The sequence below is a fragment of the Levilactobacillus mulengensis genome (assembly GCF_003946045.1).
Classification (GTDB): domain Bacteria; phylum Bacillota; class Bacilli; order Lactobacillales; family Lactobacillaceae; genus Levilactobacillus; species Levilactobacillus mulengensis.
Map to the genome: position 1 here is coordinate 1 of NZ_RHNW01000006.1, position 57671 is coordinate 57671.

The window sequence follows — 57671 nt, forward strand, 5'->3', positions numbered from 1 at the left end:
TGATGCTTGAATAGCTCATCGATTGTTGTTACTTTATTTGTTATAAAAGCGAATTGACTTCGCAAATATTGTTTGGGTTTGATACCAAGTATCAAACCGCCCTACACATATTTGGTTTGTCGAAACAATGTTCAGTTTTCAAAGGTCTACCAAGTTGTCCTAAGAAGCAAGTGCTCCGTGACAACTTTTAAAGTATATCATGCTGTCAAAATCATGTCAACAAGTTTTTAAACATCTTTTTGAATAAATATTGATGTTTGCTGCAACTAATTGAATAAATATTCTCAACAACGATTACTACTATATCAAGAATTGCCAAGACCGTCAAGCCTTTTTTTCAATTACTTGAATCTCGTTTCATCCTTGCCGATGCAACGCTTGTTTGCGTTTCTGACAACAAAAAATAGTTTACCAATATCCACGCCATTGGTCAAGGGCAAAATGAATATTTACTGAAATTATTTTCATCCCCAGCTGCGTACCCCCACCACTTCCCCTAAAACTCTCGGCCATGCCTCATCGATGTCACCCGAATCGGTCTACCCACGCACGACACCTCTTACACAGAAAAAGAGTCCCAACCACACTCACTAGGAGTAGTCGGAACTCTTCTATATGAAGCTTATTTCAATTCTGGTGCGTCCGTCTTATACGTAGTCGTCTTACCCTTGTTCTTAGCCAAGGCACTCGTCTTCTCCTGTTTTTCCGCCTCAGCAAGTTTCGCCATTGCTGGTTTGTACTTATAGGTAAAGTCGGTCTTGTTGACCTTGGTAAAGTTCTTTGGCGTGTAGAAACGCAACAGGTCGCCATAGATGACCCGGTCGGATAACGAAAGCTCCGTCGTCACGTGGTTCTGCATCTGATCGACAACCTTCTTCTGCGCTGCCGTCAACGTGAGGACTTTCCCCGTCTTCGTATCATAGACGGTCCCCCCTATCTTGGCATACTTCGGTGAGATGAAGTTTCCATTTCTAAAGGCGACGGTCTGATTGCGATTCTTCGCCAACAGATCTTGCCCAAACTGAATCGTATCGGTGTTCTTCACCCCGAGCAGATCCAATAAGGTTGGCAAGACATCGATTTCCCCACCGTACGTGTGGTTGATGCCACCCTTCAGTCCCGTCACGTGAATCATGAATGGCACCTTTTGGAATTGCGCCAAGTCAAAGTTCGTGACCTTACTCTTCCCCAGTAATTGCGCAATCGCTGGACGGTGATTGTTGGAAATCCCATAGTGGTCCCCATAGGTAACGATGACACTATTCTTGTACAGACCGACCTTCTTCAGGTACGTCAGGAACTCAGCAAATGATTGGTCCAAATAGTGTGCCGTCTGAACGTATGGGTCCACGGTCTTATCCCCGGTTTTGGTTGCTGGGAAATCCGTGTTCTTCTTATCTAACTCGTACGGGTAATGGTTGGTCAGCGTAATCAGCTTAGCATAGAACGGCTGCGGTAACTGCTCGATGTACTTAGCGGACTGCTCAAAGAAGATCTTATCCTTCAAGCCATACCCCACTGAGTACCCGGGCTTCTCCGTATAGTAGCTAGAGCTGAAGAAATACTGGTAGCCCCAGGACTTGTACGTGTTGTCCCGGTTCCAGAAACTTGGGACATCTCCATGGAATGCCGCCGTGCTATACCCAGCCTCTTGACTCAGGATAGCTGGTGCCGCCTGGAACGTGTTTTGCGTCCCGTACGTCGTCATCGCCGACCCCTGTGGTAATCCAAACAGCGAGTTTTCCAGCATCATTTCAGCATCGGAGGTCTTCCCCTGGGCCACTTGATTATAGAAGTTATCGAATGACAGGGTATTCTGGTTATGGTAGAACTTATTCAGCGTGGGGGTAACTTCCTTCCCATCGACCTTATAGTCGAGCAGGAACTGTTGGAAACTCTCCAAGTGAATCACAAACACGTTCTTGCCCTTTTCCTTGCCGTAATACGACACGTTGGGGCTCACCCGGTTTTGCTTCAAGTATTTCAGCACACTCTTCATGTCACTGGCATTGGCACTCGCTCGCGTGGCACTTTCCTTCTGCGTCTGATACCCGTTAAAGGCCGCATATTCATTCAGCCCCAGGTACTTGACGATGTAGTTGTTGTCAAATGTCCGCGTCAGCAGGCCAGAACGGTCCGCGTTGGCCATACCGAATTCGGCAAACATCAGTCCAAACGACAGCACCGTAATCGACAACGCATACCGCCGTTTGAACGGCCGCGGGTCAATCCGAATGACGTGGGTCACCAACAACACAATTAAAACGATAATATCGATATACACAAAGAAATCATACAGATGGGTAATCTGTGCCATACTCTTCCCCAAGTTGTTCCCAACATCACTCGACCCCTTCATGATCCCGAAGGAGAGGAAGTCTGAGAACTCCCGGTAATACAGCACGTTCGCAAATATCCAGGTCGATTCCAGGACATTAATGATCATCATTAGCCAATAAGCTAACCGTCCCCGGAAATACAGGGCAATGCCGAAAATCAGTAACGCCGCCGGAACGGGGTTAATGAACAGCAGAAACTGTTGGACACTCCCCTTTGCTCCCAGCGTGAACTCGGTTTGATAGGCAATGTAAGTCTTTACCCAAAATAGAACGATGGTCAACAGGAAAAAGCCCATCCGGGTGTTTATCCAGTTCATCTTTCGTTTAAAAAAATTCGCCATGAGACAGCCTCCACAAAATAGTTAACATCACTACAGTATAACGAATACCAGCGGGGTTTCAATCTGATTAAGGAACCTTTGAAAAAATTCAAGTTTTGCTCACGTTTCCATCACAACTTAACGGGGTGCTCGTACCGTTCTGGGACCAACCAGTCGGTCGCTAGCCGTGTAACCGCCACCATATTTTTATTTAAAAAAAACAAAACTATGTTCACCATAGTTTTGTTATTAATTATCCGTCAATAAATCAAATAATTCGATAGCTACTAAATCAATGTTATCAAATTCAAAAGTCGTTTCCGGATTGTGTTCGGTTAACGTGTACGTGTGGGTCAATTGGTTAAATACGACCGTTGCCTGTTCCACGCCTTCTTTTTCAAAACGACGGGGTTGTGGCTCGTCGGTAGCATCCTCCTGCATCGCTTTTAAACGATTGATGATGCCAATCAGTTGAGATTCTTCCATGGTTGGTCCCCTTTCTAGCTTTCACTATGATTTTACCAAACTTAAGCCACTATGGCACGCCCTAATCGCGAAAAACTCAGAGTTTTCACAAATCAGTTCTCTTCGCGCACCTTATCTGGGCGAATCACCATCGCCACCAGACCGGCTAACATCCCCAAGTAGTAGGTCAGGAGCCGCCATAAAATCATGGCCAGCACCAATTTACTATTCGATGAGATATAGCTACGGAAAATCATTTCAAAGCTGTATTCGGCGCCCCCAGAGCCCCCGGGAATCGGGAACAGGGAGATCACCATGACAATGAGAATATGGAGACTCGTGACCATGACGATGTTCGCCGTCGTGTAGCCCAGCGCCAGCATGATGAAGTACGGAATCAAATAGTAGAACATCAGCTGGAAGAAGGTAATCACAAAGACGCGCAGCATCAGCTTCCACTGCCCACTGATGCGGACACTTTCGGCGTAAAAGGAATCGATTTTCCCGTTCACGTTGGCCGACATCCGCTCGAAACGTTCGGCCTTCATGAACCACCCCATGGGTTTGAGAATCACGCCGACCGCCTTCTTGGTGAACGCATGCCAGAACATGATCATCAGAAGCCCCACGATGACGGCCAGGTGAATGGAAAAGCCAAACACGACCAGCCAGACTAAGGCGTGGAGTTTGTCCTGAATGTCGTGAAACCCAATGACCAGGGCAAACAAAAAGTTGATGACAATCATGGACTGGTAGACGACGAACTTCATTAGAAGAACCGAGCTGGCCTTCCCCGCATCGACCCCCGTTTGCATCAGGGCAATCAGTTGGGCCGGTTGACCACCAGATGAGAAGGGCGTGATGCCGTTAAACAGCTGTTCCACCATGGGAATTCGGAGGGCATCCTTAAAGGTGAAGCCTTCGATACGATCGGAGATGAACACCTTGACGATCCACGCCTCCAGCCCCAGATAGATCACCATACACAAGATGGCGACACCGAACCACCAGAAGTTAATATTTACAAAATCATTGATTAAAACTGAAAATTTAATGTCACGGAGAGAAAAAGCAAAAATAGCGATCCCCAGGAGTAACATCAACGCTAAAACCCATTTATTTCGTCGTGACATTCAGTTACCCCTCTTTTGCTTGCTGCGTATAGAACTCCCGCCAAATCTGCGCCAGATGTCCCTCGGAGTAGCGGTCAGCTGCCGCCAGGCTCCGTTGATGCCAATGTTCCAGCGCTGCTGGGTCCTGAGGTAACTTGTGTAATTGCGCATTCATCGCGTCGTAATCGGCCGCTGGCTGATAGTCCCCCGCGATAATGGCCTGATACAGATCGAGATCCCGCAGTAAGACCGGGGTTCCCGTGCTAAACGCTTCCAGTACAGACATGGGGAAAAGTTCATTAAAGGATGGCAACAAAAAGAGGTCCGCCAGGTTATAGTAGTCGACCAATTTATCCCGGTCAACGATACCTGGAAAACTCAGATTGGCCGGCGGATCATCCACGACCTTCTTGAGCGCCGCGTAACCATCGGTCATCCGTCCAAAGGAGAAGCCCCCGGCCCAGATGAACTGCAGGTCCGGATTGTTCCGCGCTAATTTGATAAAGTCAAATAGGCCCTTGCGCTCCTGAATCTGACCAATGCCCAAGATTGTAAACCGCTGCTCATCGTAGTGGTACTGCTGGCGCAAGGCGCGTTTCTTCTCGGCAGCGACCGGGTAGAATTCCTTGCGACTCACAAAGTTGGGGATGTACGTGACCTTTTCGGCCGGAATCCCCGCCGCTACTAGCTTAGGAATGAACGTCGGGTTTACCACCACAATGTGATCCATCCGCTTGTAGAAGGCAATCACGTATTTATAAAAAATGGACCGGAATGGTTGGGGAATCTTCAAGCTCCCCTCCAGAGTTTCCGGCAGAAAATGAACGTAGCCGATCTTTCGACCACGGTGCGGCATGAACGTTGATAAGTAATAGGAAAAATTAATCGTGTGGTAATGAGTCAGGTCGACCCGTCGATAACTGTTTACGGACACGTCAAACTCCTGGTCCAACCGTGTCGCCAACAGATTCATGAGTTCGTTGTAAGCACTCCCCACACCCTGACCCTTCACGGAATCAGCCGCAGAAAACATGTTGATTTTTAACATCCAATAACTCCTCTAATCGCTAAAGTCCGGGGTATCCTCGTGAGATTGCTCGTAGCTTGCCTGCGCATCCTGATAGAATTCCAGGATGTGCTGCCCGAAAGTATCCGCAGAAATTTCTGCTAACTTCCGTGCCAGCAAGTCTGGGTCCTGCTCGTCATCCCCATGAAGCAGGTAATCAACCACGTTCTCAACTAATTCGTCTTCGGTGGTAAATGTCACCCCGAGCGTCCGACTCGACAGTAGTTCATCGGTATACGGACTCGTCATGACCACGATTTTGGTGCCCGCCGCCAGCGCTTCAATGTACGTCAGCCCCTGGGATTCGGAATCCGAGGAGGACAGGAACACATTGGCCATGTGGTAGTAACGGAAGACCTCATCGTTATTGATTTCACCGGTAAAGGTCACGTGATCGTCCAACCCGGCATCCTTGGCTTGCGCCTCGAGGTCCGCTTTGGCTGGCCCATCACCTACAATCAGCAGCTGCGCATTCGGCACCTGCGCTAAAATGCGGGGCAGAGCCGCGATGCTGGCCTTAATATTCTTTTCATACGCCAAGCGACTCAGCGAGAGAATCACCGGGGTGTCGGGATCATACCCCAACTGCCGCCGTAAGTTAGCGGTATCCGGTTGCTCATACTGGTGCAGGTTGACCCCGGTTGGGATGACCCGAATCGGTGTCTTGACCCCATAATCGGTTAAGGTGGTCAACACCCGGTCGCTGGGAGCCACCACGCCAGTTAAGTGATAACAAAAGGCCAGTGTCCCCTGCTTCACGTGCACGGGCTTCAGAATCTTCCCGTTCGCCACGTAATGTAAATAGTCCTCGTACATCGTGTGGTAGGTGTGCAGACAGGGAATCTCTAGGTTCCGCGCCACAAACTTACCGATCCACCCCATGGAAAATTCCGTCTGGGTGTGGACCACGTCTAAATTTAACTCCTTGGCAATTTGGTAGGCCTGAAAGAGCCCCCGAACTGCAATTCGGCGGTCAGTGAAGGAGACGAACGGAATGCTTGAGAAACGAAAGACATTGCGTTCATACACGTTCTTCTCAACGTGCGGGTCGGTCGTCGTGAAGATGTAGACCTGGTTACCCTGTTTTTCCAACTGATCCCGCAACGTCTTAATGGACGTCGCGACCCCACTCACTTGAGGGAAATAGGTATCCGTAAATATGCCGATGTTCATTGCCAATCCCCCTTGCGTCTTGTGTTTTGTCTTAAATGGCCCCGGGTCCCGTTTACCAACACCAACTCATTAATGCGAGTGGTCCAGACCGGCACCCAGCAGCCTTCATATTGTACAATCATCACAATTATATGGGTTTGCCTAAGTGATTGCAAACAACAACGGGGGTTGCTGGAAATTTAATGCGTGTTCACCACAACAACTCGTGACCGCTAAGGGGTTTCTTCACCGACAGTTGCACTAAAAAAGCACCCACCAACCGATTATTCTCGGTCACGGGTGCTCACAGTTTACGTTAAGTTTAAGCCTGGGGCAGGTCCGGAACTGCGGCCTGCACCATGGTAATCACGTCTTGACTGGTGTCGGCCGAATTCACGGCACTTTCTACCAGTCCTTGGAGGTCCTTGGCATTGAGCTGACTAATCAGCTGCCGCGTCTTTAAAATCGACCCAGCACCCATCGAGAACTCATCGAGGCCCATCCCCAATAACAGGGGTACCGCAATCGGGTCGCCAGCCATTTCGCCACACATCGCCACGGGAATTCCCGCCGCGTGGCCGGCCGTAATGATGCGTTGCACCAACCGCAAAATCGCGGGATGGTACGGCTGATACAGATAGGAGACATCCTGGTTGGTCCGGTCGGCCGCCATCGTGTAGCCAATCAAGTCGTTGGTCCCAATGCTCATGAAGTCAACCTCGTGGGCAAAGCGGTCCGCCAACATGGCAGCCGCTGGCACCTCGACCATCATGCCGACCTGAATCTTGCCCATGGGTACCCGGGCCGTGGTGAGCTTCGAGCGCTCGTCATCGTAAATGGCCTTGGCCTGACGAAACTCATCCAGCGTCGCAATCATCGGGAACATGATTCGCAGATTGCCGTAAGCCGACGCCCGCAGCAATGCCCGCAACTGACTGCGAAAAATGTTTTGATGGGCCAGGCTCTGGCGAATCGCCCGCGCACCCAGAAATGGATTGGCTTCCTGCTTCTGATGCAGGTAAGGCAACGGCTTGTCCCCACCAATATCCAGGGTCCGAATGACCACGGGGCGTGGCGCTAATTTTTCCAACACCTGCCGGTACGTGGCAAACTGTTCGTCCTCCGTGGGCAGTTGCTCCGAATCCATATACAAAAATTCGGTGCGCATCAAGCCCACGGCCTCCGCGCCATTGTGCAAGACGTTCGGGATGTCACTGGCGGTCCCCATGTTGGCAGCCAACGTCACCCCCACCCCATCACGACTCGTCGTGGTGTGATTGCGCAACGTCGCTAGTCGCTTCATGTTGGCGATTCGGTCCAGCATGGCCTGCTTGGCCGTGTCCAATTCTGCTTGGTCGGGATCCATCACGACGCTCCCAGTCGACCCGTTGACGATGACTGAATCGCCATCCATCAACGTCTGGGTTCCCGTCTGCGTCCCCACAACCGCGGGAATGTTCAGTGAGCGCGCCAGAATTGACGAGTGAGACGTCCGACCACCCAGGTCCGTGACGAAGCCCAGGATGTACTTGGACGCCGCCGAAACCGTATCACTGGGATTCAAATCGTGGGTCACAACTACGACTGGCTCCTTCAGTAACGCCAAATTAGGTAAGTTCACCCCAAGTAAATGGGCGGTCACCCGCTTGACCACGTCGTGAACGTCAGACGTCCGTTCCTTGGTCAGTGCATTATCCGTCGCCAAAAAGCTCTGGGCAAAGTCGTTCATCACAGTGGCGAACGCGACTTCCGCGTTGACGTGTTCCGTTTTGATTTTGGTTTCAGTCGCCGCAATCACATCTGGGTCTTGGAGCATCGCCCGATGCGCACTAAAAACCTGGGCGCCATCAGCGCCCAGGCTTTTAGTTGCACGCGTTTCAATCGTCTCGACTTCTGAGACGGCTGCTTCAAGGGCCTGATGGAATCGATTTAATTCGTAATCAAGATTAGTGATTGTCCGCTTTTTAACGGTGAGATCTGGCTCAACGAACCGGTAGACCCGGCCGCAAGCCACCCCATCACTGGCGGCAATTCCCTTGAGCATCGCTCTCATTAGTCAGATAAACCCTCTTTTTTCAACGTTTCAGCCACTGCGTTCATGGCATCGGCTTCGTCGTCACCGTCAGTCGTGATGGTGATGCTGGCGTTTTGGCCAACACCTAAGGACATAACGCCCATGATAGACTTCAAGTTAACGGACTTGTCTTGGTACTGCAAGCTAACTTCAGAGTTGAACTTGCTAGCAGCCTGAACTAATAAAGTTGCGGGACGTGCGTGGATACCAGTTTCTGCAGTGACACGAAATTCGCGTTTTTCCATAATTGATCGATCTCCTTTAAGCTTAGGTTGATTTCTTACCAAACACGACTCACCCTGACCTTGCGCATTGGCCAAACAACCATTTTGTGAGTCACGCCTACCTACTAAGAATATCAATCTAGCAGGCAAATTACAAGCATTCATGAACCGCTTACATCAAATAATCACTATTCGTCGTCTTTTTTGCCACCATCATCGTAACGGTAGATTAATTTGCCACCCTTGTGGGCCTGACCAATTACCCGCTTCCGGGTTTCAAAGGCCATGAAGGCTTTTTGAAAGGCGGGAAATTCTTCAGGGGTGACTTCGAATTCGTCTAGTTCCTGATCTTTTAGTTGGTTCATTAGCGCGGTAAAATCTTTTGCCAAAAGTTTTTTCCTCCTTAAACAAGTTCGCTTAACGTTTCAGCATGCTGACCGTTTCCGACGGCGGGTTCAAGCTGCCCTGCTGTGGGGCCCGGTTCCAGACTGAGGAGCGGTCTTCCACCTCGCTTTGAAGCCACGAAAACCACGTGTCTTCAAAGTCGTCCCATGCTCTAAACTGAGAAGGTCACTCAGTTAAGACCATCGACACAGCTGGTCACTCCCGTTGAAACGTTACCTCAATCATGGCCAACCTTTTGCAATCACCACGATAGGTTTGCTTCAACTATTGTGACAGATACTAGGGATATTTCAACAGGTTACTTCTGCGTTCCTCTTGTATTTACAAACGGTAATTAAATTATCGCGCATCTCCAATTCAGAATCAAACGACTTATCGCGTCTCCTATATAGAGTTCGACAACCATTAGAGTAAGAATATAGGAGCACACACGATTTACTGCTAAACATCTAGTCGCATTCTATTGACAAATCTTAACAACTCATCAGCAAAACCTGTCTCCGCCTATTTCATCGGCCCACCAATAACACACATGTAAAGCAATGCAACCACCACCGTCAGTAAAATTTGGTTCACCTTTCTCAGTGACCAGAGGTGAGCCAAGCCAGACAGCTGTGCCGGTGTTCTTGGTTGGGGGCACTTCCCAACCTAGAACACGGGACGACCTATGAGACCGCTTTTCAGGCTCATAGGCGAGGCGGAAGACCGCTCCTCAGGCTGGCTTGAGCTCACCGCCGAGAATGTAGCCGTCGACCGTATAATTTGGTGCGTCTGTGTCAGTGACCAGAGGCGAATCAAGGTGCCCAGCTGTGTCGATGGCCTTGGCTGAGGTTCTTTCTCAGCCTAGACCATGGGGCAACCTTTGAGACCGCCCTATGGCTCAAAGTTGAGGTGGAAGCCCGCTCTCCGGCTGGAACCGACCCCACAGCAGGGAACCTTGAATTCACCGCCGGGAACGAAACCCCAGCGCGCACCAAATTTCACCACGGTTTGGGAAAAATAGGAGAAATCAGGAGTCGATTTTAGCATTCTACTACCGAGAGTGCTAGAATAAAATTGTTCGCTGGAAACGCCACGATTACCGCTGATTCTGTCGCGAAACAAATTACTTGCACGGCAGGTCGAACGCGGTATAATGTGGTCAATGGTCAAGAAAGGTCAAAACTTTTCTCACACAGACCTGCGTGGGTTTCCCACGAGAATTCCAGGCAAGAAAGGAGACGACAAGATGCTATGTCAAAATTGCCACCGCAATGAAGCAACGATTCACCTTTACATGAGTGTAAATGGGCAGCGGCAACAAGTTGACCTATGCCAAAATTGTTATCAACTGCTGAAGCAGCAACAAAACGATTCTGGAAATGGAGGTGGCCGTATGGCACAAGATCCATTCGGCTTTGGTAACCTGGATGATATTTTCCGGGCAATGCAAGGCGGCAACAACGACCAAGCTGACTACCGGCAATCCGGTGCGCAGCAACCTGGTCAGCCAACCCAACCTGCTGGTAACCAAGGAAACGGCAATGGCCTACTCAGTCAGTATGGCTTGAACCTGACCAAACTGGCCAAGGACGGTAAGGTTGACCCCGTTATTGGGCGTGACAAAGAGACGGCTCAAGTCATCGAAATTCTCAATCGCCGGACCAAGAACAACCCCGTTTTAATCGGGGAAGCCGGTGTTGGGAAGACGGCCGTCATCGAAGGCCTTGCGGAACGGATTGTTGAAGGCAACGTTCCCCAAAAATTAGCCAACAAACAAATTATTCGATTGGACGTGGTTTCCCTGGTTCAAGGAACTGGGATTCGGGGCCAATTTGAACAACGGATGCAACAATTGATGAAGGAAGTTCAGAGCAATCCGGACATCATCCTCTTTATTGACGAAATCCATGAAATCATGGGCGCCGGCAATGCCGAGGGTGGCATGGACGCTGGTAACGTGTTGAAGCCAGCGCTTGCTCGGGGTGACTTCCAACTCATCGGGGCCACGACTTTAAATGAATACAGAGATATTGAAAAGGATCAAGCCCTCGCACGGCGGTTCCAACCCGTCACGGTTGATGAACCAAGTGCCGATGAAGCCGTCAAAATTTTACAAGGCATCCAAAAGAAGTACGAAGATTACCACCACGTTCACTACACGGACGACGCCATTGAGGCCGCCGTTCGCCTGTCCGACCGTTACATCCAAGACCGGTTCTTACCGGACAAGGCCATTGACCTGTTGGATGAAGCTGGTTCACGGAAGAACTTAACGATCAACGTGGCTGATCCCAAAGCCATTGATGAAAAAATCAAGAGCTCTGAGGATCAGAAGCAGGCTGCTTTGAAGCAGGAAGACTACGAAAAAGCCGCCTACTACCGTGATCAAGTCACGAAGTTAGAGAAGTCTAAGGAAAACGCCAAGACCGCTGACCAAAATCAGTCGGCCACGGTTACCGTCAAGGACATGCAGGACATCGTCGAAGAGAAGACGTCCATCCCCGTGGGTGAGTTAGCAGCCAAGGAACAACATCAACTGCAAAGCCTCTCCCCTGATTTGGAAAAGCACGTCATTGGTCAAAACGAGGCCGTTGACAAGGTTGCGCGGGCAATCCGCCGGAACCGTATCGGGTTGAACGGCACGGGCCGGCCAATCGGGTCCTTCCTCTTCGTTGGTCCGACTGGTGTCGGGAAGACGGAATTAGCTAAGCAATTAGCCAACGAACTCTTCGGCTCCCAGGAGGCCATGATTCGGTTTGACATGTCTGAGTACATGGAACCACATTCCATTTCGAAATTGATCGGGTCCCCACCTGGCTATGTTGGCTATGAAGAAGCCGGTCAGCTGACGGAACAAGTTCGCCGGCACCCGTACACCTTGATCTTACTGGACGAAATTGAGAAGGCTCACCCCGACGTCATGAACATGTTCTTACAAATTCTTGACGACGGCCGGTTGACCGATTCTCAAGGTCGGACCGTTTCCTTCAAGGATACGTTGATTATCATGACCAGTAACGCCGGGACCGGCGATGCTGAAGCCAACGTTGGTTTCGGTGCCGCTGCCGAGGGTACGACCCACTCCGTTCTGGGCAATTTGACCAACTACTTCAAGCCAGAATTCTTGAACCGTTTCGACGACATCATTGAATTCAACTCTCTCAGCAAAGAAAACTTGATGCACATTGTTGACTTAATGATTGGTGACGTCAACCAGATGCTTGCGGGCCAAGGCCTCCACATCCACGTTACGGAACCCGTTGAAGAACAACTCGTGGCGAAGGGCTACAACCCAGCAATGGGCGCTCGGCCATTACGGCGAGTCATTCAAGAAGAAATCGAAGACCGGATTGCGGACTTCTACCTTGATCACGCGGACGTGAAGAACCTCGTGGCCAAGATTGAAGACGGCAAGATTGTCTTAGCCGCTGACACGGATACTGCTAAACCAGCAGCCGAACCAACGACGGATAAAAAGTAAAGTCCATTTTTAACGGCGATTCGCAACTTGCGGGTCGCCGTTTTTTGCTGCCTAACGTCCCCACGACCAATCTCTGGAAGCGTTTTGCAAAAGGACCTGCAACGCACCGCCAGAATGCGGTATACTGTATGCTATAGACTAATATTTTAATGGAAACTTCAGGAGGTGAAGGGACATGGCTTTTTTTGACTGGTTACGACGGGTGATCGAACCGAATCAGGCACCCAAGCGGCGGCCGCGGCACGCCCAAGCACGGCGACGGCCAGCCCCCGCGCCGGTTGTGCCAGAAACACCCGAACCCCGGGCCACGACCCTGCCCTTAGCCCCAACACCCGTCTCACCGACACCGCAGGCCGCACCCCAACCGGTTGCGAAGGCTGCTCAGGTAGCGGCTACCCTGGTCGTCCGCTTAGTGGATGACCAAGATCAGCCGCTGCAACCCGCATTGGTCCTCACGGGCGCCCTCAACCAGCCGGTCAACTTCCGCTTTCCTAAAATTCCGGGGTACGCGCTCCGTGATGTCCACGGGTTCACTCAGGATTACATTTCAGCATACGGACTGACCACCCTGGTCTACGTTCGGCACTGGGGGCAACCCATCATTAGCTACCTGGTCGATTACGATACCGGCCGGTTACTAGAGCTCCCCGGAATTCTCCGCGGACGCCTGGGAACGGCCTTCTCGTTGACCCCCCCAGCCGTTGAAAATTACCACATTTTTCAGGCTCAGGGCCAACAACGTGGCACCTTTAGCCAGCACCCCGGCCAGGTCGTTTACTACTACCGGCGGGATTCCTGGCAAATGGTCCAGCGGGTCCATCAATTTGTCTTTCTGCAGGCCGACCATCAGGTTTTCGATGGTCCCAACGGCCAGGCTTACGGGTACCAGTTCCCCACGGACTCTTTGTGGCGGCTGTTCATGATCATCACCCTGACCAACGGCGACGTTTGGTACAACCTCGGTGGCGAGCAGTGGCTCTCGGCCAAGGAAACCGTGCGCCGGGAGCACCAGTTCATCGACCTCGGCTTGCCCGAACCCGACCGGTGGCATCCCGAACCCTTTGAACGCATTGGCACCGTCGATTACGTGCCGGGCAAGGCCGTGTCCATTTACCACGAGCCTTATGGCGAAACGGCCGGTCAGCTCGACCATGGTGAGGCCCTGGATATTCGCGGCCGCGTCGTGGATGACCAGCAGTTGGTCTGGTATCAGATTGGGCCGGATGCTTACATTAATGCGCGCTACGTCCGCCTCGCCCTCGTCGCTTACGCTTAATTCGAACTCGGTTCTCAGTGTTCGTTCCCGGCGGTGGGCTCAAGCTGGCCTGCTATGGGGTCGGTTCCAGCCTGATTCTCAGGCTTCCACCTCGACTTTGAGCCCGAGGAGCGGTCTCAAAGATCGTCCCATGGACTAAGCTGAGTGAGAAACCTCAGCTAAGACCATCGACACAGCTGAGCAGGTTGATCCGCCTCTGGTCACTGACACTGATCATACCAAGTTCAATTGCGCTGGTTCCTGTGGTTAATGTGTGTTCAGCACAATTACTAAGCGCTGAATTATATAAACCTAAACAAATAACGGTCACCTTTTCATTTTTGTTGAGAGGTGACCGCTATTTTTGTGTCTAACCGATTCATACGTTGCGGCGTATGCTTTAGGTTTAGCTTGCTTGCCGAATGTGGCTTGCCATGACCCCCACGCGCTTCCAAACGTCTCCGTTTACTCCTCCAAGCAATCGTCAAGTTATTGGTCGCGTGAGTGTCTTGGCTCGACCCATTCAGTTACGGTGTTGCCCTAGTCAATTTCTGCGACCCACGTGTTCGTGGACCGTCGTTGCCAGCGCTTGGCAATTTCTAACACAATCGTTGGAACAAACATCCCCGGAATCACGATTGCCCAGGCCACTGCTGGCAAGCTTACCAGGCCGAACATGCTTTGTAGGCCCGGAATCGTGGCGATAGCGATGACCAAGGCTACGGCCAGGAGCATCGCCCCGTTTAACACGGGATTACGCATGAGGCTTTGCCGTGTCAGCGGCTGACGGTCCTTGATAGCGTAGATGTCGACCATCGAACCAACCGCGAGCACCAGGAAGACCATCGTCATCCCCATCGTGGCTTGCCCCGCGGAGAGGCCGAACCGGCCAATCGCGTAGATGCCTAGCGTCAGGAAGGTAAACGTGACCGCCCGGATTGCCAAGCGACTACCCAAGCCTCTGGCAAAGAGACTTTCGTCGTTAGCCACCGGTGGCTGTTCCATGGCTTCCTTTTCGCCCGGTTCACGGGAAATGTAGAAGCCGGGAATCCCATCGGCTAACACGTTGATCAACAGGAGTTGTTCCGCCAAGAGCGGTGCGCCCCAGCCCATCAGGACCGCGCCCACCATCAGGAAGATTTGGGCAAAGTTAACGCCCACTAGGAATTCAACGGCCTTCAAAATGTTCTGGTAGACCGTCCGACCTTCCCGGACCGCGGAGATAATCGTGGCAAAGTTGTCATCCGTCAGGACCATGTCGGCGGCTCCCTTAGAGACTTCCGTTCCGGTAATTCCCATGGCGATTCCGACATCGGCGGCCTTCAGGGCGGGAGCATCGTTGACCCCATCCCCGGTCATGGCCACGGTCTTGCCGGCATTTTGCCACGCCTGCACGATCCGAATCTTATCCGTCGGCGATACCCGCGCATAAACCGCGATATCTTGAATCTGTGCGGCGAGCTCGTCGTCCGTCAGCGTCCGGAGCTCGTCCCCTGACATCACCAGTTGTCCCGGCGTCAGCAAACCGATTTCCTTAGCGATGGCTTCAGCCGTCACCATGTGGTCCCCGGTGATCATCACCGGCTTGATCCCCGCACGTTTGGCTTCCCGAATCGCCGGAATCACTTCTGGCCGTGGCGGGTCAATGATGCCCACCAGCCCCGCAAACGTTAAGTCCTTGGTCAGTTCCGTCCAGTCGTGCGTTGCCGTCGCTGGCATCACCTTGTAGCCCACCGACAGGACCCGTAAGGCCTGCTGGCCAAATTGATCGTGAACAGCCTTGGCTTGGGCGAGGGCTTGTGGTTGCCACGCCACTGGTAACCGGTCGAAGGCGCCTTTCACGATGACCAGCTGTTGGCCATCCGCTAACCGATGGACCGTCGCCATCGTTTTTTTCGTGGAGTCAAATGGATCTTCCGCCAGTCGCGGTGCTTGCTTTTCAAACTGTTGCCGACTCTTGTCGTGTCCCTTTAACCAGCGCACAATCGCCAGTTCCGTGGGGTCACCCATCGTCTGTTCCTGACCCGCGACCTCCTGAATTTCGGCGTTAGTCGCCAATCCCAGGTAGCGCATCATCTTTTCACCGGCCGGCGTTAACGTGTCCGCCGCCATGGCGTTCTTCGTGTTGGGTGTCCAGTAACGGGTAATCGTCATCTGATTTTGCGTCAGCGTTCCCGTCTTGTCGGAGGCAATCACGTCGACGCCCCCAATCGTTTCCACCGCGTTGACCCGGCGCATGATAGCGTTGCGTTTAGCCATCCGCTTCACCCCGTGTGCCAAACTAATGGTCACGATGATCGGCAGCGTTTCTGGCACAGCCGCCACGGCCAGGGAAATCCCAATCATCAGGCTGTCAGCCAGCCCCTGATTTTGCATCCAAATGCTGAGGGCAAAGATGGCCATCCCGCCCATCACCGCAAAGGTCGTCAACCACGCGGATAGCTTGTTCAACCGGCCTTGCAGTGGCGTAGCCCGTTTCTTGGTCTTGTTCAACAAACCCGCGATTTGACCCAGTTCCGTCGCCATCCCGGTCGTCACTACCTGAACGATGGCCGTACCTGCCGTGACGGCGGTTCCGGAAAAGACCTGTTGCGCTTCCGTTGCGCCATCCGGGTCAACGATTTTTTCCTTCGTGACCGGCACACTTTCACCGGTCAAGACGGCTTCGTCCACGGCTAAATTGGTGCTTTGGAGCACGATACCATCGGCTGGTACCTGGTCACCAGCTTTTAGCAGAACCAAGTCCCCCGGCACCACGTCTTTAGCCTGAATCGTCTGGGCGATGTCGTCCCGCCGAACCGTGGTCGTGGGCAGACTCATGGACTGTAACGCCGCCAACGCCTTTTCCGCCGAGGCTTCCTGGTACAGACCGATGATCACGTTGATCACCAGGATAGACCCAATCACAATCGTCTTCGTCCAGCCGCCACCCTGAAAGAGCGCCATGTAACTGGCTAAGCCGACGGCAAATAATAGCACAAGTGAGGAAACGTCGCTCAGGTGGCGCGCTACCTGCTGCCACAGCGCGGGTTTCTTTGCGGCGATCAATTCGTTCGCCCCGGTCGCAGCCAGTTGGTCTTGGGCCTGTTTCGCCGTCAACCCCTGCTGCGCCGTTAAGTTGATTTTTTTCATCTCTTTTCTCTTCATCATGAAATCCTCCGTTAACTAAATGAATCATCGCATCAATTACTATAATCTTATTATGACGAAAAGTTTTGCGTAGACTTTGAGAGAAATGTGAAGATTTATAGAGTCTTGACGTTTTATATTATAGACTTGTTTTAAAGTGGTATCTGGCAGTCGTTAGAAGCCCGCTTATCTCCTATCTGAGGACAAATAAATAGAGCGTATCTCACCAGACGGATTGTCCAGGAAGAGACGCTCTATAGATAGTTATTTTTAAATCAGTCCAGCTAAACTTGTGAACCAAAACCAGGCCGTAGAACCAGTAACGCCACAGACGCCACCATGTCAGTGACCAGAGGCGAGCCAAGACGGCCAGCTGTGTCGATGGTCTTAGCTGAGGTTTTCCACTCAGCTTAGTCCATGGGACAACCTTTGAGACCGCTTCTCAGGCTCAAAGTTGAGGTGGAATCCTGAGAATCAGGCTGGAACCGACCCCACAGCAGGCCGTCTTGAGCCCGCCGCCGGGAACGAACTGACAAACGCAAGCCCTGAACCGTCTTACAGATTCTTGTCCATGTTGAAGGTCAAGTGTGACAGCGTCAGGCCCTTTTCAATCAAGTCATTGGTCAACTGCGTCGTGACCTTCCGCATGTCGGCGACCACCTGGTGATTTTGGTCCGTCAGGTAGGCGGTCAAGGCATCACCAGTCAGGTCGTTAGCACCGGCCAAGGCCGTGGCCACGTGGGTCCGTAAGTCCTGCTTAGCGGCCGTCACGTAGTCCGTATCCTGTTCGATGAACTGCACATAATGGGATTCCACAATCATGGACATCTTGCGGTACATCCAGTAAGCACTGACGTCATCCAAGTGGACCGGCGTCTGGCTGTACGACGGATCCGTATCGGTGGCGTTGGCAAAGAATGGTACGTAAGGACTGAAGGCAGGCACCCCAAAGTTCAACCAGAAAATGGCTGAGCGGTCAGCCGGCACGTCGTTTCGTAACTGGAGCACGTGAGAATTTTGCGTCCGGTTCATGGCAATTGGCCGGAATTTCAGCTTGTCCGCACCGTCGCCAGGGCCCAGTGGATCGTATTGGGTTTCATTATAGTGGGAACTCAAAATGTATTCCACGTCTTCCACACTGATCTTGTGGCTGGTCCGGCAGATAAATGGCAGGTCGCTGGATTGGGGATCCTGTTCAATTTCAGGATTCAATACGTGTTGGCCGAACCAGACCCGTGGCGTGTTGTAATGCCGGTCTTTTTCGGTGCTGGTCCCAAAGATGTGACGGAAGTTCCAGCCGTCCTGGTCTGGGTTCAAATGGTTGGTCGTGACGAATTCTTGGATGCCTTCGGAGTACATAAAGTTGTCTGGATCATCGAAAGTCACCTGTTGGATGGCCACTTGGTTCGCGGTCACCGCGTAGGCGTCGTCCGGAATCCGTTGGGCAACCCAGTGATGTCCCGTGACGATTTCCATGTACCAAACTTCGTCGTGATCGGAGAAGAGCACGCCGTTACCTTCTGGTGAGCCGTATTCCTTGATCAGGTTCCCCAGGTAGCGCACCCCGTCGCGAGCGGAGTTAATGTAAGGGAGCACCATCGTTTGCAGGGAGTCTTCGGCCAGACCATTGGCCACCAGCGGATCGAAAGCTAAGGCGGCAGGATTGCCGTAAACACTTTCGGTAGCGCTCATCGCCACGTTCTTTTCGTTGAACCCGCTTTCGGCGTAGACCCCTTCCTTGTCGACTTCGACGTTGGGCGTTGCCATGTAGCGGTAACCGTCGCTAGGAATTGGTGCCGTGAAGCCGTTTTGGTTGGAGACCCAGGTCCGCTTAGGCTGATCATGCTCTGCGGGATGGACGTAGAACCGTTGGGGCGTTAAGGGTAAAAAGGTATCGTCGTTTCTAGCAATCAGCGTGGACCCATCGACCGTGGCGGCTTTACCGACCAAGACGGAGGTGCAGGCTGAGAGATGCTTGGCTACTTTTGACATTAAATTAGTCACTCCTTCAAATAAGTCCTGTCCGTGAGTGGCCAACGCGGCGTGGTTCTGTCACCCGTGTTCGCCACTGAACTTACAGGTAAATCTACGCTCTATAGTTTACCGCTTTTCGCTAAGCAAGACTAGTTTCGGGTTCAATCCCCGTTGTCAACAAAATGGTAACACTTTCAGAAAAGTGTTGACATTCTCGATGAATTGTCTAAAATAGAGTTGTAATCAATTGAAAAGGATTTCACATGGACGTGTTTGTGAAGGACTCTTCAAAAAATCTTGTTTTGGGAGGCACCACCATGAAAGTCACAGTTGTTGGTTGTACACATGCAGGAACCTTTGCCATTAAGCAAATTTTAGCGGAACACCCCGATGCAGAAGTCACCGTTTACGAAAAGAATGATAATATCTCCTTCTTATCTTGCGGAATCGCCCTGTACCTCGGCGGCAAGGTGGCGGACCCTCAAGGGTTGTTCTACTCTAGCCCCGAAGAACTAAAGGGCTTAGGCGCTAACGTGCAGATGGGCCACAACGTTTTGGCCATCGACGCCGACCAAAAGACGGTCACGGTTGAAGACCTGGCGACTCATGCCCAGACCACTGAAAGCTACGACAAGCTGGTCATGACGTCCGGTTCATGGCCCATCATCCCTAAGATTGACGGGATTGACGGCGACCATGTGAAGCTTTGCAAGAACTGGAACCACGCCCAAACCTTAATCGAAGAAGCCAAGCACGCTAAGCACATCACGGTTATCGGTGCCGGCTACATTGGTGCCGAATTGGCCGAAGCTTACTCCACCACCGGTCACGATGTTACCCTGATCGATGCCATGGACCGCGTCATGCCGAAGTACTTTGACCAAGAATTCACCGACGTCATCGAGCAGGACTACCGGGATAACCACGTGCAATTAGCGCTGGGCGAAACGGTGCAAAGCTTTACGGATACCGGTGACGGTGTGACCATCAAGACCGACAAGGGGAGCTACGATACCAATTTAGCTATCCTCTGCATCGGCTTCCGGCCCACCACCGGCCTGCTCAAGGGGCAAGTTGACATGGCTAAGAATGGCGCCATCATCACGGATGATTACATGCGGTCATCTAACCCCGACATTTTCGCTGCCGGCGATAGTGCAGCAGTTCACTATAACCCGACCCACCAAAACGCCTACATTCCCCTGGCAACCAACGCGGTTCGTCAAGGTATCTTAGTCGGCAAGAACCTGGTTAACCCCACCGTTAAGTACATGGGGACACAATCTTCCTCTGGTTTAGCCCTTTACGGTCGGACCATCGTTTCCACCGGACTGACCTTAGCCGCCGCCAAGCAACAGGGCATCAACGCCGAACAAGTTATCGTCAAGGACAACTACCGGCCAGAGTTCATGCCAACGACGGAACCCGTGCTGATGTCCCTGGTTTACGATCCAGACAGCAAGCGGATTCTCGGTGGCGCTTTGATGAGTAAGTACGACGTCTCACAATCGGCGAACACCCTGTCCGTCTGCATTCAAAATGAAAACACGATTGATGACCTGGCCATGGTCGACATGCTGTTCCAACCAAACTTTGACCGGCCATTCAACTACCTGAACATCCTGGCGCAAGCCGCTCAGGCGCAGGTAGCCACCTTAGAAACCACTAAATAACCCCGCATCCCCCTTTTGAAAAAAGTTGTGGAAGCAAAAAAGTTTCGCCATCCTAATCGATTGGCGAAACTTTTTATTTGTTCATCATTAAGGTTTCCGCGGCTTAAACGCGGAGATCAGGGCGAAGATGGTCAGCACGGCACAGCCACCTAGTGAGACCCAGGCGCTAGGACCGAAGCCCGCATCGCCAAACGTCCCAGAATAGCCACCACCGATACCGTTGTAAATGGACCCGAAGACCGTCCCAAAGATCAGATCGACCACAATGGCCACCACAACATTGATGATTCGGGTCGTCCGGCTAGGTAAGACCGCCAAGACCAATGCAACGATTGGCGCAGCGGTTAAGGCCACGAGCCACACCCCGGCACTAGAGTCTTGACCGAAGAATTCCGAAGCCGAACTCCCTAGCTTGAGCAAATTGGCCAGGGTCAACCCGGCAGAGGAATCAAAGAACGAGGCGGAGGCCTGCAGGTAAGGCCCCACGTAAACGGATCCCAACGCCGCCAACGCACCCAAGATGACCATGACTTCAGTCACGCCCATGCCCAGGTGACCCTTGGCAATTGGCGCGGTCGTGGTCGATTGGGCCGTTGGACCAGCGGCGGGTTGTTCCGTGGCAGCCGCGGACGTTGCTGATTGCGGCATAGCCTGCTTAATGGCCGAGGCCGTCTTGGCCTGCAGATCACTCTGCTTGGCCTTTAGGTTTTGGTTCACATTTGACCGGTAATCCTGGTCACGGTAATACCGGTTAACCTTTCGTTCAAAGCTGGTGGCGTCGGTCCCATAACTGCCGGCAATCAGGTAAATCAAGACCAATAATAGCAAAATCGTCCACCAGGCAACGTGGGCCGCCGCAAACGTGAAGAGCAGGAACAGCAGGAAGACGCCAATCCCGGTCGTCACTAAGTTGTTGCGAATCCAGACGCCAACGTGCTCCAGATTCTCCCAGTTTAAAATCAAATTCCGATTACCACTGTGGTGGGCCGTCTCCGCGTGCGCCGTCCGTTGTCCCGTCGTCGAATCGTTATGCGTCGCGCGTGACTGACTAGCGGGCGTCACGGGTGCCTGTGGCTGAATCGCCTGCTTGGCGCCAGCCGGTTGGGCCGCTTGCGTAAGTGACTGCCCACATTGCGGACAGAACTTGCCGTGCTCGACATTTTCCCGACCGCACTTCGGGCAAAACCGTAATGTCTGTGTGTCTTCCATCTAACATCTACCCCTTTTATACGTAAAATAATTAGTGCCTTTCCAGTATAGACCACGCCTAGCTGGTTTAGCCACCTTTTATTTTCCTACCGGGACATTTTGCCAAGTTAAGGGATTGGCCGCCATAAAAATAAGCGCCACGACCACTGTCGTCACGCTAGGTGTGCGTCCTTCACTATTCGGGCACGTTATGCAATGACCAGGTGACCGTTCCACTGTACTTGCCTTGCAGGGCCGCCGAATTCACTTCGAGCAACAGCCCGTTATCCTCATCCCAGTCATCAACCACGTTCGTCAGGTCATCGTTACCGGTCGCTTCCCCCTGGCTCACCGCAATCGGCGTGTCGCTGATGGGTGTGCGGTCATCCCCATCATAGTAGCTCAGGGTGCCCGCCAATTTCTGACCGTCTGCTCGCGTGAAGTCCGTGCTGGTCACCTGTAAGGCCCACTTAGCACCGGCTTCCCGCGTATCCAAAATTTCGACCTGCCAGTCCAGGGTTCGTTTGACCTTCTGCTGGGTCCCGGTCAGGGTCGTGTCCTCAAATGAGCTTTTCTCGGCGACCGTGTTAAAGACCAGCTGCCGGTTAACGGTGATCGTATACGTCACGGCGTTAGACACGTTGCCGTAAGGGTCCTCTACCGTGGTCACCAGTGTGTTCTTGCCGCTCTGCAGGTCCGTGGCCGCCACGGTCACATTAAAGCGACCACTGGACGGGTCCGTGCCATCCGGGATCTTAAAATCGGTGCGCGCCTTGCCGTTGAGCGTCGAATGAATCGTCATGTCCCGGTTGGCCAGGTCGACCCCCTCCGGCACCACCACGAGGCCCTTCATGGTCGCAGCTTCGCCGGGTTCCACTTGACCGCTGCTACCGGACAAAGAGGCCGCCAGTAGTTCTAGCGTCGGGTTCAGCGTAAAGACCGTCGTCTCCGCCGAGACCACGCCGTTGACGGCACTGAAGCCACTCGCCGCAGCGTCCACGGTGACCGGCACCGTTAAATTGGCCGCCTTCCCCGTCAAGGTCACGTGGGCCGTTTGATTGTTGGCCGACAGGGCCTGGGTCAATTTGACCGTTAACTGGTTCGCCGTTAATTGGCTAACATCCACCACCGTTGACGTGCCGTCGGCGTAAGTAATCTTCCCGGCCGTCACGTCCAGGTATTCGGGCACTTGCAAATGCGCCTGCACATCTTGCCAGGACTGCTTACCCGTCAGGTAATCCAATTGGTAGTCCAATTTAAAACTGTCCTGCCCCTTCATCACGTCGCCGTCACCAATTTCTTTGCCGGCGGTCGTGTCCGTCAGGGTCGCCGTCGCCTGGGCATCGACCAGCCCGGGCACCTCTTCCATCACGACCAGGTTGTTTTCATAACTGTCCCCCGTCGCGCCGGTGAAGCCCCACCGAACCTGCCCCGTCCCCTGGGGGTCGATCTCGGTCAGGTCGAGTTTGGCCGACTCACTGGCACCGGTTTGAGCCTTCCCGGTGACCGGGTCCTTGTCATTAAAGGTGTAGGTCAGCTGCTGCGACTTGGCCTGCCAGTCCAACGTTAAATGGTGCCACGAGCCGTTGGACAGTAGGGTGTAATCCCCCTTCAACACGCCAGCGTGGTCCTGCGTGGCGTAGTAGCCGACACTGTAAATAGGCAGTAAAGTGGAGGTCCGCACCATTTGGTAGCTATCCACGGCCGCGGGATAGTTGTTGGCAATGTGCGGACCGGCAATCCCGACGTCAAAAGAGTCCGCATCCCCGGTGTTGCCGTAATTGGTGGACGTGTTTAAATGCGTGTCGAACTCCAGCGCCCAGCTGTTTTGAATCGCCGTCGCCGCCAACTTATCCGGCGTGGTCTGCTTCTTATCGGTATCCACGCCCCACACGCCCAGCGTTTCCCCGGAGATAGTCTTGCCAAACGTTGGTGTGGCCGCTAAGCCCTTGTCATCGTTCTGGAGCACAAAGGCCATCCCATCAGCGGCCTTCTTGCCCGTGTTTCCAAAGTACAGCCACATGGACGCGGATTGATTGCGCGTCAAATCGAAGACGTTGTCCGTCGTGGACCAGAGCGCGCCAAATTGCTTCTTGCCGTTATTGATCTTCGCCGCCTGCGTCCCCGTCACAGTCGGATTCGTTGCGGTCACCACGGATGCCTGGTTATTACTCGTCGTCCCCGGTGTAAAAATGTTATCAAGCGAAATCCCCTGCGGTGCCGTCTTCAAAGCCTGGTCATAATCCGCATCGGCACAACCGGTAATCCCACCCACGCCGAGCAAACTCAGCCCTAAGAAAAAACCGAACCATCTTCTGAACTTCATCGCAATCGCTCCTCTCCATCCCCCAAACGATTGTGGGGCATCATCAATTTTCAAGATTATTATTTCGTTTATAGTGTAACAGAACTGAATTTATGACGGGGCTTTCACGCAAAATCCGAAGAGAATCCTTCGAAAAATGAGGAGGTAACGGCGGAAATGCTGATTTGCTAGGAATAGTCGTGGGTTTAGACTAGACCGATTGGGGACGTCACAGGCGGTGAACTGACCGTTAAAAGGGACAAAAAAGCTCAGCCCCCTCACAATCGAAATGGATGAGCTTCACTTGTATTTTAATTTAAATGGCCTAGGCCACCAGTGAACATTGCCGAACGGGCCAAACCCGTGTCAGCCGCTGGGCTGGGAAAATTGACCACCAATGTCAGTGACCTTGGCAGAACCTTACTAAAAAATCCCCACCACTTCAAATGATGAAATGGCAGGGATTCACTAGTATTTAACGTTAATTAGCACAAGTCACCGTTGACCACTACCGAACGGGATAAACCCGTCCGTGTCAGCCGCAGGGCTGAGAAAACTGGGCCCAGCTAGGTCGTTGTTAGTGACCAGAGGCGAGCCAAGGTGCCCGGCTGTGTTAGTGAAATTGGCAGAATTCTACCAAAAAATCCCAACCACCTCAAATTATGAAATGGCTGGGACACAATAGAATTTAAAAGTAAACGACACAAGTCACCGTTGACCACTACCGAACGGGATAAACCCGTGTCAGCCGCAGGGGCGGTGAAAATAGACTCAGCCGTGGGAGTTGCCTTAGCGGGTTTCCCGCTTAGGCAACTGCTATCTTTGAGACGTGTTCTGCGGCTCAAAGTAAGTCTGGAGACCGCCCTTCGGCTCCAGACGTGCGCCCACAGCATCACGGTCTATTTTCACCGACCCGGAGGCGTAGGCAACGACCCGTTTAACCCGTTTAGAGCTTGGAAGTCAGTTCAACGTCTGGGTACTTGTCCTTGAACCACCGTTCAGCGAAGTGGTTTTCAAACAAGAACAACGGCTCGCCATGGTTGTCCTTGACCAGCAGGTTTCGGGACGAAGACATCCGTTCGTCCAATTGGTCAGGGTTGATCCAACGAGCAGTTTTCTTGCCCATGGGTTCCATGATAACTTCAGAATTGTATTCATTTTGCATCCGGAATTGGAAGACTTCAAACTGCAGTTGCCCCACGGCACCCAGGATGTAATCCCCGGTGGAATAAGACGTGTACAGTTGAACGGCCCCTTCTTGAACCAGTTGGTTGATTCCCTTGTGGAAGGACTTTTGCTTCATCACGTTCTTCGCAGACACGCGGACGAACAGTTCTGGCGTAAATTGGGGCAGCTTTTCAAATTTAATCTTGTTCTTCCCGGTGTAAATAGCGTCACCGATTTGGAAGTTCCCAGTATCGTACAGCCCGATAATGTCCCCAGCCACGGCCGTTTCCACGTTTTCACGCGTATCAGCCATGAACTCGGTCACGTTGGACAGCCGTAATTTCTTCCCGGTCCGTTCCTGAATGACGTCCATCCCCCGGTCAAATTCACCCGAGCAAATACGCACGAAGGCAATCCGGTCCCGGTGATGTGGGTTCATGTTGGCTTGAATTTTAAAGACAAAGCCAGAGAATTCGGGGTCGGTTGGGGCCACGTCGGTATCCTGTTCAGTATGGTGACTGGCAGGCTTCGGCGCGTATTCCAGATACGTTTCCAAGAATGTTTTAACCCCAAAGTCGGCTAAGGCAGACCCGAAGAACACGGGCGTTTGGTCCCCACTGGCGATTTTGGCTTCGTCGAATTGATTCCCGGCTTCGCCAATCAGCTCCATGTTGTCGCGCGCATCCTGGTACCAGCCGTCTTCTTCCAAGTCGTTGTGTTCGGCCAGCTCACCATTGGCCTGCAGTGGCAGGTATTGGTGGTCCTCGTCATCGGGCCGGAACAGGGCAACTCGGTTGTGATACCGGTCGTATAACCCCTTGAGTTCCTTCCCCATCCCGATTGGCCAGTTCATCGGGTAACCTTCGATGCCCAAGACATCTTCCAGTTCGGCGATAAGGTCCATTGGATCCCGACCATCCCGGTCAAGCTTGTTCATAAAGGTAAAAATGGGAATGCCCCGCATTTTACAAATTTGGAACAGTTTCTTGGTTTGGGGTTCAATCCCTTTGGCAGAGTCAATCACCATGACGGCGGAGTCGACGGCCATCAGGGTCCGGTAGGTATCTTCGGAGAAATCCTCATGCCCAGGGGTATCCAAAATGTTGATCCGCTTGCCTTGGTAATCAAATTGCATGACGGAACTCGTTACGGAGATCCCCCGCTTCTGTTCAATTTCCATCCAGTCGGACTTGGCAAAGTTGCCACTCTTCCGGGCCTTAACGGTACCGGCCTCACGCACGACGCCCCCAAACAGCAGTAACTGTTCGGTAATCGTCGTCTTCCCGGCATCGGGGTGAGAGATGATGGCAAACGTCCGGCGCTTATCAACCGCTGACGCTAAAGTTTTTTCACTCATTAGTTTTCCTCACAAAAGTTATTTTATATTTTAAGTTATCGTTTTTTAATGTAAACGTCACAGCTAGTAATTTTAACACATTTAGGCCGACAATTCACGGTTTGTTAGTCGGCTGCGCGAAACCACGACGCAACCCGCCGCTCCCGACGGTGGATTCAAGTTCCCCTGCTGTGGGGCCCGGTTCCAGCCTGAGAAACGGTCTTCCACCTCGCCTTGGAGCCTGGAAAACCACCAGTCTCCAAGGTCGACCCATGCCCTAAGCTGAGCAACCCACTCAGCTTAGGGCATCGACACAGCCGGGGAACTTGATCCACCTCTGGTCACTCAGACTAGCGCTGCGATTTCGTGACCGATTATCTCCCCCAATCAACCACCCACACAACTGACCATCATCCGAACCCTCTACTCCGACAAATACCCCCGTACCCGATGACTTATCGCCTAAAATAATCGTGCTTTAACTTAACTCCCCCTTAGCGTGTGGTATCATAGTAGATATGCCATTAATGTTTTAATGGACGGCCTGTTTAACCGGCCACAACTAATTTTAGAACGAACTTATTTAGAAATGGGTGAAACTATGTCGGCGTCTACTGAAGCCATGCTTATTAAAATTGTCTTTGCCGTGGGAGCCCTGGTGGTTTTGGGTGGTTTGGTCGGCTTATTAGTCGCCCGAAACAAGCGCCAGCCACTGCGACCAACCATGTCCGTTATCCTCTGTGGGGCCGGACTGGCCGTGATTGCCCTGCTCCTGAACAATCTGTTGTTTCTGAGCTACGATCACGTGCAATTAAAAAAGAATCAATACTACGAGGTCACCAGCCTGACCGCCAACATGAAACAGTCGTTGGCCAGCAGCCGCACGGCCAATCAACCGGTCAGTCCGCAATCCAAGAAGGCCAGCAAGAACGTGACCTACCTGGTTAAAAATTTAAAGCAATCCGCCTCTGCGAAAAAGGCAGCCCAAAGTGCCCAGCAACAATTGGTTCACACCAAGCGGCCTGATTTAAAATTGGTTCACCGCCAGTACCGGATTATTTTGCAGCACTACTTTGACAGCACGGGGATCACGGCGGAACAGGCCAATCGTTTGACCGCCCACGCCTACCACCAAGCCACCAGCTACGGCAAATAGTCAGCTGCTTCGCCTGCCTGATACTTATTCTACGAGTCAGGTCACGTAAACATTCTGCCCACACGGCATCTATTTTTGACCACCCTCTCGGCTCCTATCGTCTTAGTCCGTAGCCATGTAGCTTTCTCTGGCCACTAACCTATTTTCCAACATAACTTTTAGCTGAATGCCCTCACCTAACGTGGTGAACGCATTCAGCTTTTTTAATTCAGTCTAATTTCATAAGTAACAATTATTGATTTTTGTTACCACATGCGGTACACTCACCTTAATCACAAATCGAAAATCTGTTACTAAACCAAACGGGGGACCTGCTCATCATGACTTCATACATTGACACACCAACGAAAACACTCGTCACACCGGAAAATAAAACCTTTGCGTACCGTGTAATCGGCACACCTGCCACCGTCCCAGTCATTGGCTTGATTCACCTGTCAGGTAATCTCGACAACTGGGATCCGACCGTCGTGGATGGCCTGGCCCAAGAGCATCAACTGATTCTCCCCGACTATCAAGGTGTCGGCGGTTCCGGCGGTAAAGCTGCCCAGTCCATCCAAGGCATGGCCCAGGAGATTCGCGAATTTATCCACGCGCTGGGCCTCAAACAAGTCGACCTGTTTGGCTTTTCAATGGGTGGTTTCGTGGCGCAAGAAGTCATCAACCAGGAACCGACCCTGATTCGGCGGGCTCTGCTAACGGGAACTGGCCCTCGTGGCGGCCAAGGCATTGGCGATGTGACCAAGATTTCTGACCGTTCCCTGGTCAAAGCCATTTTCACCTTCAAGGATGTGAAAACCTACCTCTTCTTCACCCGGACGGCCAACGGCAAGCAACAAGCTGCCAAGTTCTTAACCCGCATCAAGGCCCGGCAAACCAACCGTGACCGTTCAATCGGCTGGAGCGCCTACCGAACCCAACTGAAGGCCATCAACAAATGGAGTACGGAGTCAGCTATCGATTTCTCCCAGCTGGACTTGCCGGTACTGGTTGCGAACGGTGATCACGATGCCATGGTCCCCACTAAGCCAAACAGCTACAACCTGGCCAAAGCCTTCAAAAATAGCGAGCTCGTCATCTACCCAGACGCAGGCCACGCCGGTGTCTTTCAATTCAACGATGAATTTGTCAAAAAGGCCAACGACTTTCTACGTTAGTCAATTGCTTAGCTACCAAATCAATGATCAAAATTTCAATCAAACGAAAAAGCTGAATGCCCTCAACCATAATTGGCGAGTGCATTCAGCTTTATTTATTTCATTTTAAAATTCACAGCCAGTTAACCTGACCACTTCGGCAAAACCCGCACAAATCTAGTCGCCCCAGCTACCGCAAAAGAACCGCCAGCTGGCGGGTTAAACCCGCGTCAGCCGCAGGGCTGGGGAAAACTGGGCCCAGCTAGGTCGTTGTTAGTGACCAGAGGCAGATCAAAGTGACCGGCTGTGTCGGTGGTCTTGGCTGGCGTTCTTTGCCAGCCTAGCCCACGGGGCGACTTTTGAGACCGCTCTTCGGCTCAAAATCGAGGTGGAAGCCCGCCTTTTGGCTGTAACCGACCCCATAGCCGGGCACTTTGAATCTGCCGCCGGGAACGGAAACGACCAGACCCAGTTTTCAACAGCCCGGAGACGCGGACAACGACAGGTTTAGCTCGCCAAAGCTAGACGTTCTTTTCGATTTGTTGAACGACGTAGTTGACGATTTTCAGGGAACTGAGCCCATCATCAATCGCACAGAAACGCCGGTAGAAGTCCATAAACTTCTGATTACCGCTCATGTCCGGCGTCTTCAGTTTGTCGGAAACCAAGTCCAACAACTGATGCTCGTTGTGGGCAATTTCACCCGGCAAGTCCTTTTCGTAATCGAGGTAGAAGCCCCGCAGTTCGTCCTTGTACATGTGGTAATCGTACGGGTAGAACAGGATTGGCCGCTTGAGGTAAGCGAAGTCAAAGAAGACGGACGAGTAATCGGTGATCAGCATATCTGAGATCAGGTACAGCTCGGAAATATCTGGGTGGTTGGAGAGGTCAAAGACGACACCCTCGTAGCCACTGATATCCAGGGCATTGGAAATCAAATAGTGCATCCGCAGAACCAGAACGGCATCCTGGCCGAATCGCTTGCGGAAGTCATCCAGGGAGAATGGCAGCTCGAAGGTGTACTTCCCCTTCTCAGCGAACTGGTTGTCCCGGTAAGTTGGCGCGTAGAGCACGACCTTCTTATCGAGCGGAATCCCCAGCCGTTCCTTCAGCGCAGTCACGTCTTCAGGCGTACTGTTGATCAGTTCATCATTTCGCGGATAACCGACCTTTAAGATCTGATTGTTAAACCCAAAGGCTGACCGGAAGATCCGCGTCGAGTAATCGTTAGGTGAAACCAACGCATCCCAGCGGTTGGCTTCACGAACGAAGTTGGCGTGGTACTTGGCCGTCGTTGTGCCGGGCATGGAGACATTTTCAATGTCCAGGCCCAACTTCTTCAACGGCGTCCCATGCCAGGTTTGGATGTAGGTCACGTAGTTTGGCTTGCGCACCCAGGATGGGAACCGCGCGTTACTAATCCAGAAGCTGGCCTTTTCTAGCGTCCGTACCCACTTGGACGTCCGCCGAATGACAAATGGAATGTCATTTTCCTTACAGAACTTCTTCTGTTCCCGGTCGATCGACCAGACAAAGTTGAAACCAGGATAGAGTTGGACGAACAGCCGGTAAATGGCGTATGGCGAGTCACTGACCTGCCGCCCACCAAAACTTTCGAAGATGATGGTTGGTTGCTCAAATGCCCGGTGACCGCGCTTGAATAACCGGCGCATGTATGCCAAATTGACCTTGTCCATTAACATGGAGAACAACTTGGTGACACCACCGACTTTGCTAGAGGCATTCGCCACGCGTTGTGGCAGCGTTGGTGCGGCCATTTCCCGCACCCGAATTCCGTTGTCAAAGCGCTTTTCAACGACGACCAAGCGATGCCCTGGCGTCACCGCCTGGGTCACTTGCCCAGCTAACGACTTGGCCAATACGACCCGTTGTTCCAGGTCCTGACCAGCCACCGTTGAGCGGATAAACAGCTGTTGCTTGGTGTCTTTGACCAAGTCCGACAGCGGAATCGACGCCGTGAAGAGCCCATGTAGGCTCATGTGCGCGATTGGCCATTCCGCAGAACTATCCTGTTGCTCATTCTTTAAGACCAGGCGTTGGTTCTCGATGGGTTGCCCGTTGATGCGGCTTTGCCCGATAACCTGTAACTGGTCATCCTGCAAGTTAATCGCGCTAATCGTGAATTCAGTCTCCGCCTGTTGGGTGTGCATGTTAAACAGCGCCATCCCCTCGGCATCACTATTCACTTGGTAATAACTGGTCAGGGTAAATTGGTGCCGGTCACTCAGGTATTCACTTTCGACCTGGACCAAGCCCCGCGTATTCTGCTGGCGAATGTTTAAATACAGTTCCCAGCTAAATTCACTCTGGCCTTCTGCCGCAAACTGCAGCGCATTGGCATCCACCCGAATCTGCACGACCTCGGCGCTGACTACCTTGCTGATGGGCACGGTGATCGACGCCTGGGTGTTCTTCTCCAAGAAGGTTACCGCCAGATCATCGAAGGGTTCCGGCACGTCGATCAATTCAAGTTCCAGTTCTTGTAAATTCTTTTTATGATGTAATCCAGATAAAATCGCACGCACGATGGAAAAACTCCTTAGTAATTAAAAATCAGCTGGTTCGGCATCTGTGGGGATAACTCGGCGTTAACGGCCAAGTCCACGTATAGCTGGGTGTCCGGTGTCAACAGGTGACTCAACACGGCTTGATAAAAGGTATACAAATTATCAAAGCGCCGGTAGTTGGAGTACGCCAGAACCCCATAATAGGTTTCGGTGGTCGACACGATTGAGGTGTGGTCAATCGTTGCGGCCTCGGCCTTACTCCGTTGTCGCTTGGTCATGTTGGCCGTCGCCGCGTTTTGCTTAGCATCCGCAAATTCCGTGGCTAACATTGCTGACGAATTGCTCAGGTTAAAGACCTGATCGACCGGCCGTTCATGCCGGACAAACCGCAGGACAGCTTCTCCCTTGGCGTTTAAGATGTAACTGGTCTGGGCAACCTCATCGGCAATCTTTTCGATGCCCACAACGTTCCCGTCCAATCCATAAGTATCGATTTGTTTCAATTGGTCTGCTTGATATTGCCGCAAGACCATTGGCGTTTCGTCGTTCAATTGGCGTAATTCCGCCACTAAATGACCCGCGTCTAAGTAGCGTTTCACTTGTTCTTCATTGTCAGCAAAGAGTCGTTCGTCAAAGTCCGTCAGTACCGGCTCGTTGCGTTCCCCACTGGTCAGCTTCAACCCTTGTTCATCCTGATACAGGTCGGCCAACGTGATTAAATTCACGTTTTGCACATCGGGGTTCTTTTGAGCCAAGCGATTCAGGTAGTCCCGGACCTGCCAAGTCGCTTCAAAATCAACTAGCGCGACCAAGACACTGACCGGCACCCCTTTCCGCACGGCCTGTAACAACTGCTGTGAGAAGTTTGGTTTGTGCATCCCGTTTAAGGACGTCACTAGAAAAATAATCTGTTGCATTCGTTTGCCTCCGTCTACGCTCTCTAAGAAAAAATCCCTAGTCAACGACTAAGGATTATCACCAACACTACTCTTTTTCCTGCCAGTCTTTTTCGTCTGAAAGGCCTAAGTCGTGCTTAATTTTAGTCGTGGAGATGCCTTCCGTCCGTGGTAAGTAAATAACTTCACAGTAGTCCTTCAAGAAGTCAAACTTCCCCTTCCAGTCGTCACCCATGACGAAGATATCGATGTCATTTTCTTGAACGTCGCGAATCTTTTGGTCCCAAGTGGTTTCAGGAATCACGTGGTCCACGTACTTAATGGCTTCCAAGATGTACTTACGGTCTTCGTATGACGTGTAAGCCCGCTTGCCCTTTTCGGCGTTAAATTCGTCGGAAGACACGCAAACCGTTAAGTCATCGCCTAAGGCCGCAGCCCGCTTCAATAACCGAATGTGACCCTTGTGCAACAGATCAAACGTTCCGTACGTAATTACTTTTTTCATGTAGATTCTCCTACTTTATCTGGTTAATTTCCCTCGATAGTCCCTGAGGGGGTCGCTAAAAAATTCCAATAACAATCTAAATAGTAGCATATTCAGCGGTGACGTCAACTTCAAACCGCAAACGTTACACTTTTCTTGAGAAATTTTGCCCCGCTAAAGGGCTTTGCGCTCGGAATGCTCCAGGCGCCAAATACTGTAAAGATACTGAACAATCGTCTTAACCACGGCATAGAATGGGATAGCTAAAATCATACCCAACAGCCCGGCAATATTTCCCGCGGCCAACAAAATAATGATGATGGTCAACGGATGAATTTGCAAACTCTTGCCAATAATGTTGGGGTAAACCAGGTTGCCATCGATCTGTTGGACAACGACCACCACGATGATCACGTAGATCACCAGGCTGGTGCTACTGGTAAATGCCACGATCAACGCTGGTAAAATCCCAATGTACGGGCCCACGTAAGGAATCAAGTTGCACAGGCCCGCGAACAATCCCAACAACAGCGCATATTTTTCACCCACGAAGAAGTACCCAATGGCCGTGAAGCTCCCGACGAAGACACATTCAATAATCTGACCACCCACGTAGCGGGCAATCGTCGTGTTCATCCGGCTCAGCAGCTCCGCGGTCTGGTCGCCGTGCTTGGTTGGCAGCCACTTGCGAATGGCCGGCATCAGCTTGTCGCCATCCTTAAGCATGTAGAACAGCATGACAGGCACTGTAACGGCTGTTACGGTCACCGTGGTCACTGTCCCAATAATGGCACCAATTCCGCTGGTAAGGCCGCTCATGAAGCTCTGAGCGTATTTGGAGAGGGCCGACTGTAGTTGACTCAGATATTTTGAGAAATCGATGTTCTTAAACGCCGGCTGGTCAATCACCTTGCGCAGAACCCCCTCGGTCGACTTGGCAAAGTCAGGGATATTGCTCACCAGCGTGGTCACCTGCGTCACCAGCCGCGGAATCAGCCACATGCCACCCGCAACTAGAATCAGGACCAGGAGTAAGAACACCAAGGCCACAGCCCCGGTCCGGTTAATGTGAAATTTCTTCCAACGGACTTTTTCCAAAATTTTGACCAACGGGTTCAGTAAGTAAAACAGAATTCCCGATAAGAGTAGTGGTGCAAAGATGGTTGAGAGAAAAATGCCAATTGGTGAAAACAAAAAACTAATCTGCGTGCAGACCCAAATCAGTGCCGCCACAATCAACAGTTCTAGTGACCAAAACATGATTTTTGAATTCGCGACCCATTTCATCCCGGTTGCCCCTTCCTGGTTTAAACTAGTGTTCTTGCAGTGCCTCCGGGCTGGTGAAAATGGCCTTCGTCGCGTCCGTTCCCGGCGGTGAGCTCAAGCGGCCCTGCTGTGGGTCCGGTTCCAGCCTGTAAAGCGGGCTTCCACCTCAACTTTGCGCCTAAGGACCGGTCGCAAAGGTTGTCCCGTGGACTAGGCTGGGAAAATGCCCCAGCCAAGGCCACCAACACAGCTGGTCGGCTTGGCTCACCTCTGGTCACTGCCACGACTGGCCCATTTTCACCAGCCCTGCGGCTCACACTAGTTTAAACCGCAATGATTATGTACTTTTTGTTTTTGTTGTTACTGTTTATGTCTAACCGTCGATGACTCTGACCATGTGCAGTCAATTAATTGATAAAACAGCGTCGGAACCAAACACCGTGTTACATTCCTTTGCTATGCTCACTGATACAATTGTATTCGTTTAACACAAATTTAGCCTACGGACTAGAAACACAATATCCTGAACCCATTCGGATACGGGGCTAAACCCATGCCAGCCGGAGGGTCGGTGTAAATAGGCTCAGCCGTGGGAGTTCTCTTAGCGGTTTACCGCTTAGAGGACTGCTATCTTTGAGACGTGCTCTTCGACTCAAAGTAAGTCCGGAGACCGCCCTTCGGCTCCGGGCGGCGCCCACAGCGTTCCGGCCTATTTTCACCGACCCGGAGGCGAAACCAACGCGCAATTCGCCCCGTATCCCAATTTAGAAAAAAGGAGCGAGCCACGAATGGACTTGCTCCTGGTGGTACGGAAGACAACTCTTACTAATCATTCGAGCGCCGCAGCAGCTCCTGATACCGTTGATACCAGAGATCGACATAGGCTTGGGAAAAGGGGCCCTTGTGATGATTAATCCAATCGACCAAGGTCAACACGTTGGCCTTTAAAATGCGATCGGTCTCTTCGCCGTAATGCCACCGTTGGCTGAAATCTTCATACTCGTCAACGTCGAGCAGGCGTTTTTCACCATCCGGAAAGACCTTCACGTCGAGATCATAATCAATGTATTTGAGCGCTTCTTTATCCATCACATACGGGGACGCCAAATTGCAGTAATACGACACCCCGTTGTCCCGAATCATCGCAACAATGTTGAACCAGTAATGCTTGTGAAAATAAACGATTGCGGGCTCTCGTGTCACCCACCGCCGCCCATCGTCTTCAGTGACCAACGTATGGTCGTTGACGCCAATGAGGGCGTTTTCGCTTGTTTTGAGTACCATAGTGTCGCGCCAAGTTCGATGCAAACTTCCGTCGTGCTTGTAGCTTTTGATCGTAATGAAGTCGCCTTCCTTAGGTCCTCTAGCTTCGCGCGTCATGTATAAACCCTACTTTCCAAAAGTAACGGGTAACTATAAAAATTCACTCAACATTATACCAGATTTGGCGCTCTTTGAATAGGTTCAGACCGATTATGCACGACAAAACCTGTGGAATGGCACCTGCCCCCAGTAAAATTAACTTAATCAACTGCATCACCTCCGGGGTGGTGAAAATGGGCCGGGACGCGGTATTGGCCGTTCCCGGCGGCGGGCTCAAGGTTCCCTGCTATGGGGCCGGTTCCAGCCAAAAGGCGGGCTTCCACCTCGACTTTGAGCCAAAAATCGGTCTCAAAGGTCGTCCCATGGACTAGGCTGGAAAAGAACTCCAGCCAAGACCATCGACACAGCTGGTAACCTTGGCCCGCCTCTGGTCACTGACATTGTCCTAACCAACCCATTTTTACCAGCCCTGCGGCTGACACTTGTTTCTCCCGGCCACACTCTGCTCTCATCAGTTGTGTCATGTGAACACCAATTACAGTAACCATTTTCTACTCACCGACACAGATTTTCCTTTCTTCGCCAACTCACCTCGACCCCTGCCGCCAACCATCCCCTCACCCAACAATGCTATACTAATGCCAATCAGAAACTCGCACCACCCAATTTATTAAACGAGGTGAACACTTTTGGCTCAAGCTCCCCTTAGTACCTTTGAACCCATGATTCCACAAGTCGCCGAACTGTTGGCCGAGGATACCAAGCAACGCCACATCGCGGACATGCGTAAGCTTCTCGCCGCTGGCTACAAATCCAAGCGGGCTTACGGCAGTCGGCCTAAAGCTTAACGGTTGCCGACCCAACGTCAAAGGAGCTGACGCCCACTTCTGGGCAGTCAGGTCCTTTGACGTTGCGTTCAGTTAGTGATTCAATTGGCCCGCCTCTAAGAGGTTCCAAATCTGAATAGCTGGCGTCTGGGACAGTTGGTTCGCCCGGTAGTAATTACTCAGGAGAATCACGCCGTCCTCGCCGTCCTTGCTGACGAGGGCCGTCGCCTCGTACCCGTAGGCCAGGCCGTGGACCCGGATGTACCCGGGGTAAACGTAGGCGCCCCCGCCGTACATCGAGGCCGTCCCCGGTGCCAGCAAGACGTTGACGTCACTGGCTGGGTACAGCTTACCCAGTAACATGTTCCGCTCACCAACGAAGAGGTCGTGGGCCGACATGTAGACCTGGCCCGTCCCAAATTGATAGAACATCGATGCCCGGGATTCGGGGTATTTGGCGTCGTAGTTGGTATCAACGTCCGCCTGGTTATTGTTTTGATACCCCTGAGAAAAGGCTCGGCGGTGGGCCATCTTAAACACAAAACCCGTGTGCTTCAGGTTCCACGGTTCAATGATATTTTCCGTGAAGTATTGACGGTAACTTTCCCCACTGACCTGCTGGATAATTCCCGCCAGCAACATAAAGTTGACCGGTGAATAGTTCCACTTGCCAATATCTCGCGGCTGACTAATGATATTGGACAAAATAAATTTGATCATGCCATTTTCCGAATTCAAGGTATCCGGAAAGGCCTCCAGTGTCAGCCCGCTCTTCATATCCAGCATGTCCCGCAACGTGATGCGCTTGGACCCCTTGATCTGCGGGTAGTATTTGGACAGCGGATCCGTCAGTGAGAGTTTCTGGGCCGCGGCTAATTTCATGATCAGACCGGCCGTAAACGACTTCTGCACGGATGCCAGCTGGTACACGCTGTTGACGCCGTTCTTTTTCTGCTCGCCGGCATCCGCGTAGCCCATCCCCTGCTGGTAGATGACCTTGTCCCCGTGCATGACCAGTGCGGTCCCCACGAACCGGTTGGCCCGTAAAATGGCATCGATTTCTCGGGAGGCCGCTGTTTGCTTGGGTGCCGTCTTTTTCTTGGCCGGCTTCTTTGGTTGCGGCTTGGGCTTCGGCTTAACCACCGAAGAGCTACTGCTAACGGCTGCGGGCTGCGGATGCGTCTCCGCCAGCCCGTTGAACCACCACGCGAGGCCACCCCCGATTCCCAAAACCATGCCAAATGCCACCAAGGCCCCTAAAGTCTTCTTGTGCATCTCAACATCCCCTTACTCCTAGTGCTTGGTTGTTGCCTAAAAACTACTCGGCCGATTCCCCTAAATCAGCCAGCCACTGACTAATGTCGTCGAGCTGAAATCCCTTGCGATACAGGACCTGTTTCGTTTTATACTTGCGTTCCGATGGGCTGAGCGTCCGGTAACGGTGCCAGACCTTTTCACCCTGTTTGACCAACAACTCGTGCTGCTGGTCGACGTCTGGTGTTAGGTCCAGCGATTCCAGCATTTGCCCAATCTCATCGTTGTTAAAGCCGCGGCTCATCAGCCCCTGGCGAATCTTCTGTTGCTGGGTGCCAAAGGCCTGGCGGTGATACCGTTTCGCCAGCTTCTGGGCCACGGCCGTCCCCACGGTCAAGCGGTCCTCTGGTGTGTATAGGAGCAACGCATCGTCGATCAGCTTCTCGCCGACTCCTTTTTGCCGTAAATGCTGGCGAATCACGCGGGGACCCTTGTCACCCGTGTGCATCATGGTTCGCACGTAGCTCGCCGCGTAATGGGCATCGTCTAGTAAATGCAACTCGCGTAATTTTTTAAACGTCGCGTCAATCGTGGGTTCCGGAATCTCTAAGGTGACCAGCTTGTCGTGCACTTCTTTTTCCGTGCGCAGCTGATTCGACAGATAATCCAGCGCCCGGTTGTAGGCCTTGGACACGTTATCGGCATCCACCAGCTGAGATTTTAATTGCTGGTCAACTTCCATGCCCTTGAATAGGCGAAAATCGATCAGCACGCCTTCACTCACCGGAAACGCGTAAGCGCCGTCAATGTAAATATTATACCGGCCACTACGTTTTTGGGCCTCAATCATGGTAATGACGGCCATTAACCCTCACATCCTTTTCTCAATTTCAGAAACATTTTGCTGTTCTTGGCATTATTTTACCAGTTCACCGGGGGGTGTGGGAAGCAGAGCGACAGATTTGTTAGTCAATCATCTTTTCGCGGCAATCACGGTTGGCCGCCACAACGATTCCTAGTCACCATCGCAGTGACCTGCTATAATTGGGACAACTTGCTGGCGGTCCCAACCGATTGACCAGTCGATCTAAAAATAAGGAGTGAGCGCTTTGGTAACAGCACAAGTGGTCTTTGCCACCATCACCGGCAATAACGAAGACGTTGCGGACATCGTCACGGAAAAAATGGAAGACCTGGGATGTCAGGTCACCGAGACAGAGATTTCACAAACGGACGCTGCCGAATTTGAAAACGTCGACATCTGTGTGGTCTGTGCCTATACCTACGACGAGGGCTCCCTCCCCGACGAAGGCATGGACTTCTACGAGGACCTCCAAGCCATCGACCTGACCGATAAAATTTACGGCGTGGCCGGTTCCGGCGATACCTTCTATGGCGAATACTACAACACCACGGTGGATCACTTTGACGCCACCTTCCAGAAGACTGGCGCCATTCGCGGTGCAGCTCCCGTTAAAATTAACTTGGCACCGGATCAGGCCGCTATCGACCAACTCGACGCCATGGCCCAACAGCTCGTGGACACCTACCACGCTAAACACAGCTAACTTTTTCGTTCCCGGCGGCGGGCTCAAGGCGCCCTGCTGTGGGGCCGGTTCCAGCCTAAGGAACGGGCTTCCACCTCAACTTTGAGCCTGAGAATCGGTCTCAAAGGTTGTCCCATGCTCTAAGCTGAGAAAAAATCACTCAGCTAAGACCATCGACACAGCTGGTCACCTTGGTCCGCCTCTGGTCACTGACGTTTGTGGTCTTTAGGCGGCTTTGGTGGCTATCCACGAATTGCTGGTCTTTGTTTTACTTTCTATCCGTATTTGATTCTATGTCTCACAATTATATTAATACGCACAAATAAAGCCTCCCACCGACAAACTTGTTGGTAGGAGGCTCTTTGCTTATTTCTCTTTGTTTTTTAAATGATATTTTCGATACCTTAACAGGTTGGGGATGGCCAACGCCTTTTGTTCCTCGATAGCCCCCACGATTAACTCCTGGATGGCCGCGTTCAACACGGCCCCAAACATCAGGATCAATCCGGTGAAGTCTAACCAGAACATTAAGAAAATGAACGTTCCAATTGTTTTGTAGCTATCAATATTGTGGACGAAGTATTTCACATAGATGGAGAACGCCTGCGAGAGGAGTAACCAACCCACCGTGGCGACCAGAGCCCCGGGCCACACGAACCGCCATTTTAACTTAGCGTTGGGCACGAAGTAAAAGAGAATCATCAACACGACGAAGACCACGAAAAACGTAAAGGGCCATTTCAACGCGTTAACGTACGCCAGGATTGCCCGTGGCAGGTGAAGTAACGGTGTCAGCTTTTCCAACACGATTTGCCCGAAACTAAAGAAGATCATGAGGGCAAACAGAAAGGCAATCAGCACGACCATCCAGAAAAATGCTACGACCCGATTGACGAACGCGTTTTGATTCTTCGCGACGCCATAGGCCCGGTTGACGGTTCGTTGGAACGCCGCAACCGCCCGGGAGGATGACCAGATGGACACGATAACCCCGATGGACAGCACGCCCCCGCTCCGATTATTCAGGAACGAATGGATAATGGGCTCCAGCATGTCAAAAATGCTTTCGGGCACCATCGGCTCAATGCTATCCAGCACCGTCGATGTTTGAATATTTAAATAAGGTAGAATACTGGCTAGCACCAGCAGGGCTGGGAATAGCGACAGCAACGTATAATAGGCCAAAACGACGGCGGAATCGGACACGTTGGCCATCGTGTAGTGCTTCATGATGGTTCCGTAAACGTGCTTGAGTTGCGCGCCCCGTTTGCGCCACTGAATGGTCAAGGTGTTCGAACCTCCTTTTTCTAGAAGATGGGTTGGTTGGTATCCTTCGTTCCCGGCGGCGGGCTCAAGGAGTCCTGCTGTGGGGCCGGTTCCAGCCAAAGAGCGGGCTTCCACCTCAACTTTGAGCCTGGGGTGCGGTCTCAAAGGTTGTCCCATGCTCTAAGCTGAGAAAAATCACTCAGCTAAGACCATCGACACAGCTGGTCACCTTGGCCCGCCTCTGGTCACTGACACTGACCAAACCATCTTCTATTTGTGTCTCGAATTGTTTTCTGTTGGTAATCTATTTATCGTCAACTTGATTGTCCACAAAATCAATCACTATACCCAATCGTAACTTGTCCCAGTAATTGTGACTGCGACTTATCAGTTTACCAATTCTCCAACTATCTCGCAATAGCCTATTGGTCCCATTCTAGCTAAAGATCATCGCCACTAGAATGAGCCGTAATCCTCGGCGAACTTCAACGTGCCAATCATCTTTTCCAGCGTCTTACGGCTGAAGCGCACGCGCTTGGCCTGACGGAACGATTCGATGAACGTGGCTAAATCGTCGTAATTGGCGACCGCCGTACAGTTATACGCGTCGTGGGCGTTCAGCTTGGTCTTATTCCCCACGACCAGCGAATTGGTCCGGTCGTAACGATCGTAGTAATTATAATAGACTAACGGCTTCACAAAGTCGATGATCCGGTCATTTTTGTTCTCCAATTGCTTGTGCATCGTAATTTCACTATTAATGTAGCGCACTAACAATTTCGACGAGAGTTCGGCCTGCGTGGCGGGGTTACTGATGCCCGTGTGTAGCGTGATTGAACGTTGCCCACGACCCTCTTGTTCCAGGCTCATGGTGTAGCCCTGCGTCAGCGATTCGTTTTCTTCCGATAAATTTGGTAAGAAGAATCGGTCCAAGCGGTTAGTCAGCGCTGCAGCGGTATCCTGGTCCTTCTCGCGGTTCTTGAGATTGACCGCCGAGAAGTCGTCCAGACTAGACGAAAAGATTTCTTCGGAGAGGTCATGGAAAATCATCCCCCGCCAATACTTGCTTTCCACGTTGATGACACCAAACGAGGTCACTAGTAAATTATCAATTTGCATGACCCGCCAGGAATCACCCTCGTTCATTTCCTGAGTCACGGGATTCTTGACCTTGTTGGCAAAGTGCACGTTGCGCAAGATTTTATAATCAAAACGTTCGTTGTGCTTCTTCGCGGCCTGATGAATATCCCGCATAATTTCTGACAACTGTTCCGTGGTCTTGATTTCGGCCCGGTCATAAGCCGTCTCAGCCATTTGCATTTCCTCCATTGATGGTCGTTTCGATTGCGGCCAAAATTCTTTCTGACGCGTGACCATCGCCGTATGGGTTCTTGGCCTGCGCCATTTGATCGTACGCCGCCTGGTCAGATAGCAAGTTTTCCATCGCTGCCGTGACCTTAGCTGGATCGGTGCCGACCAACTTCAACGTTCCGTTCGTGACCCCTTCCGGCCGTTCCGTGGTGTCCCGCAAAACTAGAACCGGCTTGTTCAATGAGGGGGCTTCTTCCTGCACGCCACCGGAGTCCGTCATGATAAAGTAGCTCCGCGCCGCCATGTTATGGAAATCCACGACGTCCAGGGGATCAATCAGATGAATCCGATCCATGCCGCCCAGCTCTTCGTGAGCCGCCGCCTGAACCACCGGGCTCAAATGGACCGGATAAACGACTTCCACGTCCGGATGGGCTTCAACGACCCGCCGCACGGCTTTGAAGACGGCATGCATGGGTGCACCCTGATTTTCCCGCCGGTGCATCGTCAGCAAGATCATCCGATGATCCGGGGCAACCTGAGTCAGGACATCATGCTGGTAATTAGCATCAACCGTCTGCTTGAGCGCATCGATGGCCGTGTTGCCGGTCACATAAATGTGGTCGTCCGGATGGGCCTGCTTTAACAGGTTCTGTCGGGATAATTCCGTGGGGGCAAAGTACAGGTCACTTAAAATATCCGTCAGTTGCCGGTTCATTTCCTCGGGGTACGGGGAGTACTTGTCCCAGGTCCGCAAGCCGGCCTCCACGTGGCCCAGTAGCGTCTGGTGATAAAAGGCACTCACACTGGCAGCGAAGGTCGTGGTCGTGTCCCCGTGGACCAGCACGATATCTGGCTGGGCCTCGGTCATGACATGATCCAAATGGGTCAAGACCCGCGTGGTGATGTCACTGAGCGTTTGCTTGGGCTTCATGATATTTAAATCATAATCAGGTTTAATTTTAAAAATTTCAAGCACTTGATCCAGCATTTCCCGGTGTTGAGCCGTGACCACGGTAATCGGTGTAAATTCTGCCGGCCGTTGCTGCATCGCTAAAATAATTGGGGCCATCTTAATGGCTTCTGGACGGGTACCAAACACCGTCATAACTTTAATCGGTTTTGTCACAAACATTTCCCTCCAAAGTGGTGTTGATTAGGTCAATTATAGCAGAAGCGTGTCGGGCATGTTATTAATTCCGGTTTTTCCTCCCAAATGCTACACTGAGCGAGAACTGGTTCCGCCTGCGACCGTCAGCCACTTCCGTCTGTGGGGAACGTCCGAAGCCAAAGGGCGGTCTTCGCACTCGCCTTTCAACCTCACCCAACCCGTGAGTTTAAAAGGACGTCCCGTCCTGTAAGGCTGGAAGCCCACCGGTCTAACAGGACCGTCACAGATTTCCGCGGCTGACTGTCTCCGAATCCACCAGTTCTCGCTCACTTCTCTGTCTTTTTCATTTCTGTCTGGCAGTCCTTGACTTACCGGACCGGAACGCTTGGGCGGCCGTCCGAAGCCAAAGAGCGGTCTTCGAACTTGCTTTGAACCTCAAAAAACGAGTTTCAAAGACACCAGTTCTCTAAGCAACCCAGCCCGTTGCTAAGAGAACTCCCACGGCTGAGTCCATTTTTCCCGCCCTCACGGCTGACTGTAGAGCCAGTTCTCACTCACCGCTCACGTCTGTCTCTACTCCTCACCCTCAATTCTCTTCTCTACCTACTGTTCTCTCTTCAGCTTCAGCTAACTAAATCATCCGGTAAGTTACGTATCCGAAAATTGTTTTCAACGCCACTTAATTTGCCCCACTGACCATTAAACCCAATTTACTTCACAACTGTAAGCGGGTTCACCCAACTCTTGCTCGTGTCATTGTGGCGTTGTCACCCACTTTTAAGCGAATTGTCATGGTCAGCCCCGGCCTTTTGAGGTAAGATAGTAACGTTGTGTGAAAGGAATGTCTACGATGAAAAAGTTAAGTCTGGTCGTTCCTTGCTATAACGAGGAGGAGTCTATTCCCTTATTTTACCGAACCGTTAGCAAGGTGATCGATTCAATGAACACCCCTACCCCGACGGTTGAGCCGGAGTACATTTTCGTGGATGATGGATCAAGTGACCACACCCTTAAGGAAATGAAAGAATTACACCAAAATCATCCCGAAACGGTCCATTACCGGTCGTTCTCGCGGAACTTTGGGAAGGAGTCAGCCCTCGCAGCCGGGCTACAAGCCACCACTGGGGACATGGTCGCTGTGATGGACGTTGACTTACAAGATCCACCCGAATTATTACCGCAAATGGTCGAGCTCATTGAAAACGACGACTACGACTGTGTCGGGACAATTCAAAAGGAACGACGCGGCCAAAGCAAGTTACGGGCGTTTCTGTCCAGTAGCTTCTACCGCGTGATCAATAAGATTTCGGACGTTCGCATCGAACCCAACGCTCGGGATTACCGGTTAATGACCCGGCAGTTCGTGGATACGGTCACGTCACTGCCCGAGTTCAATCGGTTCTCCAAGGGAATCTTCAGTTGGGTCGGGTTCAAGACGACCTACCTGACCTACGAGAGCCAACCCCGCGCGGCCGGCACCACGCACTGGAACCTGCGTCAACTGTTTGCCTACTCTATTGAAGGCATCATCGACTTCTCCAATGCGCCGTTGCGCCTAGCGACCTGGGTCGGCAGTATTTCCTTTTTCCTGTCGATCATTGGAATCATCTTCGTCATCGTTCGCGCGTTGACCGTGGGTGGCGCCGTTGCCGGTTGGCCATCCCTGGTCGCTATCATGCTGTTTATTGGTGGGATTCAATTGTTCTGCCTCGGCATTTTAGGCCAGTACATCAATAAAATTTATCTTGAAACGAAACACCGGCCAAAGTACATTGTCCGGGAAGAAGAATAAACTTAGAGGCTTGGCACACGTTGTCGGGCCTTTTTGTCATCCCAGAAAGGTGGTAACTCCCCCATGCTGATTCGTCCATATCGCGCCACAGATTTCGCGGAAATTCGCCAGTTATTCAAACAAACCATTCAAACGATCAATGCGAAAGACTACACGCCGGCACAGCTAGCCGTTTGGATTGGTCCCGACGATGCCCTGACTCGAGCGCGTTGGCAAACATCTTTGGCGGCCCACACAACCCGTGTTGCCTGCCAGTCGGGACAAATAGTGGGCTTTGCTGACATGACCGCCACAGGATATTTAGATCGATTATACGTTCATGCCCAGTGCCAACACCAAGGCTTTGCCCACGCCTTAATTGCCACCCTGGAACAAGCGGTTTCCGCTGACCGGTACACCACCGCCGCATCCATCACCGCCCGCCCCTTCTTTGAACACGAAGGTTATCGCGTTATCCGCGCACAACAGGTGGAGCGGGACGGCATTCACCTAACCAATTACGTTATGGAAAAAGACATAAAGAGCTAAAAATGCGCGTAAAAAACCCCCGTAGCCACGTTAACCATGGCTGCGGGGATTTTAATCAATAGCAATAACTTGTATTAGTGAATAATCATGTTCATTAAGAGCACCATTAACAACCCAACCACGGAGATAACGGTTTCCAGTGTCGTCCAGACTTGGAACGTTTGCTTAACGCTCAGGTCGAAGTACTCGGAGAACATCCAGAAACCAGCATCGTTCACGTGGGAAGCCGCTAAGGAACCGGCCCCGATGGCTAAGGCAATCATGACTGGGTCAGCACCCAGTGAGTGCATCAATGGCATGATCAGCCCGGAAGCCGTCATCCCGGAAACCGTGGCGGAACCCAGGGAAATCCGTAAGATAACGGTAATCAGCCAAGCCAACAGGATTGGTGAGAACGTGGAGTTCATCATCAACTGTTGCACGGCCTTACCGACCCCACCGTCAATCAGAACTTGCTTGAAGGCAGAACCCCCAGCAATGACCATCAGTAACATGGCGATCGACTTGATGGCGTCTTCCAGCGTGCCACTGATTTCCTTCATGGAGCGACCACGATGGAAACCCATGGACCAGATGGCAAAGAGTAAGGCGACGACCATGGCGATGACGGGGTTCCCCAGCATCGTGATGACCGCATCCAAACCGTGCGGATTCTTCGGCGCCGTTCCGCCATTGACCGCCATTTGATAAATCGTTGCCAAAATCATGAAGACAACTGGGAATAAGGAGGTGAAGACGGACAGACCGAAGCCTGGCGTTTCATCCAAATCAAATTCCTTCACTTCACCAAAGGCTGGTAAAGACTTCTTAACGACAAACAATTCTGGATTAAACCGACGGATCACGCGGGTCCAAACTGGCCCAGCAATGATCACACAGGGAATGGCCACAATGATTCCGACCATTAACATTTCCCCAACGTTAGCCCCTAAAGCCGTCGCAACGGCGGTTGGGGATGGTTGTGGTGGTAAGAATCCTTGGGTCGCAGACAGTGCGGCCGCCATGGATATCCCCAGATACAGGAATGGGACATCGGCTTCCAGCGCAACCGCAAAGACGATTGGCGTTACCAGAACCAGCCCAACTTCAAATAACAGGGAAATCCCAATCAGGAAGGACGCCACCACAATGGCAACTTGAAGGCGTTTCTTCCCAAAAATCTTGATCAACGTCCGGGCAATTCGGTAAGAACCCCCAGCGTCAGACACCAACCGACCAATCATGGCCCCGAACCCAAAAACGATAATCAGTTCGCCCATTGAGCTGCCAATACCGTTTTTGATGGAATCCGCAATACTTGCGGGGTTCATGCCTAAGCCAAGCGCTACCAAAATAGACGTAGCGATTAATGAAACGAAGGTGTTTAACTTTACTCGAATGATTAAAAAGAGTAACAGTAAAATACCCAATAATAAAATCACGAACTGCATATTTCTCTCTCTTTTCTTATGCTCGATTCTGATAAAACCAGCCTGCCGCAGCCAGAATTATCTTGTCGCATAAGAACCATTGTATGAAAAATATTTTCAAGTTGCAAGGGGGTAACTGAATATTATTTACAGTTCGTTTGTGAAAACAGTCATGAAAACGCTATCTGACAATCATTACGGAAACTGGAGAATATTTTGCCATGTAGGCCGCTTGACTCCCAAAGTATTTCCGCACGCCAGATTGTGAAAGTGACCCCACAACTAGCAGGTCTGGTTCAACCTCGGGGATAATCTTTTTCACAATCGTCTCCCCAGGGTCCCCTTCGCCGATAATAATTTTCACCTTGGTGATGCCAAACCGCCGCGCTAATTTTTCATATTCCTGTAAATGCGCTTGTAAATCACTGCGTTGACCATGCACGTAATCCTTGCTGAGAGCTTGGTAGATATTCATGTTGTCAGATTCCAGTACGGAACAAATCACTAACTCAGCGTCGTCAAACTTCGCCCGGTTCATCGCGTAACGAAAGGCCAGTTGCGCGTCCGGTGAGTCATCCACCCCAACTAAAATTCGGGTAAACTTCTTTGGGTCCATTGATCCGGTAGTGTCCATTGAAAACTCCTCCTCACTTTTCTTAGCTACGTCCATTATAACGGAAAACGGTTCCATTGGGGAGCCGAAAGCTATGAAACTTAGGTTGGTGCTTTGCCGCCTTCGGCTGACAGGGATTACGCCTGCTGTGAGGGACGCTTCCAGCCAAAGAACGGGCTTCCAGCTCGCCTTGAAGCCGAAGCCCTCGTCTCCAAGGTCGCCCCCTGCTGTAGGCCGGGAAAGAACCCCGACCAACACCAGCGACACAGCTGACTCCATCCCTGTCCTCCTACGGCTTTGCAGCAACGCCTAACTTCCAAGAGCTTCTGCCCATTTATGGCATTAGGCTTTCTCTTTCCCAACGACCCCAGCCTGAAAACGGTCTGGCAACACAGCTGGCCACCTTGATTCGCCTCTGGTCACTCACACTGGTTCACCTATTTTCACCAGCTAAGTTTCCCCCTTACATCATCCATAACTAAAAATGGGCACCACCAGTCAGTAGTCCCCATCCAAACCTAACTTTTTAAATTCTCTAAGTTACTTAACCCGATCCCGCTTTCGCAACCAATTGTTTAACCGCAAGAAGAAATAGATAATCGCAACCAACAGACTCCACGCAATCAGTGCCGTGACGACCATGATACCTAGCGTCGACAACGAATGGCCCGTCTGCCACCAATCTTCGACGAGCTCCCAGATTCTGATGCCTGAATGGTGGTGTAGCAAGAAGCTCAGTGGCGCAAATATCAAATCTAAGACGACACCCAGTGCAATGAATCCCCAGGCCTCTTTCATGGCTCGTTTGAACATGTGACCCCTCCTCCAAGTTCGCGTGAGCATCCAGCATCCCCATAGCTTGACCCACGCTTATTCCCTCTTTTAGTTTAGCATATCCCTCACTGTAAACAAAAAGCGCGCCGGATTGGTTTCCGGAACGCTTTGACTGATTCATTTCTAATGGCCCCACCCGGACTCGAACCGGGATCATTCGCTTAGGAGGCGAGTGCCCTATCCAGTTGTGCTATAGGGCCATATTAAAAGATCCGTTATTAATTTTCACACGGATCTTTGTAATTGTAAAGCGTTACTTCGCTTCGTCGTGGTCGCGCCACTTCTTGTGCATCCCTTTATTCTTGGTGTGCCGGTTCTTGTGCTTCTTTTTCTTGCTCGGGTTAGGCGTCTCCACCTTGACCGTTGGCTTCGCACCACCACTGGTTTTCACCTTGGCGCTGGCCTTGGTCCCATCCTTAGCCTTGGCCGTAGCGGTTGGTTTCGCCGTGGCTTGACGTTCGGCCTTGGCCGTTTCGTTGGCCTGTACGGCGGCAGCGGTTGGCCGTTCCGTCCCCAGGGCCCGCCCGTTAAAGTAGAGCGGAACCAGCTCGTAGTCCGTTTCCTTCAGGAGGCGCTTCAAATCACGTAAATCGTGGTCGTCCCCTAAACTGATTACCTGACCCGGTTCACCCATCCGGCCAGTCCGACCGACCCGATGGACGTATTCGTTGACCTTATCTGGCAAATCGTAGTTGATGACGGCTGGCAACTTGGGAATGTCTAATCCCCGCGCCGCAACGTCCGTCGTCAGTAACAACCGAATTCGACCTTGACGGAAATCTTGTAAGGCCTTTTCCCGTTGGACCTGCCGTAAGTCACTGGTCAACCCGGCCGCAGACACGTGGTCGTGGTAGAAGCGTGTCGCCGTCTTGTGGAGCGTGCTCGACTGCTTAAAGAAAACCAGTGCCCGGAAGTTCGGGATGGCCAGCAACCGTTTCAACATTTGGTCACGCTTGTTCATGCCGACCTGTAGTAAGCCGTGGCGTACTTGGCCCTGCGTGTTGTCTTGGTCCCGGACGTCCACCCGTTCAACGTTTTGGCCGAACCACTTGTCCAGCTCGTGCAAAATTGGGGTATCGGTGGCGGAGAAGAAGCCTAACTGCACGTCGGCCGGCATTGACTGGGCTATTTCACGGACAGTGTCTAACGTGTCTCCCGTTAACAGGTCATCGGCTTCATCGACAATCATCAGGGAAATCAAATGCAGCTTGAGCTTACGGTCATTGACCAGGTTCAAGACCCGACCCGGCGTGCCGACGATGATTTCTGGCCGCTTCTTCAAGCGCTCCGTTTGGCGTTTCACATTGGCCCCACCGGTTAAGGCGGCGACCTTTAAGTCGAGTAACTTGGCCCAGTCACGCATGACCCGGCTGGTCTGAATGGCCAACTCTTGAGAGGGTTCCAGAACAATCAGTTGAATCCCATCCCCCGGCAACAGGTTCGCCAGTGCGGGCAGCGTGAAGGCGACCGTCTTACCGGACCCCGTGGGTGCTAGTCCCAGGACGTTTTGGTCCCCGACCATTTTGTCATAAACGGCCGTTTGAATCGCGGTTGGTGCCTCGTAACCTAAATCTTTAAAATGTTGTTCAAATTGTTTTAACATGCTGTTTCCTTTCTAGTCGTTCTCATCAGCTGGGAAACGCAGGTTGGCGCTGACCCGTAAGCTGTAGAGCACCTGGTTCACGGTTGTGCTCCACTGTAACCAGCGGCGATAATCCGCTTGGTTCTGGGGATCAGTTGGGGCATCAAGTACCCGGGCAAAATCGTTCACTTCTGGCAGCATCGGGTTGGCCAAAGCCGGTTGGCTGAGATCCGTGACGTTCCCCGCTGCATCGCGTTCGGACACGTGCGTCAGCTCACCCGCACTGTCCAGTGAAACCGTTTCTTTCAAGCCATAGATTTCGGATGGTGCGTAGGAGTTGCTGGTCTTCCCAAACGAAACGGTGATGTCAAAGCCAACGTAGCGCAAGACTGCCAGCCCCTTGCCATCGGCCCCGGTCGCAATCAACGTTGGGTAATACTGCACGTGCTCCGGCTGGCCAAAGAGCGCCACGGCCAAATAAATGGGATAAACCCCCAAGTCCTGCAGCGCCCCGGCAGAAAATTGGCGGCTGAACACGTTGGGGACGTCGCCGTCCAACACCAGGTCATAACGTGACGAGTATTTCATGTAGGTCAGCGCAGCCCCTTGAATCGTGGGCAAGCCCAGTAAGGCCTTCGACAACGCCTGGAAATTAGGGGTGTGCACGTGCCGAGCTGCCTCGAAGAATTTCACCTCAGGATGTTGGGCCAAAGCCGCCTGAATCGCCACCATTTCCTGGCGGTTACTGAAGGCTGGCTTCTCCACCACGATAGAAATATCATGAGCAATCGCGGCCATGGCCTGATCAAAGTGCAGACTGTTAGGCGAGGCAATGTAGACGGCATCCAAATCGGCCTGCGTCAGCATTTCCTCGTAGTCCGTGTAACTGGTCTGCGCCTGGTTCTTGGCTGCGAACGCATCGGCGGTGTCTTGGTGCCGGGAATAAACGCCAGCCAGTTCATACCGGCCACTCAGCGCCAACGCCTCGACGAATTGTTGCGTAATCCAATTGGTTCCTACCGTCCCCATACGAATCATGCGAATCCCTCCAAAATTGTTTGAATTATTTTGATTTTTGTTAAATTGTGCTTAATTGCCGTTCCTGACGGCGGGCTCAAAGCGCCCTGCTGTGGGGCTGGTTCCAGCCTAAGGGGCGGGCTTCCACCTCGACTTTGAGCCTGAGAAACGGTCTCAAAGGTCGGCCCGTGGGCTAGGCTGGGTAAGAACCCCAGCCAAGGCCACCGACACGGCTGAGCACTTTGGCCCGCCTCTGGTCACTGACACTGATGACTCACTTTACTATTTCTATAATTGAAACGCAGGTGTCGTGCCATTGCATAATTCTTCTAATCATTGTCAGCCAAACACAATCAACCTATATTGCGCTTGCACAGCCTTGTAAAGTCGAATCATCACCACAAAACACGCTTACCTTCAAGTTTACCATGCCCGTGCGTGAAAACCCGTGACCAGCACTCGGTGATTACTGGGCGTGTCGCTGGCATTTCTCTTGCCCAGCCAAGCGCTAATCCCATTTTAACAGTCCCCGTGGTCTGGCGATAGCTTTCGGATTAATTTTCTGAAATCTGAGGGAAATAGTACAGGTTTCCCGGTCAAAAATGTTATATTGTAGGAAGAAACTTAAATTCAAGGGAGGGATTACCGGTGAAAGGTCGAGACATTGCCTTATTTGGAATTTCACTGGTTGCCGGATTGACTGGCGGCTTTTCGTTGCGCAAGAAGAAAGACCCACAACCAAGCACATCGCCACTCTTTTACGTTGGCACGTGGCAGTTTATTGACCCCCACAACCAGCGTCGCCACCGGCTCGAAATTAGTCCTAATCTTGACGTGCAGATTGATGATCACCAGCTTCAAGTCCGGGTTCAGGACCTCAATGAACAGCAATTGACGTTCCAGGATAAATTCGGTTATCACTTAACCATTCACGCCAACGAACGCCAACCAATTTCATTTTTTGATGAAGCCGATGATTGTACCTACACGATGCAACCTATTTCGCCAAATAAAGATGACGCCTAATCATAACTAAGGACCTGGGATACTTGACCCCAGGTCCTTTTCATATGCCTAAATTTATGGCGCGTATTTCGCCCACGCTCGCTGGTTCCCGTTGAACACGGACCGGGCCACGGGCTGGTCCTGACCATTCTGGGTCACACTGCCATCCGCATCATATTCGATCAATTTGACCTGCGAATCGTGCCCCGCTAACTTGCCCCCGGCAATCCAATAATCCTCGCTGGGTAAGACCGGCCGAACAAATTGGGTCAACACCTGTTTGTTGGCGAAAATAATGACCCCTTGATGGTACCATTTCAGACGACTGACCAGCGTTTTGAGCTTCTGACCCTGTGCCGCCATGTCCGTATTACTACTATTATATTTACCATAATAACTGACCGCCACCATAATTGGTAAGGTCCCGGTATCCTGACCGACCGTTTCGTGGAAGTGACGGTACTGTCGCGCAGCCGAGCTGGTAAAGCTGAATGTATGCGCAACCCCCACCTTGAGGTCGGCCCCCTGCGACCGCGAATAGTTATCGCTGAAGTCGTCATCGGTATAGGTCGCCCCGGACGTCGCCTGCAGGTAAACGAAGTCCGTATGTTTAGCCAGCTGTTGGAAATCCAGGTAGCCACTGTCCTGGTTAATCGTCATCCCCCGCACCGGGTAGTTCTCCAACTGCCGCTTCTGGTGCGCCTGCCACTGACTCCAGCCAACAACGGCGACGACCAACACCAGCAAGAGGCCGAGGCCCCACCACCAACGCCGATGATGCCGACGGCGGTACGTATTTTCATAAATTGGTTTGTACTCAGTTCGTTTCACCGTCAGTCACCGTTTCTCCTTTAGCCATCGCACCACCTTACCCGGCACTAGTAGCCACTAAATTTAACTTTTATTATACCATGCCGGCCGCCAGAACCTAACCCACGGCGCGATGTCCCTGGTTTTAATTTGGTCGTTGGCTTCTTCACTTTAGTTGACTGCGTGGACGTCAAAGGAGCCGGGAAAAACTCCCGGCCCCTCTGCATTTAGCTATTTAATCTTCGTGCCGGGTCTGTTCGATCACATCACGGACCTTGGTCAGCGTTTGATCGGTTCGTGAAGAGATTCGCAACACGGTCATCATAAACAGGCTATCGAGAATGGCCAACTGGGAAAGTAACGAGTACATCCCCTCCGAGCGGTAGTTCACTTCATCCGTCAATGATAGGAAGGAAACGTCCGCGGCCTGCGCCAATGGTGACCCACTATAACTGGTGATGGCAATCATCGTGACATCATTGCGCTCTAGCTCTTCCGCAATTTTCAACGTTTCATGATTCCGGCCAGAATGGGAGATGATAATGGCGACGTCATCCTTTCCCAACTTAGCGGCCTGCATCAGTTGGATATCGTAATCCGGATAGTACGCCACGTTCAGTGAGGTCCGCAAAAACTTGTGAAAACCATCTAATGCGGCAATCGAGGACCCACCAAGGCCGAAGAACGTGACCGAGTTGGCATGAATCAATTTGAGGACTGCCCGGGCCAGCTCGTGTTCACTCAACGCCTCGTTCGTGGCTTCTAATGAATGAATCGTGTAATGAAAAGTTTTGTTCGCAATGGTCGACAGGGAATCCCCCTCGCCCAGTTCTGGAAAGGAACTGATTTGGGGCGTGTCTTCGATGGCCAAATGAGCCAAGGCCATGGTGAACTCCCGGTAGTTAGCGTAGTCCATGCGTTTCACAAATCGTGAGATGGTGGCCGTGGAAACCCCGGTGGCACTGGCCAACTCCTTGATGGTCATTTCACTCACAACGCTGGCGTTGTCCAGTGCCAGTGTCGCCACCTTCTTTTCCGTTGGAGAGAGTTGATCATACATTCCCCGAATCTTACCAATGGTTGAGCGTGCGATGATCGCCGACCCCTTTCTTCGATACCCTTATTTTAAAACTTATTTTATCTACAATAGACGGTCTAATCTATAAGCCGGTTACCCACTTAGGTATCCAGCACCCGGACGATTGACCGATTGAATCGCGGCGGCAAGTAAGGTCAGTCACCCAACCAGGAATCCCCATCCCCTGCCGGTTGCCAATCCCTGTCTGATCCCGGTATGCTGACAGCGACGTTGAACTTTTTAGCCAATTTTGTGAATCACAAAATTTTTTGGTAAAAAAGTTTCACTGTCGTAAATCGCCGAAATCCCGCGGTGTAAAGCGATTACCATTTTAAAATCTGCCACGTGGCAACAACTTATTTCACTTTTTGTAAACATTTTACATCAAAAGCCTTGAAATGTGAAACTTTTTTACATATAATAGCGTTGTCAGAAAAATTTCGCATCATGCAAAGGAGATTATTTCATGAAACTCGGATTAATTGGTTTAGGTAAAATGGGTCTTAGCCTCGCAGAAAACGCTATGGATCACAACCACGAAATCGTTGGTTTTGATTTAAACAAGGATTTTGTCGACAAGGCAGTTGCTGCAGGTGCTGAAGGCGCCGATAGCTTAGAAGACATGGTTTCCAAGTTACCTTCACCTAAGATTGTTTGGGTTATGGTTCCAGCCGGCAAGCCAACCGACTCCACGATTGAATCATTAAGCACGTTGCTCAGCAAGGGCGACATCTTGATTGATGGTGGGAACTCTTACTACAAGGATTCTCTTCGTCACAACGAAATCTTGAAGGCCAAGGGCATTGACTTCTTTGACTGTGGGACTTCAGGTGGTATGGAAGGTGCACGTTCACACGGTAACTTCATGATTGGTGGGGACAACAAGGCTGCTTTCGAAACGATTCGTCCATTATACGACGACATTGCTGAAAAAGACGGTTACCTTTACACCGGCCCAGCTGCTTCAGGTCACTACTTGAAGATGGTTCACAATGGTATCGAATACGGCCAAATGCAAGCCATCGCTGAAGGTTTCGAAGTTCTCGAAGCTTCCAAGTTCGACTACGACAACGAAGCCGTTGCTAAGGTTTGGAGCCATGGTTCTGTTATCCGGGGCTGGCTCATGGAATTGGCTGAAGAACAATTCGCCAAGGATCCTGAACTTAAGAATATCGCCGGCCGCATGCATGCTTCTGGTGAAGGCCAATGGACTGTTCAAGAAGGTTTGGACAGCCATGTACCTACGCCAGTTATCGCTTTGTCATTAATGATGCGTTACCGTTCTATGCAAGATGACACCTTCACTGGTAAAGTTGTTTCAGCTTTACGTAACGGTTTTGGTGGCCACGCCATGGACAAGGCTGGCAAATAATTTTTAATTAGCGACACGAAAGGAAGAGCTCTATGGACTACATGATTGGGGTCGATATTGGTACGACCAGTGTCAAGACCGTATTATATGATACTGCGGGTAAGATGCAAGGTTATTCAAACAACCTGTATCCCCTCTATCAAGATGTGCCCGATATGGCTGAAGAAGATCCAGATGAGATCTTCTCTGCGATGATCGATGGGTTAACCACTGTTATGCGGAAGGCAGATTTGAAGGATGGCAAGTTACAAGGTGTCTCCTTCTCCGCTGCTATGCACAGTCTGATTCTCTTAGATGAAGACCACAAGCCGCTGACTCGGGCAATTACCTGGGCTGATAACCGGGCAGTTAAGTATGCAGATGAATTACGCGAAAACGGTGTGGGTAAGCAACTTTACGAAAAGACCGGGACGCCAATTCACCCTATGACACCGCTCAGTAAATTAATTTGGTTGCGCAATGACCAACCGGACTTGTTTAACCAAGCCCGTTGGTTCGTCGGTATCAAGGAATACGTCTTATACAAGTTATTCGGCGTGCTCCAAGAAGACTACTCTATTGCCAATGCCACTGGTCTCTTTAACATCTTTAAGATGGACTGGGACGACCAAGCCTTGGAAGTTGCTGGGATTACCCGTGACCAATTACCTAAATTGGTCGACACAACTGACCAAATCACTGGCATGAAAGCTGATTACGCTGGTGTTATTGGTATGGACCCACAAACTCCCTTTATCATGGGTGCTTCCGATGGTCCCCTCGCCAACTTAGGCGTTAACGCCATCAAGCCTGGTGTTGTGGCTGTTACCATCGGGACGTCCGGTGCCGTTCGGGTCGTCACTGATAAGCCGAAGATTGACCCTAAGGGCCGGGTCTTCTGCTACTACCTTTCTAAGGATCACTGGGTTGTCGGTGGACCAGTCAACAACGGGGGGATTGTCTTCCGTTGGGTCCGTGACCAACTCTTTGCTCCAGAAAAGTTGACCGCTGAACAAATGCACGTTGACTCCTACGATCTCTTAACTGAAATCGCATCGAAGGTCCCTGCTGGTTCCGATGGTCTGATTTTCCATCCATTCTTGGGTGGCGAACGGGCCCCTATCTGGGACGCTAACGCACGTGGCTCCTTCTTCGGTTTAACACGGACCCACTCACGGGCTCACATGGTTCGGGCCGCCCTCGAAGGGATTGTCTACAACCTGTACACCGTGATGTTGGCCCTCGAAGAAGTTGTTGGCAAGCCATCTAGCATCCAAGCTACCGGTGGTTTCGCCCGTTCAGCTCTCTGGCGGCAAATGCTCGCTGATATTTTTGAACAAGACGTTACCATCCCAGAAAGTCCTGAAGGGACTGCCCTGGGTGCCGCAACGCTTGGGATGTATGCCTTAGGGATGATTGATGATCTCTCCGCTGTGAAGAACTTCATCGGTGTTTCTAACGTGCACCACCCTAACCCAGAAACGTATGACGCTTACCGGGCTTTGGTTCCGATTTACATTCGCCTTAGTCGGCAATTACAATCAGAATACAAGAATATCGCTGAGTACCAACGGACTCACGTTCACCAACAAGACACCAAGAAAAAGTAATTGGTCTAGTCTTTTCAGAAAACTAGCCAACGAAATTTAAATTTTTGAAACTTTATGGTATACAAATTGGGTTTTATAACGTACAATGTGTGTACTTACATTGAAAAGCCAACGGATCATGCGTTGGCTTTTCAAAATTCAATCAATGAAAGGGCTTACTTCCTATGGAACTACTAGCTTTGCTTATCGGGGTCATCTTCTTATTGGTCCTCATTATTCGTTTCAAAATCAACACCTTTGTTTCCCTGATTTTAACTTCTGTCTTAACAGCCATTCTGTTAGGCATGAACCTCACGACAATCGCCACGACGATTGAATCCGGGATTGGGAGCCAGCTTGGCGAACTCTCCTTGGTCTTTGGTTTCGGGGCCATGCTGGGTCGGTTAGTTGCCGACGCCGGTGGGGCTTACGTGATTGCCACGACACTGATTGACAAATTCGGTAAGAAGCGCCTCCAATTAGCTATTATGCTTGCTTCATTTATTTTAGGTATCGCGCTATTCTTCGAAGTTGGGATGGTTCTGTTAATTCCTATCGTCTTTGCCATTGCCGTTGAAGCTGATGTGCCAATCCTTTACTTAGGGATTTCCATGGCAGCCGCTTTGTCCGTTACCCACGGGTTCTTACCTCCTCACCCAGCACCAGTTGCCATCGCGCAAGTCTTGGGTGCCAATGATGGTAAGGTCCTCCTGTTCGGTTTAGTTGTTGCGATTCCTGCAGCCGTTATTGCCGGGCCAATGTTCACCAAGTTAGCTCAGAAATTTGCACCAGAAGCCTTTGCTCGTAAAGGGAACTTGTCTTCCTTGGGTGAAGTTAAGACCTTCAAGCCTTCCGAAGCACCTAGTTTTGGTCTGTCCGTTCTGACTTCCCTCTTCCCAGTTATCCTGATGGCCATCACGACCATCTACAAGATGACGGTCGACGGTGGGGCAACCCCTACCAAGAACGCCTCCATGTTGGACCAAATCGTTGCCTTGATTGGTGACCCAGCCATCGCGATGTTAATCTCCCTGATGGTTGCAATGTTCACCATGGGCTGGGGTCGGAAACGTAAGACCTCAGACATCATGGCAACCTTGGAAAACGCGGTTAAGTCTATCGCTATGCTGCTGTTAGTTATCGGTGGTGGTGGGGCCTTCAAGCAAGTCCTCATCGACGGTGGTGTTGGTAAAGAAGTTGCCAAACTCTTCATCGACTCTAACATGTCCCCACTGATCTTAGGTTGGTTAGTCGCCGTTGTCCTCCGTGTGGCTTTAGGTTCCGCTACGGTTTCTGCTTTGACCGCCGCTG

43 protein-coding genes and 1 tRNA gene (1 of these 44 running past the window's edge) are annotated in these 57671 nt (G+C 51.6%); 13 read left to right on the top strand and 31 right to left on the bottom strand.

The window, feature by feature from the left end; all coding sequences use genetic code 11:
* Positions 1–622: 622 nt before the first annotated feature.
* The 8 genes from EKM84_RS06955 to EKM84_RS06990 form a co-directional block, all read right to left on the bottom strand.
* Positions 623–2680, bottom strand: a complete 2058-nt coding sequence (locus tag EKM84_RS06955; RefSeq protein ID WP_125765063.1) for an LTA synthase family protein — start codon at positions 2678–2680, stop codon at positions 623–625.
* Between the two features lie 228 nt (positions 2681–2908).
* Positions 2909–3145 (bottom strand): YkuJ family protein, encoded by a 237-nt coding sequence (locus EKM84_RS06960; RefSeq protein ID WP_125574787.1) that lies wholly within the window; start codon positions 3143–3145, stop codon positions 2909–2911.
* 92 nt (positions 3146–3237) lie between these two features.
* Complete coding sequence (locus EKM84_RS06965; protein WP_125765064.1) at positions 3238–4257, bottom strand: lysylphosphatidylglycerol synthase transmembrane domain-containing protein; 1020 nt, start codon at positions 4255–4257, stop codon at positions 3238–3240.
* A gap of 4 nt (positions 4258–4261) precedes the next feature.
* Positions 4262–5284 (bottom strand): glycosyltransferase family 4 protein, encoded by a 1023-nt coding sequence (locus EKM84_RS06970; protein WP_125765065.1) that lies wholly within the window; start codon positions 5282–5284, stop codon positions 4262–4264.
* Positions 5285–5296: 12 nt separating this feature from the next.
* Positions 5297–6475 (bottom strand): glycosyltransferase family 4 protein, encoded by a 1179-nt coding sequence (locus EKM84_RS06975; RefSeq protein ID WP_125765066.1) that lies wholly within the window; start codon positions 6473–6475, stop codon positions 5297–5299.
* Between the two features lie 301 nt (positions 6476–6776).
* Positions 6777–8507, bottom strand: a complete 1731-nt coding sequence (gene ptsP, locus EKM84_RS06980) for a phosphoenolpyruvate--protein phosphotransferase (RefSeq protein WP_125765067.1) — start codon at positions 8505–8507, stop codon at positions 6777–6779.
* Positions 8507–8773, bottom strand: coding sequence for a phosphocarrier protein HPr (locus tag EKM84_RS06985; RefSeq protein WP_125583687.1), 267 nt, complete (start codon positions 8771–8773; stop codon positions 8507–8509). The genes ptsP and EKM84_RS06985 overlap by 1 nt, the downstream gene beginning before the upstream one ends.
* Positions 8774–8940: 167 nt before the next feature.
* On the bottom strand, positions 8941–9141 hold the full coding sequence (locus tag EKM84_RS06990) for a hypothetical protein (protein WP_125765068.1): 201 nt from the start codon (positions 9139–9141) through the stop codon (positions 8941–8943).
* 1244 nt (positions 9142–10385) lie between these two features.
* Here EKM84_RS06990 and EKM84_RS06995 point away from each other — a divergent pair.
* On the top strand, positions 10386–12620 hold the full coding sequence (locus EKM84_RS06995; RefSeq protein ID WP_125765069.1) for an ATP-dependent Clp protease ATP-binding subunit: 2235 nt from the start codon (positions 10386–10388) through the stop codon (positions 12618–12620).
* 175 nt (positions 12621–12795) lie between these two features.
* Positions 12796–13896 (top strand): MucBP domain-containing protein, encoded by a 1101-nt coding sequence (locus tag EKM84_RS07000; protein WP_125765070.1) that lies wholly within the window; start codon positions 12796–12798, stop codon positions 13894–13896.
* Positions 13897–14415: 519 nt separating this feature from the next.
* Here the strand turns inward: EKM84_RS07000 and EKM84_RS07005 are convergent.
* A complete protein-coding gene (locus EKM84_RS07005; protein ID WP_125765071.1) occupies positions 14416–17022 on the bottom strand; it encodes a cation-translocating P-type ATPase in 2607 nt (868 codons plus the stop codon).
* A 537-nt stretch (positions 17023–17559) separates the two neighbouring features.
* Positions 17560–18996 carry a C69 family dipeptidase gene (locus EKM84_RS07010; RefSeq protein WP_125765072.1) on the bottom strand — a complete coding sequence of 479 codons (1437 nt, stop codon included), beginning with the start codon at positions 18994–18996 and terminating at the stop codon, positions 17560–17562.
* 299 nt (positions 18997–19295) lie between these two features.
* Here EKM84_RS07010 and EKM84_RS07015 point away from each other — a divergent pair, with 299 nt between their 5' ends.
* Positions 19296–20651 carry an FAD-dependent oxidoreductase gene (locus tag EKM84_RS07015; protein WP_125765073.1) on the top strand — a complete coding sequence of 452 codons (1356 nt, stop codon included), beginning with the start codon at positions 19296–19298 and terminating at the stop codon, positions 20649–20651.
* Between the two features lie 87 nt (positions 20652–20738).
* On the opposite strand, the gene EKM84_RS07020 is transcribed toward EKM84_RS07015, so the two are convergent.
* The 3 genes from EKM84_RS07020 to EKM84_RS07030 form a co-directional block, all read right to left on the bottom strand.
* Entirely contained in the window at positions 20739–21860 is a 1122-nt protein-coding gene (locus EKM84_RS07020; protein ID WP_125765074.1) for a zinc-ribbon domain-containing protein, read from the bottom strand.
* Positions 21861–22035: 175 nt separating this feature from the next.
* Positions 22036–24165 carry a lectin-like domain-containing protein gene (locus EKM84_RS07025; protein WP_125765075.1) on the bottom strand — a complete coding sequence of 710 codons (2130 nt, stop codon included), beginning with the start codon at positions 24163–24165 and terminating at the stop codon, positions 22036–22038.
* A 925-nt stretch (positions 24166–25090) separates the two neighbouring features.
* Entirely contained in the window at positions 25091–26668 is a 1578-nt protein-coding gene (locus tag EKM84_RS07030; protein WP_125765076.1) for a peptide chain release factor 3, read from the bottom strand.
* Between the two features lie 601 nt (positions 26669–27269).
* Between EKM84_RS07030 and EKM84_RS07035 the strand changes: the two genes are divergently transcribed.
* Positions 27270–27803 (top strand): hypothetical protein, encoded by a 534-nt coding sequence (locus tag EKM84_RS07035; protein WP_225418168.1) that lies wholly within the window; start codon positions 27270–27272, stop codon positions 27801–27803.
* 320 nt (positions 27804–28123) lie between these two features.
* Entirely contained in the window at positions 28124–28960 is an 837-nt protein-coding gene (locus tag EKM84_RS07040) for an alpha/beta fold hydrolase (protein WP_164511351.1), read from the top strand.
* Positions 28961–29460: 500 nt separating this feature from the next.
* Here the strand turns inward: EKM84_RS07040 and EKM84_RS07045 are convergent, their stop codons facing one another.
* From EKM84_RS07045 to ntdP, 5 genes are all read right to left on the bottom strand, one after another.
* The gene (locus EKM84_RS07045; RefSeq protein ID WP_125765078.1) at positions 29461–31485 is read right to left on the bottom strand and encodes a CDP-glycerol glycerophosphotransferase family protein; all 2025 of its coding nucleotides are present in this window, start codon (positions 31483–31485) and stop codon (positions 29461–29463) included.
* Between the two features lie 14 nt (positions 31486–31499).
* Positions 31500–32384, bottom strand: coding sequence for a hypothetical protein (locus EKM84_RS07050; RefSeq protein WP_125765079.1), 885 nt, complete (start codon positions 32382–32384; stop codon positions 31500–31502).
* A gap of 67 nt (positions 32385–32451) precedes the next feature.
* Positions 32452–32868, bottom strand: a complete 417-nt coding sequence (tagD, locus tag EKM84_RS07055) for a glycerol-3-phosphate cytidylyltransferase (protein WP_125765080.1) — start codon at positions 32866–32868, stop codon at positions 32452–32454.
* Positions 32869–33021: 153 nt separating this feature from the next.
* Complete coding sequence (locus EKM84_RS07060) at positions 33022–34134, bottom strand: AI-2E family transporter (protein WP_125765081.1); 1113 nt, start codon at positions 34132–34134, stop codon at positions 33022–33024.
* A gap of 804 nt (positions 34135–34938) precedes the next feature.
* Positions 34939–35493 (bottom strand): nucleoside tri-diphosphate phosphatase, encoded by a 555-nt coding sequence (gene ntdP / locus EKM84_RS07065; protein WP_125765082.1) that lies wholly within the window; start codon positions 35491–35493, stop codon positions 34939–34941.
* Between the two features lie 632 nt (positions 35494–36125).
* Between ntdP and EKM84_RS14190 the strand changes: the two genes are divergently transcribed.
* Complete coding sequence (locus EKM84_RS14190; RefSeq protein WP_164511352.1) at positions 36126–36284, top strand: hypothetical protein; 159 nt, start codon at positions 36126–36128, stop codon at positions 36282–36284.
* A 72-nt stretch (positions 36285–36356) separates the two neighbouring features.
* On the opposite strand, the gene EKM84_RS07075 is transcribed toward EKM84_RS14190, so the two are convergent.
* Together EKM84_RS07075 and recX are read right to left on the bottom strand one after the other, a co-directional pair.
* The gene (locus EKM84_RS07075; protein WP_125765084.1) at positions 36357–37538 is read right to left on the bottom strand and encodes a serine hydrolase domain-containing protein; all 1182 of its coding nucleotides are present in this window, start codon (positions 37536–37538) and stop codon (positions 36357–36359) included.
* Positions 37539–37581: 43 nt separating this feature from the next.
* A complete protein-coding gene (recX, locus tag EKM84_RS07080; RefSeq protein ID WP_125765085.1) occupies positions 37582–38382 on the bottom strand; it encodes a recombination regulator RecX in 801 nt (266 codons plus the stop codon).
* 244 nt (positions 38383–38626) lie between these two features.
* Between recX and EKM84_RS07085 the strand changes: the two genes are divergently transcribed.
* Positions 38627–39085, top strand: a complete 459-nt coding sequence (locus tag EKM84_RS07085) for a flavodoxin (protein WP_125765086.1) — start codon at positions 38627–38629, stop codon at positions 39083–39085.
* A gap of 345 nt (positions 39086–39430) precedes the next feature.
* Here the strand turns inward: EKM84_RS07085 and EKM84_RS07090 are convergent, their stop codons facing one another.
* The 3 genes from EKM84_RS07090 to wecB all read right to left on the bottom strand — a co-directional run bounded on the left by EKM84_RS07090 (position 39431) and on the right by wecB (position 42770).
* Complete coding sequence (locus EKM84_RS07090) at positions 39431–40351, bottom strand: YihY/virulence factor BrkB family protein (protein ID WP_125765087.1); 921 nt, start codon at positions 40349–40351, stop codon at positions 39431–39433.
* A 435-nt stretch (positions 40352–40786) separates the two neighbouring features.
* Positions 40787–41644, bottom strand: a complete 858-nt coding sequence (locus EKM84_RS07095) for a nuclease-related domain-containing protein (protein ID WP_125765088.1) — start codon at positions 41642–41644, stop codon at positions 40787–40789.
* The gene (gene wecB, locus EKM84_RS07100; RefSeq protein ID WP_125765089.1) at positions 41637–42770 is read right to left on the bottom strand and encodes a non-hydrolyzing UDP-N-acetylglucosamine 2-epimerase; all 1134 of its coding nucleotides are present in this window, start codon (positions 42768–42770) and stop codon (positions 41637–41639) included. The genes EKM84_RS07095 and wecB overlap by 8 nt, the downstream gene beginning before the upstream one ends.
* A gap of 832 nt (positions 42771–43602) precedes the next feature.
* Here wecB and EKM84_RS07105 point away from each other — a divergent pair.
* A complete protein-coding gene (locus EKM84_RS07105) occupies positions 43603–44544 on the top strand; it encodes a glycosyltransferase family 2 protein (protein WP_125765090.1) in 942 nt (313 codons plus the stop codon).
* A gap of 63 nt (positions 44545–44607) precedes the next feature.
* Positions 44608–45072 (top strand): GNAT family N-acetyltransferase, encoded by a 465-nt coding sequence (locus tag EKM84_RS07110; RefSeq protein WP_125765091.1) that lies wholly within the window; start codon positions 44608–44610, stop codon positions 45070–45072.
* A 74-nt stretch (positions 45073–45146) separates the two neighbouring features.
* Here the strand turns inward: EKM84_RS07110 and EKM84_RS07115 are convergent, their stop codons facing one another.
* The 6 genes from EKM84_RS07115 to EKM84_RS07140 form a co-directional block, all read right to left on the bottom strand.
* A complete protein-coding gene (locus EKM84_RS07115) occupies positions 45147–46502 on the bottom strand; it encodes a gluconate:H+ symporter (RefSeq protein ID WP_125765092.1) in 1356 nt (451 codons plus the stop codon).
* Positions 46503–46662: 160 nt separating this feature from the next.
* On the bottom strand, positions 46663–47115 hold the full coding sequence (locus tag EKM84_RS07120; RefSeq protein ID WP_125765093.1) for a universal stress protein: 453 nt from the start codon (positions 47113–47115) through the stop codon (positions 46663–46665).
* 519 nt (positions 47116–47634) lie between these two features.
* Entirely contained in the window at positions 47635–47907 is a 273-nt protein-coding gene (locus EKM84_RS07125) for a hypothetical protein (RefSeq protein ID WP_125765094.1), read from the bottom strand.
* A gap of 148 nt (positions 47908–48055) precedes the next feature.
* Positions 48056–48128: transfer RNA gene (locus EKM84_RS07130), tRNA-Arg, on the bottom strand.
* Positions 48129–48181: 53 nt separating this feature from the next.
* Positions 48182–49531 carry a DEAD/DEAH box helicase gene (locus tag EKM84_RS07135; RefSeq protein ID WP_125765095.1) on the bottom strand — a complete coding sequence of 450 codons (1350 nt, stop codon included), beginning with the start codon at positions 49529–49531 and terminating at the stop codon, positions 48182–48184.
* Positions 49532–49543: 12 nt separating this feature from the next.
* The gene (locus tag EKM84_RS07140) at positions 49544–50548 is read right to left on the bottom strand and encodes a Gfo/Idh/MocA family protein (protein ID WP_125765096.1); all 1005 of its coding nucleotides are present in this window, start codon (positions 50546–50548) and stop codon (positions 49544–49546) included.
* Between the two features lie 627 nt (positions 50549–51175).
* Here EKM84_RS07140 and EKM84_RS07145 point away from each other — a divergent pair.
* Entirely contained in the window at positions 51176–51553 is a 378-nt protein-coding gene (locus EKM84_RS07145; RefSeq protein WP_125765097.1) for a DUF4828 domain-containing protein, read from the top strand.
* Between the two features lie 54 nt (positions 51554–51607).
* On the opposite strand, the gene EKM84_RS07150 is transcribed toward EKM84_RS07145, so the two are convergent.
* Both EKM84_RS07150 and EKM84_RS07155 read right to left on the bottom strand, forming a co-directional pair.
* Positions 51608–52363, bottom strand: coding sequence for a GH25 family lysozyme (locus tag EKM84_RS07150; RefSeq protein WP_125765098.1), 756 nt, complete (start codon positions 52361–52363; stop codon positions 51608–51610).
* 214 nt (positions 52364–52577) lie between these two features.
* Positions 52578–53402, bottom strand: coding sequence for a MurR/RpiR family transcriptional regulator (locus tag EKM84_RS07155; protein WP_125765099.1), 825 nt, complete (start codon positions 53400–53402; stop codon positions 52578–52580).
* A gap of 484 nt (positions 53403–53886) precedes the next feature.
* Here EKM84_RS07155 and gnd point away from each other — a divergent pair, with 484 nt between their 5' ends.
* The 3 genes from gnd to EKM84_RS07170 form a co-directional block, all read left to right on the top strand.
* Complete coding sequence (gene gnd, locus EKM84_RS07160) at positions 53887–54792, top strand: phosphogluconate dehydrogenase (NAD(+)-dependent, decarboxylating) (protein WP_125765100.1); 906 nt, start codon at positions 53887–53889, stop codon at positions 54790–54792.
* 32 nt (positions 54793–54824) lie between these two features.
* Positions 54825–56381, top strand: coding sequence for a gluconokinase (gene gntK, locus EKM84_RS07165; RefSeq protein WP_125765101.1), 1557 nt, complete (start codon positions 54825–54827; stop codon positions 56379–56381).
* A 164-nt stretch (positions 56382–56545) separates the two neighbouring features.
* A protein-coding gene (locus EKM84_RS07170) for a gluconate:H+ symporter (protein WP_125765102.1) crosses the window boundary here: on the top strand, positions 56546–57671 show its 5' portion. 233 nt of this gene lie beyond the right edge of the window; the window shows 1126 of its 1359 coding nt (coding positions 1–1126); its start codon is at positions 56546–56548; its stop codon lies beyond the right edge, outside the window.

Excerpts from the sequence above, each read along its gene's own strand:
- EKM84_RS06955 (WP_125765063.1), bottom strand. The coding sequence starts at position 2,680 with ATGGCGAATTTTTTTAAACGAAAGATGAACTGGATAAACACCCGGATG.
- EKM84_RS06960 (WP_125574787.1), bottom strand. The coding sequence starts at position 3,145 with ATGGAAGAATCTCAACTGATTGGCATCATCAATCGTTTAAAAGCGATG.
- EKM84_RS06965 (WP_125765064.1), bottom strand. The coding sequence starts at position 4,257 with ATGTCACGACGAAATAAATGGGTTTTAGCGTTGATGTTACTCCTGGGG.
- EKM84_RS06970 (WP_125765065.1), bottom strand. The coding sequence starts at position 5,284 with ATGTTAAAAATCAACATGTTTTCTGCGGCTGATTCCGTGAAGGGTCAG.
- EKM84_RS06975 (WP_125765066.1), bottom strand. The coding sequence starts at position 6,475 with ATGAACATCGGCATATTTACGGATACCTATTTCCCTCAAGTGAGTGGG.
- ptsP (WP_125765067.1), bottom strand. The coding sequence starts at position 8,507 with ATGAGAGCGATGCTCAAGGGAATTGCCGCCAGTGATGGGGTGGCTTGC.
- EKM84_RS06985 (WP_125583687.1), bottom strand. The coding sequence starts at position 8,773 with ATGGAAAAACGCGAATTTCGTGTCACTGCAGAAACTGGTATCCACGCA.
- EKM84_RS06995 (WP_125765069.1), top strand. The coding sequence starts at position 10,386 with ATGCTATGTCAAAATTGCCACCGCAATGAAGCAACGATTCACCTTTAC.
- EKM84_RS07000 (WP_125765070.1), top strand. The coding sequence starts at position 12,796 with ATGGCTTTTTTTGACTGGTTACGACGGGTGATCGAACCGAATCAGGCA.
- EKM84_RS07005 (WP_125765071.1), bottom strand. The coding sequence starts at position 17,022 with ATGAAGAGAAAAGAGATGAAAAAAATCAACTTAACGGCGCAGCAGGGG.
- EKM84_RS07010 (WP_125765072.1), bottom strand. The coding sequence starts at position 18,996 with ATGTCAAAAGTAGCCAAGCATCTCTCAGCCTGCACCTCCGTCTTGGTC.
- EKM84_RS07015 (WP_125765073.1), top strand. The coding sequence starts at position 19,296 with ATGAAAGTCACAGTTGTTGGTTGTACACATGCAGGAACCTTTGCCATT.
- EKM84_RS07020 (WP_125765074.1), bottom strand. The coding sequence starts at position 21,860 with ATGGAAGACACACAGACATTACGGTTTTGCCCGAAGTGCGGTCGGGAA.
- EKM84_RS07025 (WP_125765075.1), bottom strand. The coding sequence starts at position 24,165 with ATGAAGTTCAGAAGATGGTTCGGTTTTTTCTTAGGGCTGAGTTTGCTC.
- EKM84_RS07030 (WP_125765076.1), bottom strand. The coding sequence starts at position 26,668 with ATGAGTGAAAAAACTTTAGCGTCAGCGGTTGATAAGCGCCGGACGTTT.
- EKM84_RS07035 (WP_225418168.1), top strand. The coding sequence starts at position 27,270 with ATGCTTATTAAAATTGTCTTTGCCGTGGGAGCCCTGGTGGTTTTGGGT.
- EKM84_RS07040 (WP_164511351.1), top strand. The coding sequence starts at position 28,124 with ATGACTTCATACATTGACACACCAACGAAAACACTCGTCACACCGGAA.
- EKM84_RS07050 (WP_125765079.1), bottom strand. The coding sequence starts at position 32,384 with ATGCAACAGATTATTTTTCTAGTGACGTCCTTAAACGGGATGCACAAA.
- tagD (WP_125765080.1), bottom strand. The coding sequence starts at position 32,868 with ATGAAAAAAGTAATTACGTACGGAACGTTTGATCTGTTGCACAAGGGT.
- EKM84_RS07060 (WP_125765081.1), bottom strand. The coding sequence starts at position 34,134 with ATGAAATGGGTCGCGAATTCAAAAATCATGTTTTGGTCACTAGAACTG.
- ntdP (WP_125765082.1), bottom strand. The coding sequence starts at position 35,493 with ATGACGCGCGAAGCTAGAGGACCTAAGGAAGGCGACTTCATTACGATC.
- EKM84_RS07075 (WP_125765084.1), bottom strand. The coding sequence starts at position 37,538 with ATGCACAAGAAGACTTTAGGGGCCTTGGTGGCATTTGGCATGGTTTTG.
- recX (WP_125765085.1), bottom strand. The coding sequence starts at position 38,382 with ATGGCCGTCATTACCATGATTGAGGCCCAAAAACGTAGTGGCCGGTAT.
- EKM84_RS07095 (WP_125765088.1), bottom strand. The coding sequence starts at position 41,644 with ATGGCTGAGACGGCTTATGACCGGGCCGAAATCAAGACCACGGAACAG.
- EKM84_RS07105 (WP_125765090.1), top strand. The coding sequence starts at position 43,603 with ATGAAAAAGTTAAGTCTGGTCGTTCCTTGCTATAACGAGGAGGAGTCT.
- EKM84_RS07110 (WP_125765091.1), top strand. The coding sequence starts at position 44,608 with ATGCTGATTCGTCCATATCGCGCCACAGATTTCGCGGAAATTCGCCAG.
- EKM84_RS07115 (WP_125765092.1), bottom strand. The coding sequence starts at position 46,502 with ATGCAGTTCGTGATTTTATTATTGGGTATTTTACTGTTACTCTTTTTA.
- EKM84_RS07120 (WP_125765093.1), bottom strand. The coding sequence starts at position 47,115 with ATGGACACTACCGGATCAATGGACCCAAAGAAGTTTACCCGAATTTTA.
- EKM84_RS07125 (WP_125765094.1), bottom strand. The coding sequence starts at position 47,907 with ATGTTCAAACGAGCCATGAAAGAGGCCTGGGGATTCATTGCACTGGGT.
- EKM84_RS07135 (WP_125765095.1), bottom strand. The coding sequence starts at position 49,531 with ATGTTAAAACAATTTGAACAACATTTTAAAGATTTAGGTTACGAGGCA.
- EKM84_RS07140 (WP_125765096.1), bottom strand. The coding sequence starts at position 50,548 with ATGATTCGTATGGGGACGGTAGGAACCAATTGGATTACGCAACAATTC.
- EKM84_RS07155 (WP_125765099.1), bottom strand. The coding sequence starts at position 53,402 with ATGTATGATCAACTCTCTCCAACGGAAAAGAAGGTGGCGACACTGGCA.
- gnd (WP_125765100.1), top strand. The coding sequence starts at position 53,887 with ATGAAACTCGGATTAATTGGTTTAGGTAAAATGGGTCTTAGCCTCGCA.
- gntK (WP_125765101.1), top strand. The coding sequence starts at position 54,825 with ATGGACTACATGATTGGGGTCGATATTGGTACGACCAGTGTCAAGACC.